The following is a 51,780-nucleotide window of genomic DNA, read 5'->3' as shown; positions in this document are numbered from 1 at the left end:
CAGCCCCGGCAGAATGGGCGCGACCGTCCGCGCCGCACTTCATCTCACGCACTTCGAGTACCGCTACCTACCCGAATCTTGTTGAGATCACTTCACTGGTCTAGCTCGCTTCGACGCGTCTCGGGATCATCTGGTTTCTCGAGTTGAAGGATCACGTCACCGAGGAGGTCCTCCAGGACAATGCTCTGCGTGATGACAAGACCTCTTCGTTGATCAAGCGCGCTGCGCTCGGCGATCTCTTCCCAGTCAAGGTCGACCTCGTCGTGGAATGATAGGAGGAGGTCATAGTCTGAGAAGACGTTCAAGGGTTCGTCCGAGCCGTCGTCGAACGACACCTCGACCACGTAAACCGACATTTCCTCAAGGATCCGAACGTTGTCATCGTCCAGCATTCCGGCGTAGGCCCAGTCGACGGTGTACGAACAGGCCAGGTCGGGATAGTCCGGCGTCCGGAAGGCGCAGCGCCAGCCGCTGATTGCTGGAACTAGATCCGAAGTCTTGCGCCACACATCGCCGTGACGGGGGCACCTCATGTGTGTGGCGACCGGAGCAGCCTGCCAGCGACGAAGTAGCGCGACCTGCCCAGCAGTGAACGGTGCATAGACCTTTGGCGTGTCGGTCGGAAGTCCCAGCGCGATTCGGAGCGCCACTCGGTGTCTCCACTACCTCGTATCGGAAGGGCCGCGCCGGGTGACGTTGCGACACGCCCCTTTCCTGCCGCAGCGCCACCACCGTGGACGGCCGTCATTACGGCGTTACCAAGCCGCTAGATCAGCGACATCTGCTCGTGGTCGGGCAGGTTGAAATGCACGATCGGGTGGGGTCGATCGTGCCGGTGGCGGCGAGCTGTTGGGCTTCCCGGGCGTTGCGCACGTAGACCGGGACCGCAGGGGGCAGCCGGTGCAGCGATGCGGGGCTGGGCCGGAGCACCCCGTGTAGCCGCTGGCGAATGCGAATGGCGACGCCGTAGCCGCGGTCCGGGGTGGGGCCTTGGGCATCGAACTCGGGGCGGGCGGCGTGCGTCCTCCACAGCGGTTCCGCGACGGCCTCGCGAAGCTCGCGGATCTGCTCGGCAGACAACTCCCCCCACCACCGGTCCGCGGCCAGTCGCTCGTCCTCCTCCTGGCGCAGCCGCTGCTGCTCGGCGGCGCGTTGCTGTGCCTGCCGCTGCTCCTCCTCGACTTCGCGTCGCTGGCGAGCCTGTTCGGCTTCGGCTGCCCATATGCGCAGTTGCTCATCTCGCCGGGCGGCCTCCTCCGCTGCCCTGATCTCACGTTGCCGTTGCTCGTCTTTGCGTCGGGCCTCGGCTTCGGCTTCGGCTTGCTGCTCGGCCTGACGTTGCTGCTCTTCCCGATGGCGCTTGCGTGCCTCCTGGCGCTGCCGCATCGCCTCGTGCCGGCTCTCGCTGTCAACGTGCGGGCTGGAGGTCCAAACCAGGCGCCGCCGGCGGTAAAGGTCGTCGGCGCCGAACAACACCCGCCGGTATCGGGGGCGGACGTCGTGCACGACGGGCTGCCCTCGCGACGCCCAGCGGACGAAGGCGGTCAGCTCCAGCGTGTCGACGGCGACCCAGGTGCCGTGGTCGAAGTCGAACGCGGACGGACCCTCCACGACGGTCCAGGGCCGGCCCTGCGTGGGTTCGCGGACCCGGATCGACGGCACGTGTCCCATCCACAGGGCCTGCGCGGCCGGACTGACCCAGCACACGCCGACACCGGCGGCGCGGTATCGCTCGGTGCGCTCCTGGATGTCCTCGATAGTGATGGGCGACAGTTGGGCCTCCCAGGCGATGCGTCGGGTGCCGTCGTGCGAGGAGGCGAGCACATCGGCGCGCCATAAGCCATCCGGGGAGCGAACCTCCAGCTCGGCGTGCCAATCAGCGGCCCGTACCGCGGTAGCCAGCTCCAGCTTGAGGAGGTGATGCTCCAGGGACTCGTTCAGCCAGGCGCAGTCGGCGGGGCGTCCGGGGTCATGGGCGAAGTACCGCAGCCCGCGGGCGGACACTTTGGCATGAACCCCATGCCCGCACTCCGGACACCGCAACGCCACCCGCGGCCGAGTCCTGTGCACCGCCGACCAGGTCAGACCGCAGCCGAGGTCGGGCAAGGTGGCGTCGATGCGGCCAGCCTCGGGATGGATCGCCGCGAAGGCCATCTCAACGCCGCCGTCTAAACTTGCCGCAGACAACCGGGCCGCCGTTGGTGACCATCCGGATCTCGCCCACGCGCACCTCTCACCGATGGTCGCGGAAACGCGTATACGTCGAGCATGGCAGAGCGGTGCGACAACATCACTGCTCGTACCTGTCCCCCAGTGGTCAGTCGAAGACCTGGTTGACCGTGACTCGGATGCGGTCGGGGTTGCTGTCGACGATGAGCCACCAGTGGTCGTCATAGGGCACTTCTAGGGCCACCGGCGTGAGGTCGTAGAAGCCGCCGAAGAACTCGTACTCATCGCCGTCGACGTACGCCTGGTACTCGTCGTCGTCCATGAGGCAGACCCTGGCGGTCGAGCCGCGCAGCCCGATCTCGAACACCGCCCCAGTGGCGCACTCACCAAGGTCCCAGTAGAGGTGATCCACACACTATGTGTAATGGATGATGACGCCCCGTAGGAAGTCCTTCCGGGCGTGGTCTTTTCCGCTCCGCAAGCCACGGCCGTACGCGGGGTGCCTGCCGCGTTGATGCCGAGGTCACCACTGCTCGGCAGGTCGCCACCGGCGGCAGTGTTCTCGACTAACGGGTCACCAGTCGTCCTTGGGCATGAAGTTGATGTCGCCGCTGTAGACCGTCCGGTGCACCGCGTCGTCGATTGCGGCTTGCTCGCGATCGGCCCGGCTCTGCGCCGCGCGACGCTGCCCCTCGGCTGGGTCGTTCGCGGCCCGCTGCCTGGCGGCCTTGCCCTGAGCGTGGCGACACTGCCGCTCCGCTGGCGTCACCGAAGCCTCGCCGGCGGAGGCAGCGCGGTCCCGATCGGCCGCGCTCTGCGCCATCCGTCGATCCCGCTCCGTCGGTGGCAGCTTCGCCCAGCGGGACCGTATATCACCCATGACCACATCGTCACCAACCCGGCACGCGCTGTCCAGCGTCCTGCGGTAGCGCCGCGTCGAGGTTGCAGGTGATGCCGTCGCCACGGTGGCGGGCAACTCAGCGCCGAGGTATAGCGAGGTGCCGTCGCCCGGGTCAGTGGTGCAGGCGGCGTAGCAGCGTACCGCCGTAGGTGTGGTCGCGTAGGTAGTCGGCGAGCCCTGCTTGGTCGGCGCCGGATCGCGGTGGTTGCTCGGGTCGCCGGGTGAGGGCGGTCCGGCGGTGCGCGGAAGCGGTATGTGGTCTGCGGTGATGGTGCGGTGGCTCGTCGTCTGGTACCGAACTGGCAGACCGCTCCGGTGTCGCGGTCACCGTGGTCGTATCGCAGAGAGCAACCAGGCGCTGCACATTGGACGGGTTGCCCGATCATGTGTCCGTGCAGGACTACGTCCGTAGCGTTGGTCGCCCTCGGAGGCAAGGTACTTCTGTGCGGTGCCTGCCAGAATGACACGATGGTTGACGACGCGGGTGTCGCGACGCTTCGTGAGATCGTGATCCGGGCCGCCCGCGCGATCGCTGTCGGAAGCACTCATGCCAAGCTCGACGAGGACCTGGTCGAGGTTGGGCTTCCGCCTTCGACGGGCGGTGAGAGCAAAGCCCAGCGCGGCGAGAGCAGTGCCGCGGCCGTTCCGGACGAGCGGCTCCGGGAGGTCGCCGTCGGCCTGGTGAAACGGAACACCGGCCTGCACATGATCGACCGTATGACGGTCCAGGATCTCGTGTGGGCCGACGAGCATCCGCCTCCAATCCCGAAGCGGACACGTCGCGACCTCGCCCGGGCCTTGCCGGGGTCGATCCTGGTCAATCATGCCCAGCGATTCCACAACCTCCTGGCGACCCTCTTTGATCTGGGACGCGGTGACCTCTTCTTCGGCTTCGAGGACACCAGCCTCAGCGGGGAGATCGATCGGCACTTCTACCGCAACGACGACTGGACTGTCGAGCAGTTGTTCGACGAGCTCGGCGCGGTTGATCAGGCATCCGACCGCAGATTCGCCCTCTTCCTCGAAGGCATGGTGTCCGGCGACACCGTGCCGGACGAAGACGCCCAACGCCAGCTGGTCGACGCGATCAATCCGCCGCTGGCCGCCATCGGGCTGGAGCTTCGGGAGACGGGCAACACCGGCGGCTACCCGACCTTCCACCTGGTGGCCACCGGATCCAGGACCGGCCGACCCAAGCAGCTCATCTTCGCGTCCCCGAAGAAGCCCGATCTGCGGCTCATCGACGTCATCGACAGCGACGTCGAGGTGGTGGATCCCACCGGGGAAGTCCTCGTCTACGACCGGCCCATCGGCCCTGCGGGCCTCCGCTGGCGCGACCTGCAAAGTTGGTGGTCGGACACCCGCCAAATCGACGACAACCACCACGCCAAGCGGGGGCTGTACCAGCGGCTCGGCAACAGCGTGCCGCAGGGCTCCCCGCATCAGCTGCTCCTGTTCAAGCTCTACCACGACATCTACCGTGCCGCCCTCCAGGAGCTTCCCGCCCTCCTGCCCGAGGTTTGGCGCCACTGGGACCCGAAAACAATCAAGGCCCGCGGTAAGGACGCGCTGGTGCAGTTCCGCATGGACTTCTTGTTGCTAGCACCGGCGGGCGCCCGAATCGTGCTGGAAGTCGACGGCCAGATGCACTACGCAAGCGAACAGAAAGCCGCAGACGGCCAGCGACGCTGGCTCCCGGATGGCAACGAGTACGCACGTACCGTGGCCGCCAGCCGCGACCTCACCCTTGCCGGCTACGACGTTTATCGGTTCGGCACGAACGAACTCCACGACGAGGGTCAGGCGCGCCCGCTAGTCACGGCCTTCTTCGACAGTCTCTTCCGCAGGCACCACATCGCCCTACCGAGGTAAACGAAACAGGCCCGTCCCCCGGCACGCGACATGAGCGTGCGGGCGATTAAGCAGTGCCGTCGAGCTGCCTGAGCCAGTCATGGCAACCGGCGCGGTTTCGATCTGCGGGAAGGCCTGCTTTTTGTCTGCGGCGCGGCCATGTTCGGTACGCGGGTCCGGGGCGTTCGATCTGGGGCGGCAGGCGGAACGACGAGGAACGTCGCCGACCGCCACCTGGCTCCGGCCACACGCAGGTCGGCGATAAGCCGGTGGGGCAGGCGTTCCTCCCTCACCGCTCGGCCGATGCGCCGCATCGACTCGCCCAGCGACTCGTTCCACGGTGTCCCGACGGACGTACCGAGCAGGGCCGTGCCGGTGCCCTCGGCAGTTAACGGCCCTGTGGCGAGGCACGTCCGCGAATCTCAAGCACGCGAGCACAGCAGCATGCTTTTGCGACCAGCATTTGAGCGACCTAGACAGAATAGCCGCAGGTCACCGGCACAGCGCCAAACAGGCAGAGCAGTGGCTTACCCAGCTTCCCGCCTGGACCGCGACGGACCATCAGGTCCTGGACGACTTCTCGTCAAGGATCGCAACGAAGTGGTCCGCCAAGTGCCGGCAAAGCACCGAGACCTGGGTACACGACCTCGCAAAGGGACCGGCGAGTGGGCGGACCACCGGACCGCCTGCCATCAGTCGGTCCGCGAGCCGTGACCCGGGGCCACCCACTCGTGATTTGAACACCGGTAGCGCCGAGACCCAGCCGCGCTGCTCCCAATCTGCTCCCAATGTAAGCGGCACATGCGGCAAAGCCCGTTACCGGCTATCTCGGCAACGGGCTTCTGACCTGCACGAACTGAGAGTGGGCGATGCTGGTATCGAACCAGCGACCTCTTCGGTGTGAACGAAGCGCTCTAAACCCCGGAAGCAGCCCAAGCCGTTCCAACGAGTCAACCCCGCGTTGGCACCTGGAGGGTTCTCCCTTAGCGTCCGAGCATGCGATACCTCACCCGAACGTTCGCCCTCGGCACGCTCGGTCGTGGCAAGGAAGTCGAGCAGTTCATTGGACCCGTCAGCGTGGCGGGTAGTCCGGGTGTCCGCTGGGTCTCTGTCTGGCCCTGGCAACAGGGCTACAGCGTTTCGGTCCACGACGTGCAGGGCCTAGACGACGAGCGCTACCGGGATCTCCCCACATTCCCGCCACTCGACCCGGAAGACGACGACGAAACGGGCTCCGGCCGCTTCGTCGGTCATGTTGCAAGTGCGGCCGAGGCGTTGGAGTTGGCCGAGCGTGCAACAGGAGCCTCCCCGCACCGCTGGGTAACCCATGGCGTCGCTGGGGATGAGTACGCAGATTTTGTGCTCACGAGACGTAGCCAACACCAGCCCTGACTCAGCTTCGAAGCTGCCTAACCCAACCCTGAAGTCGAAATACTCCGGGCCGTGCTCGTGCCCAACCAGCACCCGCTTCTGACAGCCGAGCCACCGCCCCGCCCCATCTCACCCGACGAAGCCAACGGACATGACAACCGCGTAGAGCAACTCGCCCCGCCCTGCCCTGATCGAAGTGAGCGGCCGATGCCTCAGGGCGCCGGCCGCTTCTTCATGCCTCCCTGCACAACCCCAGCACATGACCAACTCTCGGAGGACCATTCCCATGACAACCCACCCAGCCGCTCCGGTGCCAATCACCCACACACCGAACTACAGGGCCGCAGCTCCGCCTGCCGACGGCGCCCGCACAGGCGTCGCCCACGAGTCTGCAGCTAACCGGACCGGAATAGCGGAAGCCAAGAGGCCAGCGACGCACGGATCCTGGCGAGTGTCTCGACCGGGTCGACCGCCGGACGGAGGCGCATGACGCAGCCATCCGGTCACGAACGTCAGCAGCCTGGACGGCCCGGCCTCGCATCGGCGGCCGCACGGGACAAGCAACTTGACCAGCCCGGCGAAGGCAACGGTTCATGGACGGTCGACAAGGTCGACGGCAGCGCAACGACCGGGGTCAACAGCGTGGCGGCTCCCGTCCAGCCACCTGAGCTGCATCCCGGTGCAGCTGCTGCCCTACCGAAGCTGCTCAAACGGTTCAACGACCACCGCACGGACAACTCGAAGCAGGAGAATGGATGACCTCCCCTCAACCACAAGCCTTTGCCTTCTACGGTCGCGTATCGACCGAGGACAACCAGGACCCCGAATCGTCGCGGAGCTGGCAACTCACCCGGGCGACAGCCCTCATCCAGCCCCACGGTGGGCGCATCGTCACCGAGTACTTCGACGTCGGTCAGAGCCGTTCCCTGCCCTGGCAACGCCGAACCCGCGCCAACATCCTCCTGACGGCGCTGCGCAACCCGCGGCGCGGGTTCTCCGCCGTCGTCGTCGGTGAACCCCACCGGGCCTTTTACGGCAACCAGTTCGGTCTCACGGTGCCGCTCTTCGCGCACTACGGCGTCGAGCTCTGGGTGCCAGAGATCGGCGGCGCCATCGACCCCGACAATGAGGCACACGAACTCGTCATGTCCGTCTTCGGCGGCATGAGCAAGGGGCGAACGTAACCGCATCAAACTCCGCGTCCGCACAGCCATGGCCGCTCAGACCCTCCTCGAGGGGCGCTACCTCGGCGGGCGCCCACCCTACGGCTACACGCTCCGTGATCTCGGCCCCCACCCCAACCCTGCCAAGGCCGCCGACGGCAAACGCCTCAAGGGCCTCACACCCGACGAGCAGACCGCGCCGATCGTCCGGCAGATCTTCACTGAGTTCGTCTCCGGTATCGGCCTCTTCGCCATCGCCGAGGGTCTCACCTCCAATCATGTGCCCTGCCCCTCGGCGCACGACCGCGCTCGCAACAGGCACCGCAGCGGCATCGCCTGGTCCAAGAGCGCTGTCCGCGTCATCCTCACCAACCCCCGCTACACCGGGCGGCAAGTGTGGAACAAGCAACGCACCGACGAGGTGCTGCTCGACGTCGACGACGTGGCCATGGGTCACACCGGTGTCATGCGCTGGAACGCTCGTGACAAGTGGGTCGTCTCGAAGGAGATCACCCACGAACCACTCATCGCCGACGCGACATTTGAGCAGGCCCAAGCGATCTTGCAACGGCGTGGAAGGGGCGTCGGCGGCCAACACGTCCGGCAGCGCACTCGCAACCCGTACGTCTTCCGCGGCCTCATCTACTGCGCCGCCTGCGACCGACGCATGCAGGGCCAATACAGCCACGGCGACGCCTACTACCGCTGCCGATTCCCCCAGGAATACGCACTCGCCAACCAGGTCCATCACCCCAGCAACGTGTACCTCCGCGAGGACACCCTTACCGACCCGCTCGACACCTGGCTGGCCTCCGCCTTCACACCCCACCACATCGAACAGACCATCACCGCGATGACCGACGCCCAGCCACCGAACCAACCACCACCACTCGCCGCAGCGGCCCAGACGATCATCACCGAATGCGATGCCAAGCTAGAGCGCTACCGAGCCGCCCTCGACGCCGGCGCGGACCCCGCAGTAGTGACCGAATGGATCTCACAAACCCAAGCCGAACGCGCCCGCGCCGAAGCAGATCTCCACACCCACTCGAGCAACCGCCCACGCCGCATGAGCCGAACCGAGATCAAAGACCTAGTCCAAGCACTCGGCGACATCGTCACCGTACTTCGCGACGCCGACCCCACCGACAAGGCCGAGGTCTACCAGCAATTAGGACTCCGGCTCACCTACCAACCCGAAACGCAAACGGTGCGCGCTGCAGTCGATCTCAGCGCGCACCGTGGGGCAATGGTTTGTGTCCGAGGGGCGACGTCGACCAGAAATCCATGATCGCCATCAACGGCGACCTGCAACTGGCACCCAGATAGCGGCAGCCGGCCGGCTGCCCGTCGTTCGCCGGACGGTTCGACGGGGGACGTCCCCGACCACTGGATCAACGCCAGCGGGTCATCCGGCTCGGGTGGTTCCCGGGCCGGATGAGCCGCGGCGCGTTGCCTGGTCAGGGTCGGCTGGCTCCGCTCGAACGGGCGGTCGAGCAGTCGGAGGAGTCCGGCGTCCCGCGATTCCCGCAAGACGACTCGATGACGTGGCCGGGATGAGCGAGGTTGCCACTGGTCAGGCCGGACGCGCAGTGGTGAATCGTTCGGCCGCGTCCCAAAGTTCGCCTTCGCGCAGCGGGTCGTAGGACTCGTCGGAGGACCGGACCACCCGGCCGTGGTCGACGTAGGATCCGGTCGGTGCCTTGGTCGTGCCGAGGACGACGTCGGCGAGGTACCGCCCCGCGGCGCTGCGGCTGGTCGCGAAGGGGGTGAGGGTCATCGCCGGCATGATGCGCCGCATCGCGAACCTGGAGACGGGGTCGGCGTTGCGGGCGAGGTCGGTGCCGGGGACGAACCCCGGGTTGTAGGCGACGACGTCGATCCCGGCCGGCAGGCGGCGCGCGTACTCGTGCACGAGGTAGATGGCGGCGAGCTTGCTGGTCGAGTAGGCGGTTCGTCCGCCGGTCGTGGTGTCCGGCTTTGGGAACGCGCCCGTGCGGGCGAGGACGTCCGGCGACCGCCAGGCCGGGCCGGGCACCATGCCCATGTTGTGTTTGAAGTCACCGAAATGGGTGTCACTGACGGTGATCACGATCCGGGCAGGGAAGGCGAAGCAGTCCTCCAGCAGGCGGACGAACACGTGATTGGCCAGCACGTTGACGGCGAAAGTGGCCTCGAACCCGTCGGGCCCTTCGGTGAGCGCGTTCGTGTACTGCATGCCCGCGTTGCCCACGAAGCCGCGCAGCGGCGGCAGATCACCGCTGTTGAGCCGATCCCGGATCTCGGTGGCGGCCGACCGGACGCTCTCAAGCGAGCCGAGGTCCGCCGCGACATACGAGACCGTGCGCCCGCCCGCGCTCAATTCCGCCGACAGGCGTGCACCAGAGGACCCGCGGGCGACGACGAGCAAATGCACGTCCGGCCACTCACGAAGGATGCGCTCCGCGGCGACACGGCCGATCCCGCGACTCGCGCCGGTCATCACGATGGTGCCATTCATGGCAGGCTCCTTGCTGGCCATCAGGTGTACGCCCGGCCGGACGCAGCACCAGCGTCGGTTGACGCTTCACGATCCGCTTGGGGCGTACGTTCCTCGGGCGCCACGTCACCGTCCCACGGCGGCCGAAGTGGCGACCGGTGTGGATTCCCGGCGCTGTTGACGGCGGGCCAACGGTGTCAGCGTGCGTTGGACGATGAAGTACTCGGCCACGAGCACGTTGCCCAGGATGGACGCCCACACGCTGGCGGTGTAGATCTCGTCGAACTGCAGCGAGGTGAACGACTGCTTCAGCTGCAAACCGATGAGCAGGTAGATGCGCAAGGTCACCGCAGCGTACGTCAGGGCGTAGTTGCGGATCATCCAGACCCGGTGCAGTTGCACCTCACCGCGGCGGATGCACCGGTAGGCCATGGCCAGCGTGTACAGCCAGGCCGCCACGAGTAGGTAGAACGCGACCTGGATCGCGAAGCCGCCGAGCGTGACCGTGGCGGCGTACACGGCCGCGGCGGAGGCGATCACGACGGAGATCAGGTAGACCCGGCCCGCGATCCGGTGCAGCGTGGGCTTGCGGACGCGTAGCTGGGTGACGAACTGCAACGGCCCGATGATCAAGGCAAGGCCAGCGGGAAGGGCGTGCACGGCGAGGGACACGAAGTGCAGCGGCACGTCCTGGTCGATCGGTACGTTGCTGTTGGCCGGGTTCCCGGTCAGGTACGGCGGCACCGCATAGGCGGCGATGCCGATCGCGGACATGGCCATCAGCCCCCACAGGGCCCACCGTTGGCGGCGGCGGGCGATCTTAGAGACGGATGAAGCGGTCATGCGGTACTCCGATACTGGTGAGTGATAGGTGGCTCGTTACCGGTCAGCCGCGCCATGGCGAGCGGTTCGGTGGCGAACAGGTCGCGGGTGAGGCGTAGCCCGGCGCGGAGCCGTTGCCGGTCGGCAAGAGCCGACAGAAACGGCGGGTCCGTGACAGATGTATCGTTTGTGTCCGGCGACGCCAGGACCTCGATTCCCGGCTCGTCCAGGTAAGAAGGCGCAGGTCATCACCGGTTCTTCCAGCACGGTCGCCTCCGGTGTCCTGGAAACGGGGTGAGGGTGAGCTGGAGGCCGGTGGCGGAAATGGCTCTCGCTGCTGCGCAGCACCGCACCCGCCTGAGGCGGCGTGGCCGGGCGATCGGCGCCGGAACAGTCGGTAGGCGCAGTGACCGGCCGGGGCGGAACACCTTCATCGACCCGAACCGCTACCGCCAAGCCCTTGCGCCGACGGCACCCTGCGCCCGCCAAGGTCGTTGCGGGGTGATGACGTCTGGCCACGCCGCGGCTCCGAACATCTGGCTGAACGCCGTGCCCGATGTGGTCATCGCCGGCTCCAGACCGGTGCCGGCGTCCTGCGCCGTCATCTCGCTGCCGACCCGAGTCATTCGCCGCAGCGATCTCGGCAACCTCATGCTCAGTAAGCGTCACACCGGAAACGCTACGAAGATCAAAACCAGAAGGCTTGTACGTCCGCGCGACAAACTTTGCCCTCCGTGCAACGCCTGTCGAAGCCGCAGTGACGCCCACGATAGCCGTGACGGGCGGAGGTGTGTTTTCTCTCCCAGTGGTACGCCGCACCGCGCCGTCCCGCACCACATGTCCAGGGCCCGGTTCACTCTGGCCTGGCTGAGGCCAACCGTGCGGGTGTGGTCCTTCTGCCGTCGGCGGCGGGCGCCGGAGGCGAGCAGCCGCCACGCCGCCAGTGCCACGTGTTATCGGTTCGCCCGTTGCCAGTCGCGTGCGCTCATGCTGTACGCGGCGCGGAAGCGCCGGCTGAAGTGGGTGGCGTCGGTGAAGCCCCAGCGGCGTGCCGTCGCGGTGATCGACCGGGTGCTGGGTAGCGCTAGTTCCCGGCCGGCGGCTTCGAGCCGCTCGTGCGTGATCCACTGGGTTAGGGTGAGCGGCTGGTCTCGCCATAGGTGGTAGAGGGTGCGTACCGACATGCCGTGCGCGGCCGCGATGCGCTGCGGGCTGAGCTCCGCTTCGCCGAGGTGTTGCAGGATCCAGTGCCGAACGTGGGGCAGGCGGTCGTCGCCGGCCGGGGCGGGATCGTCGGCGGCGGCGAGGATCAGCGCGCGGACGAGGTTGGCGGTGGCATTACCGACCAGGGCCGCCGCGCCCGGTAGCCGGTCGATCGCGTCGACGTCGGCGCGCAGCTGCTGCAGATGACTGTGCAGCAGCCCGTAGGTGACCGAATCACGGTCGATACGGCGGGCGGCGCGGCGGATCGTTTCGACCGGCAGGCCCAGCCGGGCGTGGTCGACCTGTACCGCGAACGACCCGCCCTCACCGCTCCACCAGTAGTCGTACGGCGCGGTGAGGTCGACCAGCATCAGCTCGCCCACGTCGACCGTACGGATCGCGTCGTCCTGCCGGTAGTGGCCACGCCCGGCGGTCTGGATGGCGAGCGCGACCAGCTCGGGGGCGGCGGTGCGCAGCTGGGCGGGGCCGCGGGTCAGCCGCAGCCCGGAGCCTTCGTGCGCGTAAACCCGCGAGGTGGTGCCAAGCTGCCAGTAGCCGAGCCGAGCGTGGAAACCATCGGTTTCCTCGAGCTGAACACCGGACGGAACCGTGGCGTGCAGGACGGCCTCCCGCACGGCCGCGGCCCGGTCCTCCGGTGGCAGGTCACGGGTGTCCAGGTGGATGGCCATTGGTTACGACCCGGTCCGCCAGTCCCGCGGCGGCATGCCGAACGCCTGCCGGAACCGGCGGGTGAAGTGGCTGGAGTCGGCGAAGCCCCATTCGTGCGCGATGGCCGCGATCGGACGGCCGGAGGTCAGCGCGTCGCGGGCGCCCGCCAACCGCTCCGCCATGATCCACTGCTCCAGGCTGCTGTCCGTCGCGGCGGACCAGATTGCGTGCAGGTGCCGTACGGAGATGTTGTGGTGCGTGGCGATCCTGGCCGGGGTCAAATCGGGATCGGTCAGGTGTGCCCGGATGTACCGGGTGATCCTGGCCGGCAGCGTGTCGTGCATAGCCTGCCGGTGCGCGGCGCCACCCTGAGCGGCCAGGAGGAAGGCGCGGGCCAGATCGGCGGTCGCAGCGCCGACCGCCGCCGCGGCCGGGGACGTCGACAGCCGCTCGGCGTGGTTCACGACGTACGAGACATGCTCCCGAAGCAGCCCGAGCAACGGGTTGGCCAGGAAGGTCCGTCCCGCGAGCTGGATATGGTCGACGCCGAGCCCGAATGTGCCGAGGTCGAACCCGACCGACCGGGTACCGCCGTCACCGACGCGCTGGTAGTCGTGCTCGCCAGTGAGGTCGGTCATGAGCAGGTCGCCCCGGCCGAGTTCGCGCTCCTGTCCGAAGCCGCGGCTGCGGCCCCATCCCCGCTCGTGAACAGCGAAGCTGACCTGGTCCGGCGGCCCCAGCCGGACGTGCCGTGCGGTCTGTGTGAGCCGCATCCCCGTGCCGTGGTACGAGAAGGCGTGCGCGCCCGCGCCGAGCGGCCAGAACTCGACGTGGGCCCGGACGGTTGGCCCGGGATCCTGCAGGCTGACGTCCACCGAGCCGCAGCCGACCTCGGTCGAAGAGAGGATCGCGTCGAGCCGCTCACGCTCGGCGAGGTCGTCGGTTTCCAGGATCACGGGCACGTCTGGCAACCTATCCGAGCCGTATCTCATCTTTTGTTGCGGGTTGTCGGTCACTGGTGCAGGACGACGTGCAGGACCGCGGTCGCCTGCGCGACAGCGGCCTTCGCCGCGTGTGTATCGTGCAGGGCGTTGAGCATCACGAAGTCGTGGATGACGCCCTGGTACCGCACGGCGGTCACCGGCACGCCCGCGTTCCGCGGTTTGGCCGCGTACGCCTCGCCTTCGTCACGCAGCACGTTCGCGTCGGCCGTGATGACGAGCGCCGGCGGCAGTCCGCGCAGGTCGTCGAGGGCCGCCCGTAAGGGCGAGGCGGTGATCTGGTTGCGTTGCTTCTCGTCGGTGGTGTTCTGGTCCCAGAACCACTGCATGCCGTCGCGGCGCAGGAAGTAGCCCTCGACGAAGGTGTGGTACGACTCGGTGTCGAAGGTCGCGTCGGTGACCGGGTGGAACAGCACCTGCTGGGCGAAGGAGACGTCGCCGCGCTCCTTGGCGAGCAGGGTCAGCGCCGCGCTCATGTTGCCGCCGACCGAGTCGCCGGCGATCGCGATCCGGGAGGCGTCGAGGCCGTGCTCGCCGTTGTGGGCGACGACCCACGTCGCCACGGTCCAGCACTGCTCGATCGCCACCGGGTGGCGCACTTCGGGAGAGCGGTCGTGCTCGGGGAGGACCACCGTGGCGTTGGCGCCGATCGCCAGGTCGCGCACGAGCCGGTCGTGGGTGTGCGCGTTGCACAAGACCCAGCCGGCGCCGTGGATGTAGAGGATCACCGGCAGGTCGCCGGTGGCGCCCTTGGGCCGTACGATCTGGGCCACACATAGAGGCGCTCTAGCGTCTCCCGCCCGCGTCCAGGTCTCCGGACGGCACTGATGCTCCTATGACGCTGCTATGTCCTGTCAAGCGTTGATGGGGTTGGGGGGACTGCCCCGGGTTTGGTTGACCCGTGGGGTTGAGTGGTTCAGGCCGCGTGTGCGGGCCTGTTGATTGTCTCAAACTCGATGGGCGTGAGCCGTCCGAGGCGTCGTTGCCGCCGGCGGCGGTGGTAGGTCCGTTCGATCCAGGTCACGATGGCCAGGCGTAGCTCGTGGCGGGTGTGCCAGCGTTGCCGATCCAGGACGTTGCGTTGCAGCAGGGCGAAGAACGACTCCATCGCGGCGTTGTCCCCGCAGGCGCCGACGCGGCCCATCGAGCCGACCAATCCGTTGCGGTGCAAAGCTTTCACGAACTTCCGAGATCGGAACTGGCTGCCCCTGTCCGAGTGCACGATCGTGCCGGTCGGGTCCCGGAGTCGGGCCGCGTTGGACAACGCCGCGACGGCCAGGGATGCCTTCATCCGCGAGTCGATGGAGTAGCCGACGATCCGGCCGGAGTACACGTCCTTGATCGCGCACAGGTACAGCTTGCCCTCGGCGGTGGGGTGCTCGGTGATGTCGGTTAGCCACACCCGGTCCGGGGCATCGGCGGTGAAGCGGCGTTGCACCAGGTCGTCGTGCACCGGCGGCCCGGCCCGCCGGGTCAGCCCCTTCTTCTTGGCGAACACCGACCAGACGATCCGGCACTGGCCGCACTGATCCATCACGACCGCCGGCTCCGGCCGCTCTGCACTGCGATCGGTGAACGGCACCTCGCCGTCCCAATGGAACAGGAACCGGCCTTCCGCCGGGCGTTGCAGGCGCTGGGTTACGCCCTACCCGTTCGATGAGCCCGAAAATGATCGGCTCGCTACCGACATGGCGGTTCGATAACCGGATCGCCGTGCCCGGCTCGCTGGCATCGTCGTCGAGCCGTGGGGGTGTCCCTCGGTCCGGTTGGTAACGTGCGTGGTTTGGTGGCCGTCGGGCCGCGAGGAGGCCAATGGGCAAGAACAGTCGTGAGCGGCACAAGGCCAAGCGGAAGGCCGCCGAGGCGGCTCAGCGTCGGCGGGCCGCCGGGACCTCTGGTCATGATGACCTGCAGGGCCTGTTCGGCGGGCCGCACATGCCGTCCGAGCGTCAGCTCGCGGAGCAGATCATCGATCAGGCGGTGCATGCCCAGCACCGCGACGAGACCGCCGAGCTGGACCGCTGCCGCGCCCTGCTGACTGCCGGTCCCGGCGGGACTGCCGGCATCCAGGTCGTCAACCGGGCCTTGCTGGCCTATCTGCTCCGGCAGGTCGAGCACGCCTGGCGGCGCGGTTGGCAGCCGGCCGAGCTGGTACGGGTGGCCCGCCGCGAGTACGGCACCCGTCACGGTCGGCTCATGGTCGACGCCGTCGCGGCGCAGATGCGTAGCTATTCCACCGCGACCGTCGATCCGCGGTGGCAGTCGCAGCTGACTGCCGTCGACGCGCGGGTGTGGTGGGAGCACGACGATCACTATCTGACGGTCTGGGGCGAGCGGCAGGGCCTCGACCGCGGCGGTGTGATCGCCACCATGATCGAGGTGCTCTGCCTTCTCGCGACGCTGCCGCTGATCGAGCCGGTCGGTCCGATGCCGGGCACCGCCGGGGCCGCCGCGGTGACACCGCCGGTCGATCTTGATCAGCGGATGCTCCATCGGGTTCGGGCGTTGCTGGCGAAGGCGGAGTCCACCGACTTCTCGGAGGAGGCCGACGCGTTCACGGCGAAGGCGCAGGAGTTGATGGCCCGGCACCGCATCGATCACGCCCTGCTCGCCGCGACGACGGGCGAACGTGACCAGCCGGTCACCCGCAGGGTGGGCATCGACAATCCGTACGAGGCGCCGAAGACGCTGCTGCTACAGGTCGTCGCAGAGGCCAACAGCTGCCGGGCGGTGTGGATGAAGCGGTTCGGCTTCACCACCATCGTCGGCTTTCCGGCCGATCTGGAGTCGACCGAACTGCTGTTCACCTCGCTGCTCGTGCAGGCGACGAGGGCGATGACGCAGGCCAAGCCGAGCACCGACAAGTACGGACGCAACACGACCCGCTCGTTCCGGCAGTCATTCCTGACCGCGTACGCATCGCGGATCGGTGAACGGCTCGACGCCGCCACCGAGGGGGTGGACCGGGAGATGAACGCGTCGGCGGACGCCGCCCAACTGCTGCCGGTCCTCGCCGCACGCGACGACGCGGTGCGCGATGCCTTCGAAAAGCAGTTCCCCGAGCCGACCCAGCACGCGACGGCCATCAGCAACCGGGCGGGCTGGGCGTCGGGCCGGGCCGCGGCCGACCGGGCTTCGCTGCATGGGCGGCAGGCCGTCGCACCCGGATGATCGGCTGGTGCGCCGGAACGTGATACCTGGCACAGATCTGGCTCCGAAGCCGCGATCCCGCTGCGAGTCAAGGTTGACGTGATCGCGGCCCGTCCGATTGCCTCGTCGACGGAGGTCGACTACCGTCGCGACCTGGGTAGGCAGAGTGGGAGCGGGCCACCGGTGATGGTCGCCGACTGGTTCGCATGGTGGTACCTCCGGCCCACCGACAGCTCTTGAGCTGGGCAAACGCGAAAGCGGATGTGGCGGTGCACGAACCCTTTTCGATCAGGGTTGCTGCGGTTTTGGGGCTGAGCAGACACCGGACCTGGTAGCGGCTCAGGGCAGTGGCCGGTCCGGAGACGCGGCCGACGTGCGTCATCCAGGCAATGATGACGTCGCCACACCTCTGCCGCTGCCTGCGTCGAGATCAGGTGCGTGGATTTGCCGCCGATCGGGCTGTTCTCGACGCTGGCCGAGTCACGGAGCCCACCAAGCCCGCTTATTCTGCCCTGAATCATTAGAGTACGTGAGGGACCTCTTGAGTGTTGCAAGCCGCTCAGGCTTCCGCTTCTGTCGATGAGCGGATGTCTATGCCTGCGCGCTCTCCGGCGGTTCGACGCGCTGCTGTGCTGGATGGCGACGCTGGCCGTCGGGTAGATCGGCCTGCCGCTGGTCTGATCGAAATGACTCAACGGGACCGGTGCGTCGGTTATTCGGTATCGCCTGGATGGGAACGGATGTCAGGCGGATCAGGGTGATGCCGTAGGCGACGATCCACACGACCCAGATCAGCCAGCTGACAAGGCCGAGGAGACCGACCGGACCGGGGTCGTCGATGACCAGGGGGCTCAGCACGGCCGAGCCGAACTGGAGTGCGGCGGCCAGCAGGCCGATCCCGCTGTGCCAGCGGCGGATCAGGCCGGCGCGTCGGCCGCTGATGGACAGGCCGGTCATGGCCAGTGCCAGGAAGGTGCCGTTGAAGATGAACAGCGCGTTGTGCAGTGCCCAGAGTCCGGCGATCGTGCTGCTGTCCTGCGCGGTCGTTGACGCGAGCGCGAGCCGCGTGGCCATCACGCCGCTGAAGGTTATGTTCTGCAGGATCACCCCGGCGAATCCGACCAGAGACCAGGCTGTGCCTTGCTCGCGGTCGGATCGCCACAGCACGGAGACCGCGCCGGCGCCGAACAGGGTGGCCAGCACCCAGGCGATCGGTGCAAGTGCTGACGCGAGGCCGACGGTGTTCTGTTGGGTGGTGAAGAACTGGACAACGTCGTTGGTCTCCGCACCGGTGTGGGGCAGGCCGGCTGGTACCAGGAAGGCGTTGATGGAGACGATCAGGATGGCGAAGCCGAGTCCGGCGAGTCCGGCGATCCGTGAGAACGTCCAGGTGCTTCGTTCGACACCGAGTTTACGTGACATGTATTCAATATAAGTTCCGGAAACCGAAGGGGGCAAGCCATGACCGCCGAGGCAGGCAGGCGCAGGTACGAGTCGCTGCGCCGGGCGGCGCAAGCGGCAGAGACCAGGGGTGAGATCGCCAGCGCCGCTCGTCGGCTGTTCCTCTCCCGGGGCTGGGCGGCGACCACGGTACGTGACGTGGCGCGGGAGGCCGGGGTCTCGGTGCCGACCGTCTACGCGGTGTACGGGAACAAGACCGGGCTGACCCGAGCCCTGGCCGACGCGGCAGACATCGCCGCGGATCCATCGCAGTCGCTCGCCGAACTGGAAGGGGCCGAGAACGATCCGGTGCGGCAGCTCGCGGCGATGGCCGGCTACGACCGGCGCCTCTTCGAGCGCGCCGGTGACGTCATCACGCTCGTGCGCGAGGCGGGCCGCACCGAGCCCGACCTGGCGAGCGTCTACCGCGACGGCCGTCAGCGGGGGGACGAAACCAGGATCCAGGTGTTCTCGTCGTGGCCGGGCGGCGTTCTCCGGCAAGGATTGGACATACCGTCGGCCGTCGATATCTACGCGGCGATCTGCAACATCGACGTCTACACCACACTGACCGACGAACGCGGCTGGCAACCCGATCAAGTCGAACGCTGGTGGACCGAGGCCCTGGCCCGCGAACTCCTGACCTGAAGTGTCATGAGGCGCCTCATTTCAGGCCGTCCTGGTACGGAAGATTACGAGGTAGACGACGACCACTAAGGCCACGCCACCTCGTCCCACGGGCACCGCATCCAAAGCCGGGCGGGTACTGACCGCGCCTGGCCGTCGGCAAGCCGGTCGCACTTGATCCGGTATCCGCTTCTGTAATCCCCTACACCACAACGGATCCCGTCGACTCACTTCACGTAGTCAACGGGGTAACCCAACACTCTCTCAGCCGACCGTGGCGACCGAGAGAGCGACGAGCAGGAAGGCCGCGAGATAGGCCCACGAACGGTATCCCTGAAACCACTCCCAGCGGTTACGGCGCTCTTGCCAGCGCTCCGGAGGGAAATCCTTGTCCCAGCGCAGTGTGGACAGGTTGATCGGCACGTTCACGACCACGGTCGTGACGATGCCCGTGGCCCAGGTCGCGGCCGCAACCCAACGCAACACCTCGGGCAGCCCCGCCCCATCAGGGCGGGCCGCGTAGCTGATAGCCAGCACGAGCGAAGCCGTCATCAGCACCGGCATCACAATGCCGAAGGTACGCAGCAGACCCTGTTCGACCAGGATGTGGTCACGCGGCGCCAGACGCTTGACCACCGGATGCACAAAAGCATAGGAACCGAACTCGGCGCACGCCGTGAACCCCAGCACCGCGACGGTGGCGAACATCAGCACGTCCATCCCCGGTCCTCTCATCGTGCCGGTCTGCACAGTGTCACGCCCCAAGCGGCGAGCTGCGCCGCAGCATCCGCGGCGTGACACCGCACATGAGAAAGCACGGCTGGAGCCGATCGCCGCGATCGCTAGTGCTCCCGCCGAAGTGGCTGATCGGCAGCCCACGTCTCGCGAAGGTTATTGATTGATTGATAACATGTCAACCATGGGCCAGAAACGAGTCTCCTCGTCCCAGCGGCGCGCTTCCGTGCTCGCTGCGGCGATCCGGATCTTCGGCAGCAAGGGCTTCGCCGCAACCACCACGGCAGACATCGCCCGCGAGGCCGCCGTGAGCCAGCCATACGTGGTGTCCCTGTTCGGCAGCAAAGACGCGCTCGTCCGAGCCGCGATCGAGCACGCGCTCGACAGGGTGGTCGAGGTGTTCGAGCAGACGATCGACGACGACGCACCTGGCGACCTCGCACCGCGTATCGGTGTCGCCTACCTTCAACTGTTCAAGGAGCAGGGATTGCAACTCTGCCTCGCGCACGCCTTCACCGCCGGCACCGATCCGGAGATCGGGCCACTCGCCAGAGACGGCTTCCTCCGCGTCTACCAAGTGCTCGTCAACCACGGCCATCTCACACCCGAACAAGCCAGTCAGACCCTCGCCGCCGGCATGATGGCCAACGTCATCCTCGGCTTACGTCTGGCCGACGACTATGACCGTGAACCCGTAATACGCGAACTCCTCTCGGCGACCTACCCGAGCAATGTCGAGCTCCTCCGGACCGTCACCGGTGCCTACGATGGCGTCGCCCCTCTACAAGGTGGGGCCGGCGTTTGATCCGCTGGTACTCGTCCTTCTGGTGAGGTGACAAGGCGTAGTCAAAAGTAGCCATCCTGGTGGCAAGGGCGGTCCGCCCGACGGCGGGCGGTCCTGTCTGTCGTACGTTGATGATCGCCGGGTGAGTGCACCATCGACTGCTCGATCGTCACCGGTAGTCAATCTGGATCCACGCGCCCTCAGCTGCCTACGATGCCCCGCTGACGAACGGCCGAAACTGATACAGCAGGTCCCTGAGCTGCGGGAATGCGGTTCGTTTTCTGCCACATCCGGTCCACCATGCAAACGCCCTGCTCAACCATGCTGTCGGCGACCCGGGCGAACCGCGTCGAGGTCCGGGCCGGCGCCGTCAGTCCGCACTGAGTCCGCAGCGGCACGACCCGCCGCCCGGTCCAGGCGGTCCGCCACCTGGTCCAGATCGTCCTCGAACAGGTCCGCGTACACGTCCAGCGTCATCGCCGCCGAGGCGTGCTCGAGCATCCGCTGGACCGCCTTCACGTTGGCGCCCTCGGCCACCGCGAGACTGGCCGCCGTGTGCCGCAGCTCGTGCGGTGCCAGGCCGGCGCCGGCCCGGCCCCGGCCTGCTGGCGACCTCCGGCCGGCATCGGCCGGGCCGGCCGGCCACCCTGACGGACGACCAGGACGCAGAAGACCTCGGGGCTCCGCCCCGAACCCCGGCCCTCCTCAGAGATGCCGACGAGGAGATCAGCTTTTGAACTCGCCGTTTACAACACCACATCCACCCACCCTTTGTGGTCTACCGCCGAACTGGCTACCGCCGTATGGCGCTTTCACCGAGGATTCGTACTCTCATGGCCATGAAAACCCGCACTCCTGCACTGGTGGCCGTACTCGGCGCGTCTGCCGCGATGCTGCTGGTGGTCGTCGGGTTCGTCGCGGCCGCAATCCTGTCCGGCAGCGACGATCCGGCCGAGGTGAGCGCGTGCCAGGAGTCGGTGCACGCTGGGGAGGTGAAGGTCCGTACCGACCGCTGGGATCCGCCGGAGGAGATGCCGGATCTCGGCGATTACCCTGAGGTTCACTGGCAAGTACGCGCGTTGGGCAACCCATGTACCAGAGTGCCGGGTCCGACGGACTGGGCGTACCAGGGTGTGGTCAAGCTGCGTCCGGAGGACGCGCGGCGATTGGCGGAGCGATACGAGTTCGTGCCGTACGTATCTGTCAAGCTTGATGAGCTTCCGCACTCCAGCACCCCTTCGGACGCGTGGCTCGCTCTCGTGCCGTTCCTGCCGGCGGAGCCGCGGTGGTTACACAGCAGGTTGTACAACGAGGGGAATCCGTCGACGCGGTGGCGGGTCGCGTTCCTGGATGTCGAGCACCAGACGCTCTTGTTCATGCTGAACGACCATTAACCTGTCTGGTCCCTATGGTCAGCGTGCTGTGCCGGGGTCGGGGGTAGCCCGGCACCCGGAGCAGATCGGCAATCATCTCGTTGCCTGCATCGATGGCCTGCTGTTCGACCGGCTGGCCGGGCGGGCGCCAGCACCGCCCGGCCACCCGGAACAGCCCCGGGCCTGCTCCACCTCGAGGTGCCGGATCGCTGCGGCCGCCTCGGACAGCGGGTCCGTCCTACACGAGGGACGCCCCCGAGACTGCGCTCTCCGGATCTTCGCAAGAGGAGCGCGGGGAATCCGCCGAGGGTTCCCCGCACTCCGACTCCAGGAAGGGTCAGCCTCTGACCTCTTCCGCGACCCTGGCCTGTGTGAAGCCGAGGTCGCCTTCGGTGCCCGGCGTCCGGGCATCCACCAGTTGGCCTTGCCGCACAGTTCCATCACCGCGGGGACGAGGACCATCCGGACGATGGTGGCGTCGATGAGTACGGCGACGGCCATGCCCAGACCTCCCTGCTTGACCGCGACGTCGTGGCCGAGCAGGGAGGTCGTGAAGACGGCGATCATGATGGCGGCCGCGGCCGTGATGACCTTGGCGGTCCGTGCCAGCCCGCGAGTGACGGCCATCCGGGTGTCGCCGGTGCGCTCGTACTCCTCACGGATCCGCGAGATCAGGAAGACTTCGTAGTCCATCGACAGGCCGAACAGGACCGGGAACATCATCATCGGCACCCAGGTCGTGATCGGCATTTCGGTGGGGAAACCGAGGGCCGAGCCGAGCCATCCCCACTGCACGACCGCGACGAGCACGCCGTAGGCGGCGCCGATCGACAGCAGGTTCATCACGGCGGCCTGCAGCGCGATCGTGACCGACCGGACCAGCGCGATCAGCAGCACCACGGACATCGCGATGACGACCGCGATCATTAGGGGCAGGCGCGAGCCGACCTCGTCTGCGTTGTCGATCGTGGCGGCGTTCGGGCCGCCGACGTAGACCCCTTCGCCGCCGGGCGCCTTGGGCAGCACGTCGTCACGGAGTTGGTGCACCAGGTCCGCGGTCGCCTCGTCCTGGTATCCGGTCTTAGGGAAGGCTATGAAGGTGGCGGCCTGCCCGTCCTCGCTGATCCGAGGCTGCGTGGCGTAGGCGATGCCCTCGGTCTTGCTGACCGCTTCGACGACGGGACGCAGATCGGCGTTCTTGGAGTCGACCTCGGTGGCGAAGATCAGGGGTGCGCCGTAGCCGGGACCGAAGCCCTCGGAGACGATCTTGTGTGAGGTGTAGCTGCTCCTGTCGTGGGGCTGGACACTGGCGTCGGGCAGGCTCAGCCGCATCGACAGCATGGGGGCGGCCAGCACCAGCAGGACCGCGCCGGCCAGAACCGCGGCGACCAGCGGCTTGCGCTGCACCACGCCCGCCCAGCGCTCGGCGGGAGTGCGGCGCTCCCGAGACGGGACACCGTCGGCCCTCTGCTTGCGGGACGTGCGACGGGGCAGGCGCAGCGAGTTGATCTTGTGGCCGGTGAAGCCCAGGAACGCCGGCAGCAGGGTCACTGCGGCGATCATCGTCACCAGCACGATCACCGACGTGGCGACGGCCACTCCGGTCATCAGCCTCTGTCCCATGACGATCAGGCCCAGCAACGCGATCACAACGGTCGTGCCGGCGAACAGCACCGCGCGTCCTGCGGTGGTGATGGCCTTGACAGTGGCGCTCTCGGGCTCATCGCCGTCCTGCAGGCTGTCCTTGTACCGGGTCAGGATGAACAGTGCGTAGTCGATGCCGACACCGAGCCCGATCATCGCGGCGAGGATCACAGTGAAATCCGGCGAGGGGACCACGTGCCCCACCAGCTTCATCAGGGCGATGCCGGCGATGATCGCCAGCAGTGCGGTCACGATCGGCAGGCCCATCGCCACCAGTGACCCGAAGGCGATGAACAAGATCACCGCTGCCGCCAGGACGCCCACGCTCTCGGCCGGACCCTGCGGAGGTGTCTCGGCCTTCGCTGCCTGGTCCCCGCCCAGCCCCAGCGTCACGCCGTCACCGGAGGCTTCCTTGACCGTGGTCACCAGGGGCTCAACGGCGGTCTTCTTCACCTCCTTGTCGGTCAGCGGGATGGTCGTACGGGCGATACGACGATCCTTCGTCACCAGATCCTCGTCCTGATACGGCGAGGTCACCGGTCCTGTAATGGGTGAGGCGTCCAGATCGGCGATGACCTTCTCGATCTTCTGCCGGGCGGCGGGGTCGTCGATCCCCTTCTCTGCCTTGATCGCAAGAGTCAGCGTGTCCCCTTGCTGCTCGGGGAAGTGCTTCTCGATCAGAACCTGCGCCCTGGCGGAATCGGAGTCTCCACCGGAGAAGTCGTTGTCGGAGGCGGCGCCGAAGCCGAAGCCGACGATCGCCACGGCGATGACGCCGACGATCCAGGTCAGGAGGACGAGGCGACGGCGCCGGTAACAGAACCGGGCTAGTCCCGCCAGAGCCCCATCCGTACGGGAAGTCTCGGTTGTCATCAATCTCTCCTCAAGTCGTTGAGTGTTGCACTCGATCGGTGTTCATTCCGGCGCCGAAAATGCGTGTTAGCAGAACCGCTGTTTCCCGTGGTGCGTTTCGCAGCGGGGCGAGAGTCACCGACTCGGCGAGCTCTTCCAGCACCGTGTTGATGACGTCCAAGTCGGCAGGGGAGAGGGATGGGGCTCGACGGGCCAGCCGATGCAGTTCGGCGTCGATGATTGTCCGGGTGTGCCGGTGGACCAGGACAAGGAGATTCGACTTGAGATCGTCCGCGCACCCACCGGGCTGAGGAGCGGCGCGGGCTGGATCAGTGGCCATGGCCCGAGATTCCGCCGTGCGGGCCGCCAAATGGCGTCGTGACGCCGTCGTAGTGCAGTCGCAGCATCATGCCCTGATGCGCGTGGGGCAGGTTGTGGCAATGGTTCATCCAGATTCCGGGATTCGTAGCGCGGAACGAGACCTCCCATTTCTCGCCTGGCCGGACGTCGAAGGTGTCCACCCACAGCGGACTGCCCGTCGACGGCGTTCCGTTCCTGGACAGGATCAGCACGGGATGGCCGTGCAGGTGCCAGGGGTGCGTTTCCAGGCTTCGGTTGACGACGGTGAACCGGACGATGTCGCCTTTGGCGACGAGCTGATCGGGGACGGAGGGGTGGCCTCGGCCATTGACGGTCTGCGCGTACGCCGGTCGGCCGTCGACCATGGCCACTCCGCGGTCGAGGACCATGGTGAAGTGCCGGTCGGCATTGCGGGTGTCGAAGGGCACGGCGGTCGGAGCTCCGTACCGCAGCAGGTCCAGCTCCGGCAAGTCGGACGTGTCCTCGACGCGCGCTTCACCGGGGGCATCGCCATGCGGCCGCATGCGCAGTCCGCCGTCACGATCGTCGTCGACAACGAGTGCCACGGACGTGTCCGGCATGAGGAACACCAGGTCGTATCGCCCGCCTGCGGGCAGGTGCAGTCCGACGCCGCTGACCTCCCCCGGCTGGTTGAGGTCTCGGCCGTCGACGGCCGTGATCCGGAACGGGGTTCCGGCGAGGACGATCCGGTGCGGATCCGAGTCGGTGTTGATCAATCGCAGCCGCACGGGTGTACCGGGTGGTGCGGGGTGTTCGGTCTGGCCGTCTCTGCCTGCGATCACGACGGTGCCGTCGAAGGTGTGCACGGGCAGGGTCAGGTCCACCTGCTCCGCCGCAGAGTGCTCGTCGGCTCGCCGTCCGTCGCGCGGTTTCACGACGAGGGTTCCGTACAGCCCCTTGTGTACGCCGACGTGGGACGCGTAATGGGTGTGGTACCAGTAGGTGCCCACCTGGTCGGCGCGGAACCGGTAGACGAAGTCCTCACCGGGTCCCGCGGCCATCTGGGTCACACCCGGCGCGCCGTCCTCGCCGCACGGTACGTCGTAGCCGTGCCAGTGCAGGGTCACGCCGCCCTCGATGTCGGCGTTGCGCAGCCGCACTTCGATCAGGTCACCCTGGGTCGCGGTGATCGCCGGACCCGGGACCTCGCCGTTGTAGGTCCACGCGTCGATCTCTCGTCCGGACGGGAGCCGTACGGTGGCCTTCTTCGCGGTGAGCACGTGCCGCCGCACGGTGCCACCCGGTGCCGGTGAGCCGGAGCCCCGTAGGTCGGCCACCGACACGGCCGCTCGGGACGAGCGTCCCGGGCCGCCTCCCCTGCTCACCGATTCGGCGGGGAGGAACGACAGCCCAGTGCCGGCACCGGCCGCGGTCACCACGACCGCGCCACCGGTCCAGCCGAGGAACCGGCGGCGCGAGATCGCGCGTCGACCCTCCGGTGCCTGAGCGACGCCCGCACCAGCGGCGTTCCCGGTGGGCGGCGCGATCACCCGCGCGGTCAGCAACGCGCCGGCGCACACGAGTGAGATCGTGATCAAGGCCGTGCTCACGGTGAGCGGGTACCCGACCAGGAAGGTCACCACAAGACCGGCCAGTGCCGCGTAAGCCGCAGTGAACACCGAAACCACGCCGTCTACCGACGCTCCGTCGCCTCGCCCCCGTCTCGCCGCGAGCAGTTGTGGGCCTACGAGCAGCACGGCGACGGCCCCGGCGACCCCCAGCATCGGCAGCCCCAGTAGCACCTTCTCCTGTACGAACCACCAGCCCCGGCCGGCCAGTATCGCCACGCTGACCACCCGGGCCAGCGTCACGAGCACCGCCGCGACGAGAACGGCGAGCGCCAGCCGGGTTCGCCGGAGCGCCAGCATGACGCCGGTCGCGAACCACGCCGCGACGCCCAGCAGCGCGACGACGTGGTCCAGGACGATCAACAGCCTCGTGCTCATGGCGCCTGTCGCGTGGGTGCGGCCGGCCCGGACAGCTGCCTGGCCTGGCGGACGATCATCCCGGCCATCGCCAGGATGGCGAGACCGTTGACCGCGTGCAGACCGAAGACGAGCCCGCCGGCGGTCGAGCTGCCGCCGGTGCCGTTGAGCGCTGTGGCGATCCCCTTGATCACGAACTCGACAACCGCGAGCCCCGCGACCAGGCCGCTCATCCCGATGAGCCGCCCGGGCATCCGGGCTGTCGCGGCGACGATGGCCACCAGGACCGCGAGCAGGACAATTCCGCCGCCCAGCGCGCGGTGCGGTTGGAAGGACTCATCGTTGGGTGCCGTGTCGAACGCACCGCTGGCGGCCAGGAAGAACTGCGTGACGACGGCCAACATCTGTAGGGCCGCCAGGCCGGCGAAGAATCTACGCATGGTGCGCTCCTCGAAGTGGGTGGGGGTGATCGCTCATGGCGGCGATCATCGCGCCGGGGAGGCTGCCGTGGCCTCGGACAGCGGGTGGCAGCGTCTACGCAATTGGCCGTAGACGACCTCGTATCTCACTACGCCCGCCGGCGTAGCAGGTCGCGCGTCTGGGCCCAGATTCGCCTGTGGACGAGAACCGTAGGATCGCTGCATGGAACAGCGTGCCGTGTCGTTCTCCCTGCGGGTGGTGGCGCAGGACGTGGCGCTCGCGCTCTTCGTCACCGTGATGCAGGTGCAGGGCACGGTCGCCCGCGTTGCCGTCGACGGGGCATCGCGTCCGCTCGCCGACCTCGGCAACCTCGGATACGCGCTGCTGGCGTTGAGTGGCCTGGTCGTGGCCGTCCGCCGCCGGTGGCCGGTTCCGGTGTTTGTCACCACCGCACTCGTCAGCTTGGTGTATTTCAGCCTCGACTTCCCGGACGGGCCCGGCTGGCTCGGGCTCTTCGTCGCCCTGTACACCCTCACCGCGTACGGCGACGGGCGCCGGTCGCTGGTGTTGGCTGGCTTCGGTACCACGGTGCTCGCCGTCGGATGGCTGGTCGCCGCGGCCGACATCGAGCCACGCGCCGCCATCGGCTGGGTGTTCTTCCGGATCGGTGCGTCGGTGATGAGCGCGGCGCTCGGCGAGTCCGTTCGGTCTCGACGGGTCATCGCAGCCGAAGCTCAGGAGCGTGCCGAGCTGGCTGAACGGACTCGCGAGGAGGAGGCGCGGGCGCGGGTCGACGCCGAACGGCTCCGGATCGCGCGCGAGGTCCACGACACGGTTGCGCACGCCATCGCGATCATCAACGTCCAATCCGGTGTCAGCGCGCACGTGCTCGACAAGAGGCCGGAAGTGGCACGCGAGGCGCTGCAAGTCATCGAGCAGACCAGTTCTCGGGCGCTGCGGGAGATGCGCGCCATCCTCGGGGTACTCCGTGACGACAACAACGGGCGCGTGCCGTACCCCGGGCTTGGGCAGATCGAGGAACTCACCGCCAAGGCACGCGATGCCGGACTCGACATCAACCTCGAAGAGACCTCGCCCGCGACGCCGTTGCCGAGCGCGGTGGGGAGTGCTGCCTACCGAATCCTGCAGGAATCGATCACCAACGTGATCCGCCACGTCGGCCCGACTCGGGTGACGGTGGCGCTGAACCCGGGGGTCGACGTCTTGGAGATCCGCGTGACCGATGAGGGCCGCCGTGCCGCCACAGGTGATGACCCCGCCTACCCGCACCTACCGGCCCAGTATCCGACCAGCACCGGCAGTTCGGCCACGCCCGGCCACGGGATCCTCGGAATGCGCGAGCGCTGTCAACTGCTGGGCGGAGAACTCGACGCCAAGCCGACTCCGGGCGGAGGGTTCGAAGTCACGGCCCGGCTGCCCCTCGCGCCGACCGGGTCGCGCCTGTGAACGCAGCGGCCGCGTCACCGTTAACCAACGCTCCGATCAAGGTGCTGCTCGCCGACGATGAGGGTCTCGTGCGATCCGGGTTCAAGGTCCTACTCGAACTCGAAGACGACATCACGGTGGTGGGAGAAGCCACTAACGGCGCCGAAGCCGTCGAGCGGGCCCGCGCCACCCGCCCCGACGTCGTCCTCATGGACATCCGCATGCCAAAGCTGGACGGGATTCGAGCCACCACCCAGATCGCCGAGACGCACGGGTTGGAGCAGGTCCGAGTCCTCATCCTGACCACCTACGACACCGACGAGTACGTCTTCGAGGCACTGCAAGCCGGCGCCAGCGGCTTCCTGCTCAAAGACGCCGGACCGGCCGAGCTCCTGCATGCCATCCGGGTGGTCGCCGCCGGAGACGCGCTGCTCGCGCCGCGGATCACCCGACGCCTCATCAGCCAGTTCACCGCGCAACGAACAGCCACCCAGGCCGCGGAGGACCGGCTCGCGGTGCTAACCCAGCGCGAGCGTGAAGTGCTAGCCCTGGTGGGATTGGGCATGAGCAACAACGAGATCGGCATCGAGTTGTTTCTCAGCCCAGCCACCGCGCGCACCCATGTCAGCCACGCGATGGCGAAACTGGGTGCGCGCGACCGCGCACAACTGGTTGTCATCGCTTACCAAACAGGACTGGTCAGTCCTAGTAAGGCATGAATGCGTAGCGCGCTACGACGTGATCATGTCGGGCGGCCCACGTCACGGTGTCCGCCGACGTACCGGCGCAACCGCCACAACTGGCCCCTGAGCTGCTGGGAGGCGGTTCGGGTTCTGGCACATTCGGTCCACTCCATGACGTGATCTCGCTGTTGACCTGCACTTTTCCGGTTCGTGTGACCGGACGGCTCCACCGGTAGGTCGCGGTACACGAACAACCGGGGACAGCCGTCCGCTACGGCAACCCTCGGGAAATGCATCAGGTGGGCGAGAATTCAACGACCACAGTCTGATGACCGGAGCGATACAAGGGTTCTGCTCCTCATCGACGTCGGGCCTCGCACTCCTCTGGACTGGGCGGATACGGAGCCCGGCACGGCAGCGGTGGTCGACTGCTCAAGCAGCAGCGGACGAAGTCTTGGATGACGGGATTGGCGTGGTCGCCGGCTGCCCAGGCCACGCCGATCTGGCTAGGGCTGACGCCGCTGACGGGCCGGTAGACGATGCCAGGGCGGGCGTAGAAGCGGGCGGCGGATTCGGGGCCAAAGCGATGCCGTAGCCGTTGGCGATCGCACTGAGACAGTCGTCGGGCTGCACGGCGACGGCGCCGATGCGGACTCGGTGGCCATCGCGTTCGTCAGCCGCCAGCCAGACGTCCCGCCACCGCCCGGTCTCAGCGGGGGCCGCGACGAAAGGTTCGTCCCACAGGTCCGGGAAGGGAATCACCTCTCGGGCGGCCAACGGGTGAGCCGTAGGGAGCGCGAACACACACCCTGCGGCTCGCCTTCCCCCAGCCAGGAACAACGCTGCGCCGCCTCACCGACCGCCCAAGCGACTGAAGACCGACGAAAGCGTTCTTACCGCTTGCGCAGCCTCGTACAACCGTTCCGGCTCGGATCCCCCTTCTAGCTCGTTGCTTCAGAGCCGCGAAGGTACGCGCCAGGGTCAGCGAACTGTTCCGGTGCCGCGTGGAGGACTCCGCGCTCGACAATAGAGCGAAGTGCTGCTGCTTATTGCATGCGCTTCGAAAGGAAACGGCGCGCCACTCCGATACATGCGCCTTTTCCCTCGTGGGGCTGAGCAGGGAGAAAGCGGCCCCGAAGCAGGCACGGCCGCGTAGAGGGCAAATCCCAGGACACCTCAGGCCGCCCTCGTTCGCCCGGAAGAGTTGCCGCTTGCACCGAAGCGAGGCGGTCGGACTCACGCGCCACAGCAGGTCCAGCGCTTCGCGGTACTACACATCACTCGCCGCGTCTGCTGCCAACCGACCAAGGTCGTCAGCTCCAGAAAGGAGGCACCGATGAAGATTCCGCTCGGCATCCAATACTCGGATGCCTCTGCTTCACGGAGCGTCTATGGCACAACCATTGCCAGATTTTCCCAATTCCAATGACAATGCATATAATTGTGTCGTCGATCAGTCGACACAGGACCACCAACGTACATCACCCACGGTGATCGTTCCATTAGATCCGCCCGGCCTCAATTTGACCGCCGCTCGCCGGCTTCTACGGATACTTCTCGCCGCCCACGGACAGCTACCGCGCGCCGAAAGTGAGGAAGAATGAACACTGACCGAGGATTCAACCGGCACGGGTCGGATCAAGGGGCCTTCGCTGCTCAACCTCTGCGATTCGCCTTCTACGGGCGAGTGTCGACCGAGGACCAGCAGGACCCGGAAGCATCCCGGGCCTGGCAGCTATCTCGATCGCGAGCCCTGATCGAGCCGGTAGGCGGACAGGTGGTCGAAGAGTTCTTCGACATCGGGCTGTCCCGATCCCTGCCGTGGAGACGTCGCGGCGAGGCGACCCGCCTGCTCGCCGCGCTCCGCGACCCGCACCGAGGCTTCGCTGCCGTCGTGATCGGTGAACCCCAGCGCGCCTTCTACGGCAATCAGTTCGGGCTCACCTTCCCCCTGTTCGAGCACTACGGTGTCGAACTGTGGGTGCCTGAGGTCGGTGGGGCTGTCGACCCGGGCAGCGACGCTCACGACCTCGACATGGCCCTCTACGGAGGCATGAGCAAAGGCGAGCGCAACCGCATCAAGGTGCGAGTCCGCAGTGCCATGGCCGCCCAGGCCGCAACCGAGGGACGATTCCTCGGTGGACGGCCACCCTACGGCTACCGACTCGTTGACGCCGGCCCCCACCCCAATCCGGGCAAGGCCGCCGACGGTCGACGGCTGCACCACCTGGAAGCTGACCCGCTCACCGCACCCGTCGTACGACGCATCTACACCGAGTACCTCGCCGGACAGGGCATCTTCGCCATCGCCGAAGGACTCACCCGCGACAGCATCCTCTCCCCCTCGGCCTACGACCGGCGACGCAACCCACACCGCACCACCACGGCATGGAGCAAGAGCGCCATCCGCGTCATCCTGACCAACCCCCGGTACACCGGCCGCCAGGTGTGGAACAAACAACGCAAGGCCGAAATCCTGATCGACGTCGACGACGTTGCCCTCGGACACGAAACCAAGCTGCGCTGGAACCCCGCCAACGAGTGGATCTACTCCGGCGCCCTGGCACACGAACCACTCGTGGACGACGAGACGTACACCAATACCCAGACGCTGATCGCCAGTGCAGGACGGCGTCCCGATGGAGTCACGAAGCCCCGGGCCAGCAAACGCAACTACGTGCTGTCCGGCCTCCTGCACTGCGGCATCTGCCACCGGCGCATGATCGGCAGCTTCAACAACGACCGCAACAACTACCGCTGCACCTACGCCGCCGAGTACGCCGACGCCAACCGCATCGCCCACCCCCGCAGCGTCTACGTCCGCGAGGACCACATCCTCGAACAACTCGACCCATGGCTCGCCCGAGCCTTCTCACCCAGCCAACTCACCGCAACCGTCCACGCCATGGCCGAAGCGCAACACGACGACGCCGACCAACAGGCGATCAAGGCGGCACGGGAAACCCTCGCCACCTGCACCACCCGGCTGGACCGCTACCGCGCCGCCCTCGACAGCGGCGCCGACCCCGCCGTCGTCAGCCGATGGATCGCCGACGTCCAAGCAGAACAGGTCACTGCCGAGGCCAAGCTGCGCCGCCTCAACGGACGCCAGACAATGAGCCCCGACGAGATCCGCCGCATCGTGGAAACCCTGGGAAACATCACGGCCGTCCTCCGCGACGCCGACCCCGCCGACAAGGCCCTGATCTACCGCGAATTGGGGCTGAACCTGACCTATCGGCCAACCGCCCGCACGGTATCCGCTCAGGCAAACCCAAGTGGATCATGTACTAAATTGTGTCCGAGGGGGGACTTGAACCCCCACGCCCTATACGGGCACTAGCACCTCAAGCTAGCGCGTCTGCCATTCCGCCACCCGGACCTGCTCGTTCAGCCTACCTCGCCGACCTGGATGATCTTGACACCCGAAGGTCGGCCCGGCGGGCCGCACGGGGAGTTACTGTACACGCCACTCGTGGATCATGCACATCGCCATCCGAGCCCCCCGTCGAGGCGTTTCCACCGCTGCTCAGACCGCCTCACGAGGGCTCACCGACGCACGGCCGAAGACGTGTCCGGGTAGCGTCCGGCGGCCCTCTGACGGCAGCATTGCCACGTGCCCCATCCCTCTCCTCTGGCTGCCGCCCAGCACCGGGCCCTCGCCCTGCGCGCCGCGGGCGACCTCAGCGCCGCCCAGCAACTGCTCGCGGAGGCCGTCGGATCCGCCCGCCCGCCGTACGGGGAAGACCACCCCGAGGTGCTGCACACCGCGCACCTCCTGGCCCGGCTGCACCGGGAGGCGGACAACCCGCTCGCCGCCCGCCGGGTGCTGGAGGAGGCGTTCGCCGCGGGCGAGCGGCGCTGGGAGCACTCGGACCCGGTGATGCTCGCGCTCGCCTTCGAACTCGCGGAGGTCGCCGAGGAACTGGGCAACCGGCACGAGGCCCGCCGCAACTACACCCGCGTCGCCACCGCCGGGCCCGCCGTGCTCGGGGTGCACCACCCGGTGGTACGCGCCGCCCGCCACTACCTCGGCGATGCCGCTCCCGGCCCGGCCGCGCCGGCCGAGCGGCACGTGTCGACGCCGGCACCCCGGCAGGCCCCTGACAACCGGTCCGCCGATCCCGCCCCGGCAGACGATGCAGGGACGCGCTCGGCGCTGTCCGGTCCGACGCTGTCCCTGGCGACCCTGGCCGCGATGCGACCGTCGGCGGGCGAACCGCCGGCCGCCGCGTCGCCCTGGGCTCCGCCGCCACCGCCGGCCCCTCCTCAGCCGACCCCTTCGGCGGTACGCGCACCCGCCGCACCACCCCCGCCCACCGATACCGGTCCACCGCCGGGACCGGCTCCCGCCCCCCGGGTGACGCCGGCCCCGCCGGCAGCTCGATCGACACCGACCTCCGTCACGCCGGGGTCACCGCAGCCCGGACCGCCGCCACCAGCACCTCCCGCGCCGCCGTCAGCAACTCTCGCGCCGCCGCCAGCACCTCCCGCCTCACCACCCGTGCCGCCGCGCCAGCGCACCGAGCAGCAGCCGGGACCAGCCCGACCGCCGGTCGACCTGTCGCCTCGCCCACGGCCGGCGAGCCAGCCGGCGCAGCCGCAGCTGCTGGTCGGACCGCAGCAGCCACCCCGGCCCCTGTCCGAATCACCCGTACCGCCACGCCAGCGCGTGGGCGACCAACCGCAGCACCCAGCGGTCGACGCGCCGCCCCCGCCGACGCCATCCACCCCGGTGCCAGCCGCCGCGCCGACAGCCCCGGCGGTCCCGCCGTCTCCGGCGCCCCAATGGGACAACCCGACGATCCAGGTTCAGCAGATCGAGCCGCTCCTGGCCGAGGAGACGGCCCGGGCTGCGGCCACGCCGGCCGAGGCGAGCGGTTCACCCAACGTGGCCGGCGGCGCGGCGGGCGGGCCCTCCGCCGCCACCGCACCTCCCGAACAGGCGCACCCGGTGAGCGCACCCCCCGGCCGCAACCTCCCCGTGTCCGGACCGCCCGGCCACAACCGCCCCATGTCAGGAGAACCGGGGCTCCCCTACCCCGTGTCGGGGTCACCCGGCCACCCCTATCCCGTCTCCGGACCGCCCGGCTACCCCCAGCCGGTGTCCGGAGTGCCCGGCCACCCGTACCCGGTATCCGGCCCACCGAGCCAGCCCTACCCCGTGTCCGGACCACCGAGCCAGCCCTACCCGGTGTCGGGGCCACCCGGCTACGGCCAACCTGTCTCGGCACCACCGGGCCAGCCGTACCCGGTGTCCGGGCCGCCGGGTTACCACCAGCCCGTCTCCGCACCACCGGGCCACGACTACCCGGTGTCCGGCCCACCCACCTCCGCGCCGCCGGTGAGCGCGCCGCCCGTACCTCCGTGGGGGTTGACCGCGCCGCCGTGGAGCCGCACCTCGCCGCCGCCGTCACCGACGGCGGGCAACGACCCGGCGGGTGGGTCTCAGGTGGACGGGCGCGGGGGTGAAGCACACGCCGAGGTCGAGTTGGGTGAGCTCGGTGCCACGGCGATGCCGCCGGACGCGCCAGCGCATTCGACAGGTGTGACGCCGCCCGCTTCGACGGAGGTGTTCCCGCCCGTCGGGCCGGCAGGCGGAGCTCCGGCAAGGCCTGACTCGGGCCTCACCCAGCCGGACCTGACTGCCCGACCGTCGAGCCCCGTCGCGGCGCCGCTTGAGACAGCACCGTCCGCCTGGTCACCGGGTGTTGACCCGGCTCCGACCACGCAAATCTCCAGCGGGTACCCCGAGTCGACCCTGCCGGAAGCGGCTGCTCCGGGTCCCTTCGCGTCACCTGCGACCGCAGCCCCGACCTACCCGCCGGGCGCTCCCGAGCAGTATCCGGTCCAGGAGCGGTACCCGGCCCAGCAGTACCAACCGGGTCAGCAGGTGTACCCGGGCCAGCAGTACCACCCGGGCCAGGACGGGTATCGGCCGGCGTACACCGATGAGAGGTCGACGGGCCGCGGCCGGGCGACGCTGATCGGCGCGGTGGTGGCCGCCGGGGTGGCCGTGGTGGCGGTGGGCGGCCTGGGCGCGGTGCTGCTGAACCGCGACGACGCGCCACCGGCGACCGGGACCGCGCCGACCGCGGCGGCGCCGACGGCGGCCGGCCCGCCGCCGGGTGATCTGAAGCTGCGGGACGACTCGGTCACGATCACGCTGACCTGGACCGACCCGTCCGAGGGTGCGGTGCCGTTCATGGTCGCCGGTGGCCGGGCCGGGCAGGCGCTGGGAGTGATGGCCACCGTGGACCCTGGCCGGACCAGCTACACGGTCAACGGCCTGAACTCCCGAGTGGACTACTGCTTCACCGTGCTGGCGGTCTACTCGACGGACAGCTTCGCCACCTCGGGGCAGGTCTGCACCGAGCGGGAGCGCAGCACCCCACCGAGCTGAGCTGCTCGTCCACACCGCACACGCTCGGTATCCACAGGGGTGACCGTGCGGGTTCCCCCGCCACCTGCCGAGCCATATGATGGCACCCGGCTTAGGGGAGGGGTCGCCGCGAGGCGCGCCACCTGCCACGACTCAGGGGAGGCAGCCGGCTGTGGCCAGCATCGAGGACGCCGCACGCACCGAAGCCCCCCGTTCGCGGTCCCGGCTGCGCGGCGGGCTGGTGACCGTCGGCACGGTGACCGCGCTGCTGGCGGCCATGGGGCTGACCGTCCTCGGGTTGGGCGCGGCGGACAACGCGGTGGCCAACTACGACGCGAGTTCCTGGCTGTGGAGCGCGGCGCGCAGCGAGCTAGCCCGGGTCAACGGGGTCACCGCCCGCGTCGACACCCGCACCGAGGTTCCCAACGCTCGCCGCCACCTGATGCAGGTCACCCAGACCGACCGGCTGCTGATCCTGCGCGACCTGCAGACCGGGCAGGTCAGCTCACTGGACCTGGCCACCCTGCAGCTCACCGCGACCACGCGGACCACCCCCGGGCTCGGCGTGAGCGTCGCCCTGCACGAGGACGCGGCGTTCGTCGTCGACGCCGTGCAGGGCATCGTGCGCCAGCTCGACCCGCGGTCGCTGACCCCGGTCGGCGAGCCGGTCCGCTACCCGCCGGGCATCACCGGCGGCACCTTCGACGGCGAGGGCCGGCTCTGGGTCGCGGTGCCCAGCGAGGGCACAGTGTCGGCGGTCACCGCCGCGAAGCTGCCGTCCGCGCCGGCCTCGGCCGCGCCCGCCGGTGGCGGGCTCAGCCCCGAGCGGGTCGAGACGTACGACGTCGCCGAGGCCAGCCACGAGCTGGTGGTCTCCACGCTGGACGACGGGGTCGCGGTGCTCGACCGCACCGCCGGGAAGCTGGTGCGGGTGCAGCGCGGCGAGGTGCACCCGACGCCCCTGAAGTTGACCGGCCCGGCGGCGCTGCCGGCCCGCACCAGCGGTCCGCGCGTCCCGGTGACCGTGTCGGCCGAGCGGCGGGTGCTGGTGGTGGGTGACGCCGGCGAGGAGCGGGCGTTCACCGTGCCGGGCAACGGCGACCGGCTCAGCCCGGCGGTGGCCTGGGCGGACAGGTTCTACTGCGCCGACGAGGCCACCGGCGCCATCTACTCCTTCGACACCGGCGGCCAGTTGGTCGACACCATCCGCGGCCGGGCGAACGGGCCGCTGGAGCTGGAGGTGCGGGAAAACCACCTCTTCATCAACTCCCCCGACTCGGCGACCGCCCGGGTGGTGGACGACAAGCACCAGGTGCGCGAGGTCAACAAGTACGCCAACGACGTGCTCGGCGGCGACCCGCCGCCGACTCCCCCGCCGCCGCCCCCGCCGAAGAAGCCCCGGGTGGGCAAGCCGAGCGCGCCGCGCAGCGTCACCGCCGCCGCCGGCAACGCCCAGGCCCGGGTGAGCTGGCGGCCGGCCGCCGCGAACGGCGCCGAGATCATGAAGTACGTGGTGCAGGGCGCCGGCCAGCGCCTGGAGGTCGGTGCCAACCAGCGTGCGGTGGAGGTCAAGGGGCTGACCAACGGCGAGACGTACCGGTTCGCGGTGCACGCCGTGAACGCCAAGGGCGACGGCCCGTCGCGCAGCAGCAACCCGGTCACCCCGACCGCCGCCGTGCCCGATCCGCCCGCGAGCGTCACCGCTCAGGAGCGGCCGGACGGCACGGTGCTGGTGAAGTGGCCGGCGGCGAACGGGCAGGGCAACAAGATCGCGAAGTACGCGGTGACGGCCAGCTCGGCGGGGACGAACGCGCCGGCCGGCGAGTCGACGAAGACGGAGCTGGTGGTGCCCGCCGGGGAGCTGGAGTTCGGCACCCAGTACGCGTTCACCGTGGTCGCGGTCAACGACAAGGGCGCCGGCTCGGCGGCCTCGCCGGTCAGCAACACGGTGGTGCCGTTCGCGGCGCCCGGCCGACCGGTCGACCTGCGGGCCGGCACGGTCGCCGACCAGCCCGGCGCGATCACCGTGCAGTGGGCGCCGGCCGAGGCGAACGGCCGGCCGGTGACGAAGTACCTGGTGGACGTCGGCGGGCGCAGCAGCGAGGTGACCGACACCCGCACGACCGTCACCGGGTTGGGCAACGGCGAGAACGTCACCGTGAAGGTGAAGGCGGTCAACGAGGCCGGGCCCGGCCCGGAGGCCACCACCACCGCCCGCACCGTCGCCGAGCCACGGGTCACGGTCACCGGCTCGTCGGCGACCGCCACCTCGGCGACCGTCACGTTCACCGTGGACGCCGGCGGCGGCAAGGCCACCTGCTCGGTGAACACGCCGGGCGAGCCGGCGAAGGCCGGGCCGTGCTCCAGCATCACGGTGCCGGGTCTGACGCCGGGCACGAAGTACACGTTCACGGTGACCGCCACCAACGCCGCCGGCAAGGGCACCGCGACGCGGGCCCAGACCACCGAGGTGCTCTACGGCATCGCGACGTGCAACAACGGGCCGGACGGCGACCAGCGGACCTACTGCAACAAAGAGGTCGACGGCCGCAACGGCAACGAGATCTTTTCCGTCGCCCGGCAGGACAACGACCAGCAGGTGGGCTGGGCGAAGCCCGGCACCCGGCTGAAGGCGTACTGCAAGAAGTCCGGCGGGAACGTCGACTCGTGGATCTACAACAACAACAAGCAGAGCACCTGGTGGGTGCAGGTCGAGTACAGCGGGAAGAACTACATCCCCTGGGCCTGGCTCAACCTGGAGGGCGGCGACAACATCAACGTCCTGCCCACCTGCTGAAGCACCCAGGCAAGGAGCACCACCGACCGTGAACACCCACGAGCCGCTCACCCAGCCGGAGGTGCAGGGCTTCGCCGCACTGGCCGCCCGGCTGGCCGAGAACGTCAACGCGGTCGTGCTCGGCAAACCGCAGGTGGTCCGGCTGGCGCTGACCGCGCTCTTCGCGCAGGGTCACGTGCTCCTGGAGGACGTGCCCGGGGTCGGCAAGACGACCCTGGCCCGGGCCATCGCCGCCACCGTGAAGGGTGAGTGGCGGCGTATCCAGTTCACCCCCGACCTGCTCCCCTCCGACGTGTCCGGTGTGACGATCTTCAACCAGGCGACCCGGGACTTCGAGTTCCATCCCGGGCCGGTCTTCGCCAACATCGTCATCGCCGACGAGATCAACCGGGCGTCGCCGAAGACCCAGTCGGCGCTGCTGGAGGTGATGGAGGAACGCACCGTCACCGTGGACGGGGTCCGACATCCCGTGCCCGCGCCGTTCCTGGTGGTCGCCACGCAGAACCCGGTGGAGATGGACGGCACCTACCGGCTCCCCGAGGCGCAGCTGGACCGCTTCCTGGTCAAGCTCTCCGTCGGCTACCCGGACGAGGCGGTCGAGGTGGAGGTGCTGCGTGGCGCCACCGTCCGCTCCCCCGAGGCGCTCACCCCGGTCACCGACACCGCCACCGTGGGCGAGATGGTCCGGATGGCCCGTCGGGTGCACATCGCCGAGCCGCTCTACGCGTACGCGGTTCGGTTGGCCGCCGCCACCCGCACCCACCAGCACGTACGCGTCGGAGTCAGCCCTCGGGGTGTCATCGCGCTGACCCGCGCCGCGTGCGCGTACGCGCTGATCGACGGGCGGGGTTGGATCATGCCGGAGGACCTGAAGGCGCTCGCCGAACCGGTGTTCGCCCACCGGCTGCTGCTCACCCCGGACGCCCAGGTGCGCGGGATGACCGCGGCGGAGGTGCTGCGCCAGGCCATCGCCTCGGTGCCGGTGCCGCTGCCGTCGGGGCAGCCGGCGCCGGTGCAGGGCTGACCGGCAGCAGCGCATGGGGATCACCGCCCGCGGGGTCGGGCTGCTCGTCGCCGCCGTCGTTCTGCTCGGGGTGGGCTTCCGGTTCGCGTACCCCGAGTTGACGCTGCTGGGGGCGGCGGCCGGCGCGGCCGTCGGATACGCCGCGCTGACCGCGGCCTGGCGGCCCCGGCTGGTGGTGGCCCGCCGCGCCGACCCGGACCGGGTGGCCCGCGGCGAGCCGGCGAGCATGACGTTGACCGTCCGCAACACCGGCCGGCTGCGCTCGGCGAACCTGCTGGCCGAGGACCGGTGTGGGGACCGCACGGTGCCGGTGCCGCTGCTGCGCCTGCGGCCCGGCCGGGACACCGAGGTCCGCTACGACGTGCCGACCCATCGGCGTGGGGTGGTGCCGGTCGGGCCGCTGCGGGTGACCCGGCGGGACCCGCTGGGCCTGGTGGCGCTGACCCGCCCGTACGGTGCGAGCACACCGGTGTGGGTGCACCCCCGGGTCCACCCGCTGACGGCGGTGCCCACCGGCGCGGGGCGCAGCCTCGACGGCCGGGTGGACGGGGTGCCGCACGGGTCGATCACCTTCGACTCGCTGCGGGAGTACGTGGTGGGCGACGAGCTGCGCCGGGTGCACTGGCGCACCAGCGCCCGGGTCGGCGAGCTGATGGTGCGGGAGAACGTGGACACCAGCCTCCCCCGCCTGGTGGTGCTGCTGGACAACCGCGCCGCCGCGCACCCCGCACGGGTGCGAGGGGTGGCGGAGTCGTTCGAGTCGGGCTGCGAGGCGGCGGCGTCGATCGTCACCGCCGCGCACCGCGCGGACCTGCCGGTGCTGTTGGTACTGGTCGCCGCGGAGCCCGCCACGTCGGTCGAGCGGGGGCGCGGCGACCGGGCCGACGGTGCGGTGGACGGCGAAGGCCACCCGCTCGGGCCGCTGGACCGGCTCGCCGCCGCCGAACTCTCCGGCGACGACGACGCGCTGCGCGCCGCCACCACCCGACTGCGCCAGGACCGGCTCGGCGACACGCTGATCTTCCTGACCGGGCCGGGTGGCCGCGCCGACCTGGGGCACGTGGGTGCGCTGCGCGGCGCGTACCCGTCGGTGGTCGTCGGGGTGTTCGGCCCGGCCGAGCCCACGCCGGCCGGTACGGCGGGCCTGGTGGTGGTCGACGCGGCGGACGGCGCGCAGTTCGCCGCCGAGTGGGACGGGGTGCGCCGGTGGTGACGGGCGTCGACCAGCAGCGACCGGGCCCTGCGACCACCGCCGGCGCGGCGGGATCCGGGACGAGTCCGGGCACGCCGCCGATCGACGGCTCGGCACAGCGGGACTGGCCCGGGCGGGTGTGGCGGGCACTGCGGGCCGCCGTCGTCCCGCTCGCGTTGATCGGGTTGACCGCGCTCGCCGGGGTGGTGCTCGGCCGGGTGTACGCCGGCGACCTGCTGACCCGGTTGGTCATCGGCGCCGCAGCCGGTTCGGTGCTGGTCAGCGTGGCCGCCCGGCGGCTGCCCTCGTGGCTCGTGGCGCCGGTGTCGGTGGCCGCGATGGCCGGTTGGACACTCTGGTCGCTGCGGCTGGCCGCCGCCCGCGCCGAGCTGCCGGGCAGCCTGCTGGAGGTGACCGCGGACGCCGCGCGCAACGGCATCCCCCGGCTGCTCACCGCGATGATTCCGGTCGAGCCCACGCCGGACACGGTGCTGATGCCGGTGGTCGCCGCGTGGCTGGCCGGGCTGGCCGGCGCCGAGGTGGCGCTGCGCACCGGCCGGGTGCTGTTGGGTTACCTGCCGGCGGCGGGGCTCTTCGCCGCCGCCCTCTATGTGGTCGGGCCGAACGCCGAACCGGCGATCGGGGCGACGCTCGCGTTCGTCGCGATCGCCGCGGTGGGTCTGGCGGCGCCCGCCGGGTCACCGTCGACCGGCGGTGATCCGGCCGCCGGCCTCGCCCCCCGGGTCCGCGCGGCGGTGCGGGTCCGGCTCGCCGCCACCGCGGCGCTCGGGGTGGCCCTGGTGGTCGGGCTGGTGGCGCTGCTCGGCCCGGTCGTCGCCGGTCAGGTCGACGGTCGGCCGGTGGACCCTCGGCGGTACGTGGAGCCGCCGCAGGTGCAGACGCTGGACGAGAACCCGCTGATCCGGATCTCCGGGTGGGCCCTGCACCCCGAGCAGAAGCTGCTCGAGGTGAGCACGGTCCGTCCCGGCGGCGTGACGCCCCCGGACGGCGGCACCGCGAGCGGTGGGCCGGATGGCGGCACCGACGACGAGCCGGCGGACGACGCCGGTGACAGTGTGCGGATCCGCCTCGCGGTGCTCAGCGACTACGACGGGGTGACCTGGCGGGTCGGCGCCAACTACCGCAACGCCGGTCGGATCCTGCCGGCCGCGACGCCGGCCCGGGACAGCACGGTGGAGACGGTCCGGCAGCAGATCACCGTGGCCGACCTCAGCGGCCGGCTGCTGCCGGCCGTGGCGACCCCGAGCGAGGTCAGCGGCGCGCGGGTGGCGTACGACCCGGCGACGGGGACGCTGATCCGGCCGGAGGGGCTGACCCCGGGGCTGCGGTACACGGTGACCTCGGCCCGCGAACGCCCGGACAGCAACCTCCTGGCCACCGCGAACGTGCCCGCCGGTGCGGAGGTGGCTCGGGTGCTGCGGGTCGCCGACGGGGTGCCCGACCCGATGCGCCGGCTGGCCGCGCAGCTCGCCGAGGAGAACGGCGCCCCGTACGCGCGGGCCGCGGCGATCGAGCAGTTCCTGGTCGAGCACTACCGGGTGGTGGCGGACGCGCCGAGCGGGCACGCGTACCCGAACCTGGGCTTCTTCCTTTTCGGCCCGCGCAACGGCGGCGGGCAGCGGGGCACCTCGGAGCAGTTCGCCGCGGCGTTCGCGGTGCTCGGCCGGCTCTCCGGGCTGCCCACCCGGGTGGTGGTGGGCTTCGGGTCCACCGGGCAGGGGCCGGTGCGGGCCGGCGACGCGTACGCCTGGCCGGAGGTGCTCTTCGACGGGTTGGGCTGGGTGTCGTTCGACCCGCTGCCCCGCCCGGACAACGAGCCGAGGCCGGTGGAGGAGGACTTCCGCCCGACGCCGGAGGATCCGCCGCCGTCGGAGGCGCCGGAGCCCACCGTGGAGCCCACCGCCTCCCCGGAGCCGGTGTCCGTCGCCGACGGGCCGGCCGGCCAGGGTGGCGTGTCCACCCCGGTGCTGGTCGCGGGCGGCGGTGGTGGCCTGCTGCTGGTGGTGGGCGCCCTGCTGCTCACTCTGCTGGCGATGCGCCGCTCACTCACCCGCGCCCGGCTCGGCCGGGGCGACCCCGGCGAGCGCATCGCCGGCGCCTGGCGGGAGGTCACCGACGCGCTGCGGCTGGCCGGTCGACCGGTCGGCGCCGACCTGGCGGCCACCGAGGTGGCCGGGCGGGCCCGCCAGGCCCTCGCCGACGCCCGACCGGGCGCGACCGGCGACGGCACAACCGGCGACGTTCCGGCCGTCGACGAGCTGGCGGCCCTGCTCAATCAGGTGGGCTTCGCCCCCGGCGCCGCAACGGCCGACCAAGCGGCTCGCGCCGCCGAGCTGGCCACCGTCTACACAGCGACCCTGCGCTCCGCCCGACCCTGGTGGCGCCGCCTGCTCTGGTCCGTCCACCCATCCCCCCTGCACCGCGCCCGCCGGTCCCCGCGGTGATCAAGAGCTTTGCGTCGCCTGCGGACCCATTCCTGACGCAAACCTCTTGATCACCGGAGGCAGGTCCGGGGGCGGGGGTCATGTCCAAGCGCTGGAGGACGCATCACCGGTCCTCGGACGCAATCTGCTTGCGCGTCGAAAGACGCTATCGAGCCGGTGATCGAACCCGGCCGACGCGCCGACCATAGTCGGCGGCCACGGCGATGACGAGGGGCCCCCATGCGACCATCGGGGCGTAGAACCACAGCACCTCCCAGCCCGGAGCCTGATGTGCCGGTTCGTCGCGGCCTATCCCCACCCAACCGCGCTCCACAAAATGGAACCTGCTGTTCAAGAAGAGATACACGCAGATGGCGGCGAGCACCGAACCGCCGATCAGCGCGACGAGCACGACTGGGCGCGCCGGAATCGGACGGCCCCCGAGCAGCGGTACCCAGTGCGGAAGTCGTTGTCCCCAGCGTTGCACCAGCCCGAGTGTCAACAGCGCCAGCCCCATCGACAGGGCGGACAAGAAGATCATGTACCACGGGGTGACGGCATCGTCGGTGAACACGAGGGACAGTCGCCAGACCGCGGACGGCAGGACGCAGAGCGGGACGGCGTAGGCGGCCCAGACGGCCCAGGGTGGCGGGGCGGCGGCCCAGGCGCGGTGAGAGTCAGTGGGGCCCATCGGTGCTCCGATCTTCGAGGGCCAGAGCCGTTGGGACTCTGGCGGCGTCTGTCTGCTCCTGACGCGGCCAGGTGGCGAGGGCATAGCCGGTGGTCGTGACGCCCAGCGACACTCCCCAGCCGAGGAACACCAGCAGCGTGGTGGCTACCGCCCACCCCTCCCACACGTCCGACCAACGCAGGTCACCCGCGAGTAGTTGGCCGACGAACACCGCGACGCTCAACACGCCGTAGGTGACCAGCGCGAGCGCCACCACCCCGGCCGGGATCACCGCCAGCAGCCGGGGAACCCGTCGACCGTGCAGCCCCGGCACCCAGTGCGGGAACTGCTGCCCCCACGGCTGTACCAACCCGAGAACGAGCAGGCCGGCGAGCGGCGGGACGAGAGTGATCGCCACGCCCGTCGGCGTCGAGAGATTCAGGTGGATGTCATTCAGTTCCCGCTCGGATATGCCGAACGGAACGCCGAGCACCCAGAGCGCGTGCGGCACGGCCCAGCCGACCACCGGCAGCGCGACAGCCGCGTACGCCCAGAGGCGCGTCCACCGCGGCACCGGCTGGTAGCCGGAACTCACCGCTCCGCGCTGGGGACCGGATGCGTTCGCAAGCCCGGCGAACAGGACGCCACCCGCTACCAACGCGAGTCGGGCGCCGAGGTCACGCCAGTCCGAGGGACGCCCCGCCAACGCCGCCGGGACCTCGAAGAGCAGATGCAGCGGGAACGCGACGACCAGGAGCAGCGCGCTCGCCGCCCAACTCCCGGCGGCCGCGGCGCGGCCCGGGAACCGGATGGCGCACACAACAATCATTGCGAGAGCGACACCGACTCCCACCGCTCCCCGTCCCGCCCAGAACGGCAGCGTCTCCACGCGGTCCGCGCCGCATCCACCCGCCGGATCGACCAGATCAGTGCGGTCGCAGGCGGTGTACCCCCACCGGCCACCCGCGATCCAGTACAGACGCAGAGCCACCTCACCGACGACGAAGACGACGCATGCCATCGCCCACGGTCTGGCCGCGTCGTTCGCTGCGGATCGGTGAGTACGAGCGGAACGGTCTGACATGTCGCCCCCTACGCGCAGCGCCGTGTCGGCACACCGGAACCTGGCGACCACACAGCGACACTCATGAACCAATGATCTGCGGCGATGGACGCACTCCTCCTCCCCAGCAGAAGTGAATGCAGTCCCGCAGCTGGGGGATGGCCCTTGCGCTTGGTTCAGGGGTTGAGGGGTCAGGCGGTCAGGCGGCGGATGAGCTTGCGGAGGCCTGCCTGCCAGCCGTCCGGGTCCTCGGCGCGGCGGCGCGCGTAGTCGGCGACCTCGGGGTGCGGCAGGATCAGGAAGCGCTCCTCGGCCAGCCCGGCGATGGTCGCGTCGGCGACCTGGTCCGGGGTGAGCACCGCACCGGAGGCGGCGATCACCCGGGCGCCCAGGTGGCCCTCGACGATTCCGTCGGCGAGCATCGGGGTGTCGACGCCCTGCGGGCAGAGCGCGCTGACCCGGATGCCCCGGTCCCGGTAGGTGATGGCCAGCCACTCCGCGAAGCCCACCGACGCGTGCTTCGTCGCGGTGTACGCGGCGTCGCCCACCGCGGTCAGCACGCCCGCCGCCGAGCAGGTGTGCAGCAGGTGGCCGCCGCCCCGGGCGAGCATCCCGGGCAGCACCGCGCGGGCGGAGTAGACGTGGGCGAGGACGTTGACCCGCCACGCGCGGTCCCAGCCGGCGTCGTCGACCTCCACTCCCCCGCCGGTGGTCACGCCCGCGTTGGCGCAGAACAGGTCGATCCGGCCGTACCGCCGCTCGGTGTCGTCGACCAGCGCGCGGACCTGATCCTCGTCGGTGACGTCGAGTGCCTTGGCGTGCGCGAGCGGGCCGATGCCCTCGGCCACGGCGCGGGCCGCGTCGCCGTCCAGGTCGGCGATCACCACGGCGGCGGCACCCTCGGCGGCGAACCTGCGGGACAGTGCCGCCCCGATGCCGCCGGCGCCGCCGGTGACCACCACGATCCGGTCGGTGAGGTTCACGTCGACGCTCCTACGGGGTCGGTGCCCAGCTGGGCGATGAGGGTGGTCAGTGCGGCCGCACCGCCGGCGGTCACCTCGGGGGTGGGCAGCAGCGCGAGGACGGGCACGTCCACGCCGGCGTCGGCGTAGCGGCGCACCTCGGCGCGGCAGTGCTCCGGCGAGCCGTGCAGCACGAGCGCGTCGACCACCTCGTCCGGCACCGCCGCGCTGGCGCCGCGCCGGTCACCGGCGGCCCACGCCTCCCACATCGGCGCCAGCGCCTCTTCACGGCCGAGCCAGCGGTGGAACTCGGCGTACGCCGGGACGGTGAGGTAGCTGGTGATCAGCCGGCGACCGAGCTTGCGGGCGTACCCGGCGTCCTCGGTGGGGCAGACGAAGATCCGGGCGGCGACCTCGAAGCCGGCGCGGCGCTCGCCGAGCTCGGCGAGGGCGCGTGGCACGTCGTCGGCGCCGAGCCAGTTGAGAATGACCCCGTCGGCCTCCGCGCCGGCCAGCCGGAGCATGCCGGGGCGCAGCGCGGCGAGCAGGATCGGCGGCGGTACGGCTGGCGGCCGTTCCAGGGTGAACCGGCGCACGGTGAAGGTGTCGTAGACCTCGTCCACGGTCTCGCCGCGCAGCGCGGCGCGCAGGAAGCGCAGGACGTCCCGGGTGCGCCGGAACGGTTCGTCGAACCGCACGGCGTTCCAGTCGCGGACCAGCACCGGCGAGGACGCGCCGATGCCGAGCGCGAACCGGCCCGGCGCGGCCTCGGCCAGCGCCGCCGCGCTCATCGCCAGCAGCCCGGGTCCCCGGGTGAAGACCGGGGTGATCGCGGTGCCCAGCCGTAGCCGGGGCTGCCAGGCGGCGGCGAGCGCCAGCGGGGTGAACGCGTCGGTCCCGGCGACCTCGGACGACCAGACGTCGGTGAACCCGGCCCGGTCGAGCGTCGCGTAGACCGCGGCGTGGTCGGCCAGCGGGATCCCGCCCAGCGGGACCGTCATGCCCCATCGATTCGTCACCGATCGATCGTGCCCGTTGACCGGGTCCGCGAGCAAGATCCCCGAACCGGGCGGATTTGCCGGCATCGGTCCGCCCGACCGGTCCGGCGGTGTTACGACTGCCAGGTGGACCGGACCGACCGCGCGGGCGGCTGACCGTGGGTTCCAGGGCAGCGGGTCGCCTGGAGCCGGTATCGGCGGGGGCCGCTCCGAACCGGGCCACCTTCCTGGAGCTCTTCTACGACCTGGTCTACGTCTTCGCGCTCACCCGGATCTCCACCCGTGTCTTCGAGGACCTGGCCCAAGATCCGGGTCGGGAGCACGGCTGGGCGGCGGTCACCGGAGGCGGCAAGACGCTGCTGTTGCTGCTGGCGCTCTGGGCGCTCTGGCAGGGCACCGCGTGGACGACCAGCCGCTACGACCCGTACCGGGTGCCGCTGCAGGCCGTCGTGATGACCGCGCTGGTCTGCAGCATGGTCATGGGGGTGGCGATCCCGCGGGCGTTCACCGAGACGGCGCTGATGTTCGCGGTGGCGTACGTCGTCGCGCAGGTGTCCCGGCCGCTGATCCTGTCGATCGCGCTGGGGCCGCATCCGTACCCGCCGGCTGAAGGTGCGGATGGCGATCGTGTACGCCACCAGCGGGGTGTTCTGGATCGGTGGGGCGATGCTGACCACCAACCAGCAGGTGGTGGCGTGGTCGGCGGCGTTGGTCATCGAGTACGCGGCCAACCGGGCTGGCTGGCCGGTGCCGGGGCTGGGCCGGTCGACGATCTCGAAGTGGGACATCGCCGGTAAGCACCTGGCCGAGCGCTACCAGCAGTTCTTTCTGATCGCGCTGGGCGAGACGATCCTGGTGGCCGGTCTGGCGTACAGCAAGGGGCCGTACCGGTCGGGGCACGCGCTGGCGTTCGCGTTGGCGCTGGCCACCACGATCACGCTGTGGCGGATCTACTTCCAGCGCGCCGGGCAGATCCTGGGCGAGGCCGTGGCGCAGGCCCGGCACCCGGCCAACATCGGCCGCTCGGCGACGGACACCCACCGGTTGATGGTGATCGGGCTGGCCGGCACCGCGGTCGGCTATGAGCTGATCATCGAGCATCCGCTGGACCGGATGCCCGGGCCGTGGCTGGCCATGGTGCTCGGCGGGCCGGCGCTGTTCCTGGCCGGCCGGGCCCGCTTCGAGTACGAGGTGTTCGGACGGGTCTCGCCGTCGCGGTGGATCGCCCTCCTGGCGCTGGCGGTGGTGGCGGCGCCGCTGCTGCTCCTGCCCGGTGTGGCGACGACCGCCGTCGTGGTGCTGGTGCTGGCCGCCGTCGCGGTCGCCGACGCCCGGCGGGCGCGCGGCGCCCCACCGGAGGCGCCGAAGACGCCGTTCTGAGCCATCGGGGTACGCCGATATGATGGCGGCGCGGCAGGTTAATCTCGGCAGGTGACCTTCTCCCTCGTGGCCCGCTCTGCCGACAGCCGGTTGCACGGCGTCGTCGTGGCCAGCAAGTTCCTCGCCGCCGGGGCGCTCGTGCCGGCCGCGGAGGCCCAGGTCGGCGCGCTGGCCACCCAGGCGCACGTCAACCTCGCCTACCGCCCGCAGGGGCTGACCCTGCTGCGCACCGGGGTGCCGGCCGCCGATGTGGTGGCCGGCCTGATCGCCGCCGACGCCGAGCGGGAGCACCGCCAGCTCGGCGTGGTCGGGGTCAGTGGTCCGGGTGCCAGCTGGACCGGGCCGGCCTGCCACCCGTGGGCCGGTGGGCGCACCGGCGACGGCTGGGCCGCACAGGGCAACGTGCTCACCGGCCCGGAGGTTGTCGACGCGCTGGGCGAGGCCTGGCTGGCCGGTTCGGCGCTGCCGTTCGCCGAGCGGCTGGTGGCCGCTTTGCGCGCCGGTGACGACGCCGGCGGCGACCGGCGGGGCCGGCAGAGCGCCGGTCTGCTGGTGGTCGAGCGCGACGGCGGGTACGGCGGTAGGAGCGACGTGCTGATCGACCTGCGGGTCGACGACCACCCCGATCCCGTGGCCGAGCTGGGTCGGCTGCTCGCCGTGCACACCCTGCTGTTCAGCCGGCCCGACCCGGCCACGCTGCTGGATCTCAGCGGCGCGGTGGCCGACGAGGTGGCGGCGTTGCTCAGGGCTCTGGGTCACCCGGTGGCCGACGACGGGCCGGAGGGCGCGTTGATCTCCTGGGCCGGGCTGGAGAACCTCGAAGAGCGGCTGGTGCCGGGGCGGATCGACCCGGTGGTGCTGACGCACCTGCGCGGCGTCGCCCCGCACGTGCCCGCGCCCCGCTCCGCGAGCTGACCCGGGTCAGCTCCCGAAGGCGAGCCAGCGGAACCCGGCGGCGTCGACCGTGGCCCGCTCCGGGCCGGTCAGTGCCACCCGCCCGGTGGTCTTGCGGATCAGCGTCAGCCGGTCCCAGCGCAACTCGGCCGGCGCCGGCCGTCCGTCGGTGAGCAGGTCGACGATCACCGCTGCCGCCTGGGCGGTGAGCCATGGGGGGCGGTCCAGCGCGGCGGCCAGGTCCAGCCCGTGCACGCCCACCTCGAGGACCCGGGTCCGCAGGAACTCGGTGAGGCGCATCGCGTCGCCGTGCCGGGTCCGGACCAGCCGCTCGGGCGGGGCCGCGGCGACCGCGGCGTCGGTGGCCCGCCAAGCCCGGTCCAACTCGGTCGCCAGCGCCGCCCGGTCCACCTGTAGCGCGTCCCGCCGGCCGCCGGCGATCCGGTCGGCGTCCACCTCCGGGGTGAACTTCGCCGCGCCGAAGTACTCGGCGGCGTCCACCTCGGCGCGCGGCGGGGCCGGCGCGGCGAGCATGTCGGTCAGCCGGCCGGCGCCGGTACGCACGTGCGCGATCAGCTCGCGGACGGTCCACGGCGGGCAGCCGGTCGGCCGGTCGAGGTCGGCGTCGTCCAGCTCGGCCAGGATCTCGGTGAGTCGGGCGCACTCGGCGCGGAACGCCACGCGGACGGGATCCACCGGCAGCTCTAGCCCTTGACCCGTGGCACCAGCCGGTGCACGACGATGAGCACCAGCGCCATCACCACCGCCATCGTGCCGGCGATGCCGGCGGCGCTGCCCGCGTACCCGACGAAGAGCGGCCGCCGGGTCAGCTCGTCCGGCCCGGTGTCGCGCAGCTCGACCAGCCAGGACAGGGCCAGCACGCAGCCGATCAGGGCGAGCACGCCGACGGCGCCGAGCAGCAGGGCGGCGAGCCGGTGCGCGTCGCCGGGGGCGACCTTCGCCCGCTCCCGCTGGGTGACCAGCAGAACCAGCCCGGCCAGCGCCGCCCAGACGCCCACCACCAGGTACGCGGCGACGGCGTCGCTGGGCCGGTGCCAGCCGGCGGAGAGGGTGGCCACCCCGGCGACGGCCGCGTAGCCGGCGCCGAGGAAGGCGCCGACCGCCCGCACCTTGGGCGGCAGCACGAGCATCAGCGCGACCGCCACCGACGCGGCCACCGCGGTGTGCCCACTGGGGAGGCTGTTGCCCACCCCCGCGCGTTCCGGGTCGAGGCCGTAGTCCGGCCGGTTCAGCCCGTACTTCAGCAGCTGGGTGGAGACATTCGCGCCGGCGATCAGCAGGGTCGCGGTGATCGCGAGGGCGATCCGCCCCCGCATCAGCGCGATGAACCCGATCGTCGCGGTAGCGGCCAGCAGGGAGACCACCGACATCGCGTTGAGGAGCTTGTCGACCGGTCCGTCGATGCGATCCTGACCGATCCGGTTGCCGGTCAACGCGACCGTGTCGATCCACTGACCGATCTCGGAGTGCACAGCCACCCGCCAGACGACGAGGAAGGCAGCCGCCTGGACGACGGCCATGACGACCAACCAGACCGCGGTCCAACCCCTTGCCGTCGCGCGCATCCGCACACCGTAGCGGCCGGCGTCCGCCGGGCGGCCGGTGGCCCACCGGGGGCCGGCGGTTAGGTTGGAGCGGAGGCGAGGAGGTGACGGTGGGCGGCACACCGGAGCGCGACGCCGGCCAGGCCGCGCCCGACCCCGACCGGCACGGCGGGATCGACACGGGCCCCGATCGGCCGGCCCGGGCCGAATCGCTGACGGACCTGCTCGGCGGGCGGGGCGGCGCCATCGACGCCACCCTGCCACCGCTGGCGTTCGCCGCCGGCTGGCTGCTCGGCGGAGAGTCGATCTGGGCCGGGGTCGGCGCGGCGCTGGCCGTCGGCGCGGTGGTGGCCGGCGTCCGGCTGCGTCGCGGTGACCGGCCCCGCTCAGTGCTCATCGGACTGCTCGCCGTCTGCGTCGCCGCGCTGATCGCGGTACGCACCGGCCGGGCCGAGAACTTCTTCCTGATCCAGCTGCTCTCCAACGCCGCCAGCGCGCTGGCCTGGGCGGTCAGCATCGTGGTGCGCTGGCCGCTGCTCGGGGTGCTGGTCGGCGCGGCGCTGGGCCAGCGCTCCCGGTGGCGGCGCGACCCGGCGCTGCTGCGCGGGTACGCCCGGGCGAGCTGGGTGTGGACGGCGACCTATGTGCTCCGGGTTGCGGTGTTCGTGCCGCTGTACCTGAGCGGGCAGGTGCTCGCACTGGTCGTGGCCCGGGTCTCGCTGACCTGGCCGCTGGTCGCGGCGGCGCTGGCGGTGAGCTGGGTGTTGCTGCGCCGGTCGCTGCCGCCCGGGCACCCGGGCTTGCGTCACCCGGTAACCGGGGACCCTGCCGCGCCGCCCGGATGACCCGCGCGGGCAGTGCGTTGGCGGGCAAAAAAGTGGAGAGGCCGCCACGGGGGGAGCGGCCTCTCCGGTGACGTACGTTACTCCGTCACCGTCCTCGGTGTGATCCCGTGACGGCCCAAATTTCTGGGCTTTTTCGCGACAGCCTCCAGTCCGGGCGGTGGGGGCGGGCCGGCCGATCCGCTGCGTTGGCCGGATGGCCGGGCCTGACCGGGGGTGTCAGGCCGTGCGCCGGCCGGGTCCCGTCGTTCCCCCGGACCCGGCCGGACCCCGGGGTGGGCGGGGCACGCCGCCCACACCAGGGGTGCTGTTAGCCGTTCGGGAACGGGTTGCCGTAGTCGGCGTGCGCCATGGCGACATCGCTGCGCGCAGAACCGGTGGTAGGTCAGCTTCTCGACCTTGAAGGGCCGAGCTTGCGGATCGTGACGGCTCGTGGTGATGAGCACGAGGTCACGCCGCGTTCGGCAGGCTGACGGCT

General features: G+C 70.0%; 42 protein-coding genes, 2 tRNA genes and 2 pseudogenes. 21 read left to right on the top strand and 25 right to left on the bottom strand.

Annotated elements, in window-relative coordinates; genetic code table 11:
• Positions 1-92: 92 nt before the first annotated feature.
• The 4 genes from ACFYPS_RS32940 to ACFYPS_RS32925 form a co-directional block, all read right to left on the bottom strand.
• Positions 93-650 (bottom strand): hypothetical protein, encoded by a 558-nt coding sequence (locus tag ACFYPS_RS32940; RefSeq protein ID WP_387329850.1) that lies wholly within the window; start codon positions 648-650, stop codon positions 93-95.
• 121 nt (positions 651-771) lie between these two features.
• Entirely contained in the window at positions 772-2,154 is a 1,383-nt protein-coding gene (locus ACFYPS_RS32935; RefSeq protein ID WP_387329847.1) for a competence protein CoiA family protein, read from the bottom strand.
• A 163-nt stretch (positions 2,155-2,317) separates the two neighbouring features.
• Positions 2,318-2,581, bottom strand: a complete 264-nt coding sequence (locus ACFYPS_RS32930; protein WP_387329844.1) for a DUF1883 domain-containing protein — start codon at positions 2,579-2,581, stop codon at positions 2,318-2,320.
• Positions 2,582-2,743: 162 nt separating this feature from the next.
• Positions 2,744-2,992 (bottom strand): hypothetical protein, encoded by a 249-nt coding sequence (locus ACFYPS_RS32925; RefSeq protein ID WP_387329841.1) that lies wholly within the window; start codon positions 2,990-2,992, stop codon positions 2,744-2,746.
• A gap of 546 nt (positions 2,993-3,538) precedes the next feature.
• On the opposite strand from ACFYPS_RS32925, the gene ACFYPS_RS32920 reads away from it, so the two are divergent.
• Entirely contained in the window at positions 3,539-4,942 is a 1,404-nt protein-coding gene (locus tag ACFYPS_RS32920) for a hypothetical protein (protein ID WP_387329838.1), read from the top strand.
• 842 nt (positions 4,943-5,784) lie between these two features.
• Here ACFYPS_RS32920 and ACFYPS_RS32915 read toward each other — a convergent pair.
• Positions 5,785-5,855, bottom strand: a tRNA-Val gene (locus tag ACFYPS_RS32915).
• A 62-nt stretch (positions 5,856-5,917) separates the two neighbouring features.
• Between ACFYPS_RS32915 and ACFYPS_RS32910 the strand changes: the two genes are divergently transcribed.
• From ACFYPS_RS32910 to ACFYPS_RS32895, 4 genes are all read left to right on the top strand, one after another.
• Positions 5,918-6,313 (top strand): hypothetical protein, encoded by a 396-nt coding sequence (locus tag ACFYPS_RS32910; protein WP_387329835.1) that lies wholly within the window; start codon positions 5,918-5,920, stop codon positions 6,311-6,313.
• A gap of 465 nt (positions 6,314-6,778) precedes the next feature.
• The gene (locus ACFYPS_RS32905; protein ID WP_387329832.1) at positions 6,779-7,051 is read left to right on the top strand and encodes a hypothetical protein; all 273 of its coding nucleotides are present in this window, start codon (positions 6,779-6,781) and stop codon (positions 7,049-7,051) included.
• Positions 7,048-7,476 carry a recombinase family protein gene (locus ACFYPS_RS32900; protein ID WP_387329829.1) on the top strand — a complete coding sequence of 143 codons (429 nt, stop codon included), beginning with the start codon at positions 7,048-7,050 and terminating at the stop codon, positions 7,474-7,476. Before ACFYPS_RS32905 ends, ACFYPS_RS32900 begins: the two co-directional genes overlap by 4 nt.
• Before the next feature lie 28 nt (positions 7,477-7,504).
• Positions 7,505-8,746 (top strand): recombinase family protein, encoded by a 1,242-nt coding sequence (locus tag ACFYPS_RS32895; RefSeq protein ID WP_387329826.1) that lies wholly within the window; start codon positions 7,505-7,507, stop codon positions 8,744-8,746.
• 285 nt (positions 8,747-9,031) lie between these two features.
• On the opposite strand, the gene ACFYPS_RS32890 is transcribed toward ACFYPS_RS32895, so the two are convergent.
• The 6 genes and pseudogenes from ACFYPS_RS32890 to ACFYPS_RS32865 form a co-directional block, all read right to left on the bottom strand.
• A complete protein-coding gene (locus tag ACFYPS_RS32890) occupies positions 9,032-9,976 on the bottom strand; it encodes an SDR family NAD(P)-dependent oxidoreductase (protein ID WP_387329823.1) in 945 nt (314 codons plus the stop codon).
• 84 nt (positions 9,977-10,060) lie between these two features.
• Positions 10,061-10,777, bottom strand: coding sequence for a DUF2306 domain-containing protein (locus tag ACFYPS_RS32885; RefSeq protein ID WP_354968703.1), 717 nt, complete (start codon positions 10,775-10,777; stop codon positions 10,061-10,063).
• Between the two features lie 932 nt (positions 10,778-11,709).
• The gene (locus tag ACFYPS_RS32880; protein WP_387329820.1) at positions 11,710-12,648 is read right to left on the bottom strand and encodes a helix-turn-helix domain-containing protein; all 939 of its coding nucleotides are present in this window, start codon (positions 12,646-12,648) and stop codon (positions 11,710-11,712) included.
• 3 nt (positions 12,649-12,651) lie between these two features.
• Complete coding sequence (locus tag ACFYPS_RS32875) at positions 12,652-13,590, bottom strand: helix-turn-helix transcriptional regulator (RefSeq protein WP_387329817.1); 939 nt, start codon at positions 13,588-13,590, stop codon at positions 12,652-12,654.
• Between the two features lie 50 nt (positions 13,591-13,640).
• On the bottom strand, positions 13,641-14,402 hold the full coding sequence (locus ACFYPS_RS32870) for an alpha/beta hydrolase (RefSeq protein ID WP_354968706.1): 762 nt from the start codon (positions 14,400-14,402) through the stop codon (positions 13,641-13,643).
• Positions 14,403-14,545: 143 nt separating this feature from the next.
• A pseudogene (locus tag ACFYPS_RS32865) lies at positions 14,546-15,136 on the bottom strand (IS3 family transposase); the annotation flags it as partial.
• Between the two features lie 428 nt (positions 15,137-15,564).
• On the opposite strand from ACFYPS_RS32865, the gene ACFYPS_RS32860 reads away from it, so the two are divergent.
• Positions 15,565-16,800 (top strand): DUF2786 domain-containing protein, encoded by a 1,236-nt coding sequence (locus ACFYPS_RS32860; RefSeq protein WP_387329868.1) that lies wholly within the window; start codon positions 15,565-15,567, stop codon positions 16,798-16,800.
• A 570-nt stretch (positions 16,801-17,370) separates the two neighbouring features.
• Here ACFYPS_RS32860 and ACFYPS_RS32855 read toward each other — a convergent pair.
• Positions 17,371-18,201, bottom strand: coding sequence for a hypothetical protein (locus tag ACFYPS_RS32855; RefSeq protein ID WP_354968708.1), 831 nt, complete (start codon positions 18,199-18,201; stop codon positions 17,371-17,373).
• A gap of 39 nt (positions 18,202-18,240) precedes the next feature.
• On the opposite strand from ACFYPS_RS32855, the gene ACFYPS_RS32850 reads away from it, so the two are divergent.
• Positions 18,241-18,867, top strand: a complete 627-nt coding sequence (locus ACFYPS_RS32850) for a helix-turn-helix domain-containing protein (protein WP_354968709.1) — start codon at positions 18,241-18,243, stop codon at positions 18,865-18,867.
• A 243-nt stretch (positions 18,868-19,110) separates the two neighbouring features.
• On the opposite strand, the gene ACFYPS_RS32845 is transcribed toward ACFYPS_RS32850, so the two are convergent.
• On the bottom strand, positions 19,111-19,566 hold the full coding sequence (locus tag ACFYPS_RS32845; RefSeq protein ID WP_196926089.1) for a DUF1772 domain-containing protein: 456 nt from the start codon (positions 19,564-19,566) through the stop codon (positions 19,111-19,113).
• A 199-nt stretch (positions 19,567-19,765) separates the two neighbouring features.
• On the opposite strand from ACFYPS_RS32845, the gene ACFYPS_RS32840 reads away from it, so the two are divergent.
• Positions 19,766-20,386, top strand: a complete 621-nt coding sequence (locus ACFYPS_RS32840; RefSeq protein WP_387329812.1) for a TetR/AcrR family transcriptional regulator — start codon at positions 19,766-19,768, stop codon at positions 20,384-20,386.
• A gap of 294 nt (positions 20,387-20,680) precedes the next feature.
• Here the strand turns inward: ACFYPS_RS32840 and ACFYPS_RS32835 are convergent, their stop codons facing one another.
• Entirely contained in the window at positions 20,681-20,944 is a 264-nt protein-coding gene (locus ACFYPS_RS32835) for a tyrosine-type recombinase/integrase (RefSeq protein WP_387329866.1), read from the bottom strand.
• 260 nt (positions 20,945-21,204) lie between these two features.
• Here ACFYPS_RS32835 and ACFYPS_RS32830 point away from each other — a divergent pair, with 260 nt between their 5' ends.
• Positions 21,205-21,759 (top strand): hypothetical protein, encoded by a 555-nt coding sequence (locus ACFYPS_RS32830; RefSeq protein ID WP_387329809.1) that lies wholly within the window; start codon positions 21,205-21,207, stop codon positions 21,757-21,759.
• 72 nt (positions 21,760-21,831) lie between these two features.
• On the opposite strand, the gene ACFYPS_RS32825 is transcribed toward ACFYPS_RS32830, so the two are convergent.
• The 3 genes from ACFYPS_RS32825 to ACFYPS_RS32815 all read right to left on the bottom strand — a co-directional run bounded on the left by ACFYPS_RS32825 (position 21,832) and on the right by ACFYPS_RS32815 (position 26,980).
• Positions 21,832-24,255 carry an MMPL family transporter gene (locus tag ACFYPS_RS32825; RefSeq protein ID WP_387329806.1) on the bottom strand — a complete coding sequence of 808 codons (2,424 nt, stop codon included), beginning with the start codon at positions 24,253-24,255 and terminating at the stop codon, positions 21,832-21,834.
• A gap of 308 nt (positions 24,256-24,563) precedes the next feature.
• Positions 24,564-26,561, bottom strand: a complete 1,998-nt coding sequence (locus ACFYPS_RS32820) for a multicopper oxidase family protein (RefSeq protein ID WP_387329803.1) — start codon at positions 26,559-26,561, stop codon at positions 24,564-24,566.
• Positions 26,558-26,980 (bottom strand): DUF6220 domain-containing protein, encoded by a 423-nt coding sequence (locus ACFYPS_RS32815; protein ID WP_387329800.1) that lies wholly within the window; start codon positions 26,978-26,980, stop codon positions 26,558-26,560. The genes ACFYPS_RS32820 and ACFYPS_RS32815 overlap by 4 nt, the downstream gene beginning before the upstream one ends.
• 202 nt (positions 26,981-27,182) lie before the next feature.
• Between ACFYPS_RS32815 and ACFYPS_RS32810 the strand changes: the two genes are divergently transcribed.
• The gene (locus tag ACFYPS_RS32810) at positions 27,183-28,427 is read left to right on the top strand and encodes a sensor histidine kinase (RefSeq protein ID WP_387329797.1); all 1,245 of its coding nucleotides are present in this window, start codon (positions 27,183-27,185) and stop codon (positions 28,425-28,427) included.
• Positions 28,424-29,125, top strand: a complete 702-nt coding sequence (locus tag ACFYPS_RS32805) for a response regulator (protein WP_387329795.1) — start codon at positions 28,424-28,426, stop codon at positions 29,123-29,125. Before ACFYPS_RS32810 ends, ACFYPS_RS32805 begins: the two co-directional genes overlap by 4 nt.
• A 396-nt stretch (positions 29,126-29,521) precedes the next feature.
• On the opposite strand, the gene ACFYPS_RS32800 is transcribed toward ACFYPS_RS32805, so the two are convergent.
• Positions 29,522-29,851 carry a hypothetical protein gene (locus tag ACFYPS_RS32800; protein WP_387329863.1) on the bottom strand — a complete coding sequence of 110 codons (330 nt, stop codon included), beginning with the start codon at positions 29,849-29,851 and terminating at the stop codon, positions 29,522-29,524.
• Between the two features lie 838 nt (positions 29,852-30,689).
• Between ACFYPS_RS32800 and ACFYPS_RS32795 the strand changes: the two genes are divergently transcribed.
• Positions 30,690-32,432: a recombinase family protein gene (locus tag ACFYPS_RS32795; protein ID WP_387329860.1), complete on the top strand. Its 1,743-nt coding sequence runs from the start codon at positions 30,690-30,692 to the stop codon at positions 32,430-32,432.
• On the opposite strand, the gene ACFYPS_RS32790 is transcribed toward ACFYPS_RS32795, so the two are convergent.
• Positions 32,388-32,471: transfer RNA gene (locus tag ACFYPS_RS32790), tRNA-Leu, on the bottom strand. The genes ACFYPS_RS32795 and ACFYPS_RS32790 overlap by 45 nt on opposite strands.
• 234 nt (positions 32,472-32,705) lie before the next feature.
• Between ACFYPS_RS32790 and ACFYPS_RS32785 the strand changes: the two genes are divergently transcribed.
• The 5 genes from ACFYPS_RS32785 (at position 32,706) to ACFYPS_RS32765 (ending at position 42,949) form a co-directional block, all read left to right on the top strand.
• Positions 32,706-35,492, top strand: coding sequence for a tetratricopeptide repeat protein (locus ACFYPS_RS32785; protein ID WP_387329792.1), 2,787 nt, complete (start codon positions 32,706-32,708; stop codon positions 35,490-35,492).
• A 151-nt stretch (positions 35,493-35,643) separates the two neighbouring features.
• Positions 35,644-38,268, top strand: a complete 2,625-nt coding sequence (locus ACFYPS_RS32780; RefSeq protein ID WP_387329790.1) for a fibronectin type III domain-containing protein — start codon at positions 35,644-35,646, stop codon at positions 38,266-38,268.
• Positions 38,269-38,296: 28 nt separating this feature from the next.
• Complete coding sequence (locus ACFYPS_RS32775; RefSeq protein WP_387329787.1) at positions 38,297-39,292, top strand: AAA family ATPase; 996 nt, start codon at positions 38,297-38,299, stop codon at positions 39,290-39,292.
• A 13-nt stretch (positions 39,293-39,305) separates the two neighbouring features.
• The gene (locus ACFYPS_RS32770; RefSeq protein ID WP_387329784.1) at positions 39,306-40,505 is read left to right on the top strand and encodes a DUF58 domain-containing protein; all 1,200 of its coding nucleotides are present in this window, start codon (positions 39,306-39,308) and stop codon (positions 40,503-40,505) included.
• Positions 40,481-42,949, top strand: coding sequence for a transglutaminaseTgpA domain-containing protein (locus ACFYPS_RS32765; RefSeq protein ID WP_387329781.1), 2,469 nt, complete (start codon positions 40,481-40,483; stop codon positions 42,947-42,949). Before ACFYPS_RS32770 ends, ACFYPS_RS32765 begins: the two co-directional genes overlap by 25 nt.
• A gap of 145 nt (positions 42,950-43,094) precedes the next feature.
• On the opposite strand, the gene ACFYPS_RS32760 is transcribed toward ACFYPS_RS32765, so the two are convergent.
• The 4 genes from ACFYPS_RS32760 to ACFYPS_RS32745 form a co-directional block, all read right to left on the bottom strand.
• Positions 43,095-43,502, bottom strand: a complete 408-nt coding sequence (locus tag ACFYPS_RS32760) for a hypothetical protein (RefSeq protein WP_387329779.1) — start codon at positions 43,500-43,502, stop codon at positions 43,095-43,097.
• A gap of 103 nt (positions 43,503-43,605) precedes the next feature.
• Complete coding sequence (locus ACFYPS_RS32755) at positions 43,606-44,619, bottom strand: hypothetical protein (RefSeq protein ID WP_387329776.1); 1,014 nt, start codon at positions 44,617-44,619, stop codon at positions 43,606-43,608.
• A gap of 233 nt (positions 44,620-44,852) precedes the next feature.
• The gene (locus tag ACFYPS_RS32750) at positions 44,853-45,644 is read right to left on the bottom strand and encodes an SDR family oxidoreductase (RefSeq protein ID WP_387329773.1); all 792 of its coding nucleotides are present in this window, start codon (positions 45,642-45,644) and stop codon (positions 44,853-44,855) included.
• Complete coding sequence (locus ACFYPS_RS32745) at positions 45,641-46,624, bottom strand: LLM class F420-dependent oxidoreductase (RefSeq protein WP_387329857.1); 984 nt, start codon at positions 46,622-46,624, stop codon at positions 45,641-45,643. The genes ACFYPS_RS32750 and ACFYPS_RS32745 overlap by 4 nt, the downstream gene beginning before the upstream one ends.
• A 107-nt stretch (positions 46,625-46,731) precedes the next feature.
• Between ACFYPS_RS32745 and ACFYPS_RS32740 the strand changes: the two are divergent.
• The 3 genes and pseudogenes from ACFYPS_RS32740 to ACFYPS_RS32730 all read left to right on the top strand — a co-directional run.
• A pseudogene (locus tag ACFYPS_RS32740) lies at positions 46,732-47,157 on the top strand (low temperature requirement protein A); the annotation flags it as partial.
• 82 nt (positions 47,158-47,239) lie between these two features.
• The gene (locus ACFYPS_RS32735) at positions 47,240-48,001 is read left to right on the top strand and encodes a low temperature requirement protein A (RefSeq protein WP_387329771.1); all 762 of its coding nucleotides are present in this window, start codon (positions 47,240-47,242) and stop codon (positions 47,999-48,001) included.
• 51 nt (positions 48,002-48,052) lie between these two features.
• Positions 48,053-48,916 (top strand): DUF1028 domain-containing protein, encoded by an 864-nt coding sequence (locus ACFYPS_RS32730; protein WP_387329768.1) that lies wholly within the window; start codon positions 48,053-48,055, stop codon positions 48,914-48,916.
• Between the two features lie 6 nt (positions 48,917-48,922).
• On the opposite strand, the gene ACFYPS_RS32725 is transcribed toward ACFYPS_RS32730, so the two are convergent.
• Together ACFYPS_RS32725 and ACFYPS_RS32720 are read right to left on the bottom strand one after the other, a co-directional pair.
• Positions 48,923-49,591 carry a maleylpyruvate isomerase N-terminal domain-containing protein gene (locus ACFYPS_RS32725; protein ID WP_354966355.1) on the bottom strand — a complete coding sequence of 223 codons (669 nt, stop codon included), beginning with the start codon at positions 49,589-49,591 and terminating at the stop codon, positions 48,923-48,925.
• Between the two features lie 8 nt (positions 49,592-49,599).
• A complete protein-coding gene (locus tag ACFYPS_RS32720; RefSeq protein WP_354966356.1) occupies positions 49,600-50,487 on the bottom strand; it encodes a phosphatase PAP2 family protein in 888 nt (295 codons plus the stop codon).
• 146 nt (positions 50,488-50,633) lie between these two features.
• Here ACFYPS_RS32720 and ACFYPS_RS32715 point away from each other — a divergent pair, with 146 nt between their 5' ends.
• Complete coding sequence (locus tag ACFYPS_RS32715) at positions 50,634-51,305, top strand: DUF3159 domain-containing protein (protein WP_387329853.1); 672 nt, start codon at positions 50,634-50,636, stop codon at positions 51,303-51,305.
• Positions 51,306-51,780: the final 475 nt, after the last annotated feature.

The sequence above is a fragment of the Micromonospora sp. NPDC005087 genome (assembly GCF_042872965.1).
In the GTDB taxonomy this organism is placed as follows: Bacteria; Actinomycetota; Actinomycetes; order Mycobacteriales; family Micromonosporaceae; genus Micromonospora.
The sequence above is the reverse complement of the archived record's forward strand: the minus strand, read 5'-3'. Positions and strand labels throughout refer to the sequence as shown.

What these genes read in the sequence shown, in the direction of transcription:
- ACFYPS_RS32860 (WP_387329868.1), top strand. Translation starts at nt 15,565, where the DNA reads ATGCCGTCCGAGCGTCAGCTCGCGGAGCAGATCATCGATCAGGCGGTG.
- ACFYPS_RS32910 (WP_387329835.1), top strand. Translation starts at nt 5,918, where the DNA reads ATGCGATACCTCACCCGAACGTTCGCCCTCGGCACGCTCGGTCGTGGC.
- ACFYPS_RS32815 (WP_387329800.1), bottom strand. Translation starts at nt 26,980, where the DNA reads ATGCGTAGATTCTTCGCCGGCCTGGCGGCCCTACAGATGTTGGCCGTC.
- ACFYPS_RS32855 (WP_354968708.1), bottom strand. Translation starts at nt 18,201, where the DNA reads ATGTCACGTAAACTCGGTGTCGAACGAAGCACCTGGACGTTCTCACGG.
- ACFYPS_RS32820 (WP_387329803.1), bottom strand. Translation starts at nt 26,561, where the DNA reads ATGAGCACGAGGCTGTTGATCGTCCTGGACCACGTCGTCGCGCTGCTG.
- ACFYPS_RS32920 (WP_387329838.1), top strand. Translation starts at nt 3,539, where the DNA reads ATGGTTGACGACGCGGGTGTCGCGACGCTTCGTGAGATCGTGATCCGG.
- ACFYPS_RS32885 (WP_354968703.1), bottom strand. Translation starts at nt 10,777, where the DNA reads ATGACCGCTTCATCCGTCTCTAAGATCGCCCGCCGCCGCCAACGGTGG.
- ACFYPS_RS32905 (WP_387329832.1), top strand. Translation starts at nt 6,779, where the DNA reads ATGACGCAGCCATCCGGTCACGAACGTCAGCAGCCTGGACGGCCCGGC.
- ACFYPS_RS32830 (WP_387329809.1), top strand. Translation starts at nt 21,205, where the DNA reads ATGAAAACCCGCACTCCTGCACTGGTGGCCGTACTCGGCGCGTCTGCC.
- ACFYPS_RS32925 (WP_387329841.1), bottom strand. Translation starts at nt 2,992, where the DNA reads ATGGCGCAGAGCGCGGCCGATCGGGACCGCGCTGCCTCCGCCGGCGAG.
- ACFYPS_RS32795 (WP_387329860.1), top strand. Translation starts at nt 30,690, where the DNA reads ATGAACACTGACCGAGGATTCAACCGGCACGGGTCGGATCAAGGGGCC.
- ACFYPS_RS32900 (WP_387329829.1), top strand. Translation starts at nt 7,048, where the DNA reads ATGACCTCCCCTCAACCACAAGCCTTTGCCTTCTACGGTCGCGTATCG.
- ACFYPS_RS32845 (WP_196926089.1), bottom strand. Translation starts at nt 19,566, where the DNA reads ATGGACGTGCTGATGTTCGCCACCGTCGCGGTGCTGGGGTTCACGGCG.
- ACFYPS_RS32745 (WP_387329857.1), bottom strand. Translation starts at nt 46,624, where the DNA reads ATGACGGTCCCGCTGGGCGGGATCCCGCTGGCCGACCACGCCGCGGTC.
- ACFYPS_RS32825 (WP_387329806.1), bottom strand. Translation starts at nt 24,255, where the DNA reads ATGACAACCGAGACTTCCCGTACGGATGGGGCTCTGGCGGGACTAGCC.
- ACFYPS_RS32890 (WP_387329823.1), bottom strand. Translation starts at nt 9,976, where the DNA reads ATGGCCAGCAAGGAGCCTGCCATGAATGGCACCATCGTGATGACCGGC.
- ACFYPS_RS32935 (WP_387329847.1), bottom strand. Translation starts at nt 2,154, where the DNA reads ATGGCCTTCGCGGCGATCCATCCCGAGGCTGGCCGCATCGACGCCACC.
- ACFYPS_RS32755 (WP_387329776.1), bottom strand. Translation starts at nt 44,619, where the DNA reads ATGGCATGCGTCGTCTTCGTCGTCGGTGAGGTGGCTCTGCGTCTGTAC.
- ACFYPS_RS32850 (WP_354968709.1), top strand. Translation starts at nt 18,241, where the DNA reads ATGACCGCCGAGGCAGGCAGGCGCAGGTACGAGTCGCTGCGCCGGGCG.
- ACFYPS_RS32735 (WP_387329771.1), top strand. Translation starts at nt 47,240, where the DNA reads ATGGCGATCGTGTACGCCACCAGCGGGGTGTTCTGGATCGGTGGGGCG.
- ACFYPS_RS32895 (WP_387329826.1), top strand. Translation starts at nt 7,505, where the DNA reads ATGGCCGCTCAGACCCTCCTCGAGGGGCGCTACCTCGGCGGGCGCCCA.
- ACFYPS_RS32880 (WP_387329820.1), bottom strand. Translation starts at nt 12,648, where the DNA reads ATGGCCATCCACCTGGACACCCGTGACCTGCCACCGGAGGACCGGGCC.
- ACFYPS_RS32810 (WP_387329797.1), top strand. Translation starts at nt 27,183, where the DNA reads ATGGAACAGCGTGCCGTGTCGTTCTCCCTGCGGGTGGTGGCGCAGGAC.
- ACFYPS_RS32770 (WP_387329784.1), top strand. Translation starts at nt 39,306, where the DNA reads ATGGGGATCACCGCCCGCGGGGTCGGGCTGCTCGTCGCCGCCGTCGTT.
- ACFYPS_RS32840 (WP_387329812.1), top strand. Translation starts at nt 19,766, where the DNA reads ATGGGCCAGAAACGAGTCTCCTCGTCCCAGCGGCGCGCTTCCGTGCTC.